The sequence below is a fragment of the Comamonas sp. lk genome, from assembly GCF_900564145.1.
Classification (GTDB): domain Bacteria; phylum Pseudomonadota; class Gammaproteobacteria; order Burkholderiales; family Burkholderiaceae_C; genus Comamonas.
Genome location: NZ_UOOB01000001.1, coordinates 1 through 57,310, shown reverse-complemented (window position 1 = coordinate 57,310; position 57,310 = coordinate 1). Strand labels below are relative to the sequence as shown.

Sequence of the window (57,310 nt, the reverse complement as noted above, 5' to 3'; positions counted from 1 at the left end):
GCCATGAAGGTGTCCACATCTAGGCCCAGCTTCTGCGCCAGCTCGGGCAGGGAATCGGCCTTCACGCCGGGGAACACCGGCGGCATGAAGCGGCCTATGGCCTTGCTGTCGATGATGGAGTAGGCAATCTGCCCCGGCTGCTGGGCCACCAGGCGGCCCCAGATGGCATAGCGCTTGGGCCAGAAGTCCTCGCCCTCGTCATAAAAGCGCTGGGCATCGCGATTGACCACCACGCCCAGCGAGACGCAGTCGATGCGGGTGCAGATGCCGCCGTCATACAGCGGGGCGCGGGCGTCGATGGCCACCATATGGGCCTGGGTCGGGTCGCCTATGCGGTCGGCGCCCTGCTCATCGAGCATGTGGAGCAGCAGCGTGCCCTTGTTGAAGGCCGTGCCGCGGATCAGAAAGTTGTCCGAAGGCCATTCGCCGCGCTCGTTCTGGCCCCAGGCCTCGCGCAGCCATTCGCGGTTGGATTCGAAGCCGCCGGCCGCCAGCACGCAGCTCTTGGCCGTGATGCGCTGACCCTTGGCCCACGCGGCCTGGAAGCGGCCGTTTTCAATTTCCAGTCGATCAACGGGCGATTCGTAGCGAATCTCCACACCCAGCTTTTCGGCGCTTCGGAAATAGGCATTCACCAGCGCCTTGCCGCCACCCATGAAGAAGGCATTGGTGCGCGCCACATGCAGCGCGCCCGACAACGGCGGCTGGAAGTGCACGCCGTGCCTGCGCATCCAGTTGCGGCAGGTGCTGGAGGCGCGAATCACCATGCGGGCCAGATGCTCGTTGGTGATACCGCCCGTGACCTTGAGCAGATCCTGCCAGTACTCGTCTTCGGGGTAGGCCTCGATCAGCACATCCTGCGGTGCATCGTGCATGCAGCGCAAATTGCGGGTGTGGCCGGAATTGCCGCCGCGCCATTCGCGGGGCGCGGATTCGAGCAGCAGCACGCGGCGGCCGGCTTCGCGCGCCATCAGCGCGGCGCACAGAGCGGCGTTGCCACCACCGATGATGAGCACATCGGTGTCAAAGGCTTCAGTTTTCATGATGGGCTGCCATGGTCCGTAGTCCATGGCGGTTCAACGTGGGTGGGAGTTCTTCGCCTCCCGTCACGCCGTGCCCGCTGTTGATCTCTGATTTACAGAGGCAGGACGCGCCCGAAGGAGGTCGTTGCCTGCGAATGTAGAGATTGCCGCCTTCGCCGTGCAGCCGGCTGAGGGTATAGGGGTATCACAATTTGTGATGTATCAGTCTGCAAGCGTGGCGCCTACCCAGGCACCGGATTTCACCAGCTGCCGTGCGCAGTCCACCAGCACCACGCGCGCGGCCAGTGCTGCCGGGGACAGTTCGTCATCGGACAGGCTGCATAGCGCGGCCTTGCGCTTGACGGTGTCGTCGGCAATCTGCGACCACTGAAAGCGCTCCGCCGCGTCCTTGTACAAGGCGACGGCCGACCAGGGCTGGACGGTGGCGCCCATGCCCGCGTCCACAGCCTCCATGAGCAGGGGCAGAGAATCGATTTCCATGGCCATCTGGGACTGGAAGCCCGCCGTGGTGAACGAGGCCATGACGGAGCTGCGCAGGCCGTGGCTGCCGGAAGGCAGGATCAGTGGCACCTGCTGCAGCTGGGCCAGGCTGATGGGCTGGGCATGCTCTATGCGCGGCGCCACCGGTTGCTGGCGCGACTGGATCAGGAACAGCTGTTCTTCCAGTAAGGGTATCACGCTCCAGCGTCTGGCCGTGTGCGTATCAAAAAGAATAGCTAGATCCAGTTGTCTGGCATTGAGCAGACTGGTCAAATGCCCTGAAAGCGTGGACACCATATGCAGGCGCACATCGGGATAGCGCTCGCGCATGGCACGCATCAAAGGCAGGCCCAGCACCGAGGCAATGGTGGGCGAGAGCCCCATGCTGACCGCCCCTGAGAGTCTGGCCTGCTGGGCCGCATGAATGGCTTGCTCGGCATGGCGCAGGGTGAGCTGGGCCTCATGGAAAAAAGCCTGACCCGCCTCGGTGGGAACCACGCCGCGCGGCGTGCGCTGCAGCAATCGGGTGGAGAGTTCGGACTCCAGGCGGCTGATCTGTTGGCTGAGCGCGGACTGCACCATATCTAGATGCAGAGCGGCACGGCTCATGGAGCCCAGTTCAACAATCCGTACAAAGTAGCGCAGCTGGCGCAGTTCCATGGCAAATCCTCACGCCCGCAGCAGTTGATGGGCGCTGGGATAATCGCATACCTATGAGCAACAAGCACCGTGTCGTGGTGGGTTTGTCGGGCGGTGTGGATTCCGCTGTCACCGCCCATCTTCTCAAACAGCAAGGCCACGAGGTCGTCGGCATCTTCATGAAAAATTGGGAAGATGACGATGACAGCGAGTTTTGCTCGTCCAACATCGACTTTGTGGACGCGGCTGCCGTGGCCGATGTGATCGGCATCGAGATCGAGCACGTCAATTTCGCCGCCGACTACAAGGATCGCGTGTTTGCCGAGTTTCTGCGCGAGTACCAGAACGGCCGCACGCCCAATCCCGACGTGCTTTGCAATGCCGAGATCAAGTTCAAGGCATTTCTCGACCATGCCATGCGCCTGGGTGCCGAGAAGATTGCCACCGGCCACTATGCGCGCGTGCGCCAGAACCCCGATACCCAGTTGTTCGAGCTGCTTAAAGGACTGGATAACAGCAAGGATCAGAGCTACTTTTTGCACCGGCTGAACCAGGCCCAGCTGTCCAAAGCCATGTTTCCGGTGGGCGAGCTGCACAAGACCGAAGTGCGCCGCATTGCCGAGGAAATCGGCCTGCCTAATGCCAAGAAGAAGGACTCGACGGGCATCTGCTTTATTGGCGAGCGCCCTTTCCGCGACTTCCTGAACCGCTATATCAGCAAGGAACCCGGCCTCATTCTGGACGACCGCAATCGCAAGCTGGGCAAGCATGTGGGCCTGAGTTTCTACACGCTGGGCCAGCGCTCGGGCCTGGGCATTGGCGGTGTGAAGGAAAAAGGCGCGGCACGCGGCGCGGGCGATCACGCACCCTGGTTTGTGGCGCGCAAGGATCTGGACAAGAACGTGCTGCGTGTGGTGCAAGGCCATGATCACCCCTGGCTGCTGTCCCAGGCGCTGGTGGCCGACCAGATCAGCTGGGTCGCCGGTCACGCGCCTGCTGAAGGCAAGGCCTATGGCTCCAAGACCCGCTATCGCCAGCCCGATTCCCCGGCACTGATTTCGCAAGCCACGGCCCAGGGCTTTCGACTGGACTTTCCCGAGGCGCAATGGGCGGTCACTCCCGGCCAGTCGGCCGTGCTGTACGACGGCGAGGTCTGTCTGGGCGGCGGCATCATTGCCCAGGTGGATCCTGACAAGGCTCAGTAATCTCTCGCCTCGTCAAAGCATTGCTGGGCCAGCTCAGCGGAAAGACCCAGGGCTTGCGCCTGTGGCAGCTGGGCCAGTTGCCAGACGGCTTCACCCAGGTCTTCGCGCTCGCCGGTTTCCATGCCTTTGACGCTGTTGAAGCGTGCGGTGAATAGGCGCAATGCGGCTTGGGCTTGCTCCAGGTCTTGTGCCTGGCCCAAGCCCTTTGCTGCCAGATCGTAGGCCGTATGGGCCAGCTTGGCGCGGGCTGCCGGCCAGCCGGAAAAGGGCCGGCCATATTCCTTGCGCCACCATTCGGGCTTGCGCAGCTGGCTGACCGCGCTGTAGTCCTGCCACGGGCGCAGCTTCTCGCGGGCCTTGAGTTGCTGGCGCAGGCGTTTGCCTTCAGCTTCCTCGACGTTGTAGGCAATGAAATGCTCCAGGCGCGGCCAGCTATCGAGCGCGGGCAGGCCGCCCAGCTGCGGCATAAAGCGCAGTTGCAGCGCCGTCAGCTCAGTCAGGGAACCCAGCGACTCCAGGTGCGCGCACTGGCCCCACAACGCCAGCGAGCTGAGATGGGGGAACTGCTTCAAGCCATGTAGGCAGATGGGCTGCTTGCCCGCACCGTTGCGCAACTCCAGAGAACTCGTCTGCTGCAACAGGCCAAGCTCGGGCAGTTGCAGCGGCGCATCGCTGCTGCGCTTGCTGGTCAGCGGGCTCAGGCTCAGATGCCCGGGCGCCTCTCCCTTGACCGTGATCTTGCTCAGATCGCCTTGCAAGCTCAGCTGCAGAGGGGGAGCGTTCTCGCCGTCCGGCAGATGCAGCGTCAAATGGCCACCGCCCTGGGCCGGCAGATAAATGGCCAGGGTCTGGATGCGCGATGCACGGGCATCCACCTGCAGCTCGCCCGAAAGCGGCGGCCACCAGCTGAAATTTTCAATCGGCCGGCCGGCAGACCAGGCGAAAAAGCCGTGATCGCTGCCGGTGTAGCGAATGTGGCGCGGCCAGGGCGAGCCCGCGGGAGTGGCAAAAGCGTCAAAACACGACCAGCGCAGGAGCTGGTGGGCATCGACCCATAGATCGGCCTTGGGGCAGCGGTCTTTGGGGCCTATGTCCAGACTGCCTTGTCCCGGGCTGGTGCGCAGGATATGGGGCGGACCGTCGGTCAGCGGAAGTGGAAAACGCCCGTCTTCATGGGGCTGGCCGTTGATCACGATAGGCATGGGTGCTCGGTTGCTGCTGCAGGCGGTAGTCGTTCATGGTATGCCATGGGCCGCCTGTGTTCTGGCGGTCAGCAGCGAGCCTTCGGCCAGGGCTGCATCTGCAGCATCGCTTACTGGAGTATTCCCCGGGCCCGGGCTTCGCTGACGGCCTTGGTTCGGGTCGGTACGGCCAGCTTGCGATAGATGTTCTTGATGTGGCACTCCACGGTGTAGCGCGACAGAAAAAGGTTTTCGGCAATTTCGCGGTTGGTCAGTCCATCGGCCACCAGCTTGAGGATCTGACTTTCGCGGGCGCTGAGTACGGCCTCGGGCGCTGGCTCCTGAGGCGTGGCTGCGCGCGGCTGCAATTCGGCAATGATGCGGCGGGCAATAAAGGGGTCGATCGGCGCGCCGCCGCGTAGCACGCTGCGAATGGACAGCGTCACTTCCAGGTCGTCGCGTTCCTTGAGCACATAGCCGTTGGCTCCGGCGCGCAGCGAAGCCAGAATGACGTCTTCCGTGCTCCAGGCCGAGATGACCAGAATGCCCATGCCGGGGTCTGAAGCCCGCAGCTCGGCAATCAGATCGATGCCGCTGCCGTCTGGCAAGCCCAGATCGACCAGGGCCATGGCCACCGGATGCTCTTTCAGGCTGGCCCGGGCCTGGGCCAGCGAGTCGACAAACACCAGGGCATCCTCGGTATAGCCCAGGCTGTAAAGCACTGATTCCAGGCGCTTGCGTATCAAGGGCTCGTCTTCAACCACCATCATGGGGCTGGGCAATATGGATTCCGAGAGCAGGTGCGAGAACGGTGGCATGACACTTTCTGCGGTGAGGGCGTGATGCTGGACTATTCCTGACATCGCGCGGCTTGCCCATCACTGAAAACTGGTAATTTACGGCCGCAACCCTGGGGGAGCGCGCGGAGCTTGCCGGTTCGAGCGGCTACTCGAACGTGCGGGTCTCACGGCCTTGGTGAATTGTTACAGTTTTCGACCGAAGATGTCTGTTCTTTGTCGCGGCCGGACTCTGGTGGCGGCGGAAAACAAAAAAGCGAAGCCTGGGCTTCGCTTTTGGGGGAGGAGACAGAGATTTGTCGCCCGATATCCGCTTTAGAACGGAATATCGTCGTCCATATCGTCAAAGCCCGAGGCTGCGCGCTGTGGCGGAGGAGCCATGGGGGCAGGAGCGGGGCGTGCGGCAGGAGGAGCTTGACGAGGTGCGGCGGCGGGAGCAGGTGCACGGCGGGGCGCTTCATAGCTGCTTTCGCCATAGCCTTCGTCACCATAGCCGCCACCTTGTGGCTGGCCACCGCCTTGGCGGCTGCCCAGCATCTGCATGGTGTCGGCGCGGATTTCGGTAGCGTAGCGTTCCTGGCCGGTGGCCTGGTCGGTCCACTTGCGGGTGCGCAGGCTGCCTTCCACATAGACCTGGCTGCCCTTGCGCAGGTACTGGCCTGCGATTTCGGCGAGGCGGCCGTTGAAGGTCACGCGGTGCCATTCCGTAACTTCACGGTTCTCGCCGGTGTTCTTGTCGCGCCAGCGGTCGGTCGTGGCGATGGTCACATTGGCCACCTGGTCGCCGCTGGGGAAGGTGCGCATTTCGGGGTCTTTACCCAGATTGCCGACGATGATGACTTTGTTGACGGATGCCATAGATATTGCCTTTACAAATTGTGGCCCGGGCAATTAAGAAGGTTCCCGAGCCAATGAAGAGCGCCATTTTGCCCCAAGCGGTGGCGCCCGAATACGAGATTTCCCTAGGTGGCGGCAGGGGTAGAGAGCGCAAACATGCTCTCAGCCATGGCGTCCTACAGGGCGCAGCGGCCAGCTCACGATCAGCCACAGCAGCACCAGTACCGAGGTCAGGGCAAACAGACCCGGGGCTCCTGCCCATTTTGCGATGGCACCGCCAATGGCGCCGCCGGCAAACAGACCCAGAGACTGCAGCGTGTTGTAAGCGCCGAGGGCGGCTCCGCGCAGCGGTGCGGGCGCCATGCGCGAGACCAGACTGGGTTGGGTGGCTTCCAGCGCGTTGAAGCCGCAAAAGAACAGAAACATCAGCAGCGCCATGCACCAGACGGTGGGGATGGTGCCGCTGGCCGCCAGCATGCCCAGGCCTATCTGCACCATCAGCACCAGCGCAATGGCGGCGAGCAGTGCCGTGCGCAGCTTGCCCTTGCGCTCCATGGAAAACAGCGCGCCCATGGCGAAGAACGACAGCACCACGGCGGGCAGGTAGATATGCCAGTGTTCCTGCTTGACCACGCCGGCCTGGACCAGCATGGCGGGCACGGCCACCCACATGGACATCTGCACGGTATGCAGAATGAACACGCCAAAGTTCAGGCGCAGCAAGTCGGTATGGCGCAGCAGGTCGCTGAATTTGCCCTTGGGCGCATTGGCATGCTGCTTGGGCTCGGGCGGAACCACCCAGAGCACCACGGCCACGCCGGCCAGAGCCAGAGCGCAGGTCAGGCCGAAAATGCCGGACAGGCCTACCCAGGCGCTCAGCAGCGGTGCCAGCACCAGGGCCAGCGCAAACATCAGGCCTATGCTGCCGCCCACCAGGGCCATGGCCTTGGTGCGTACGCCATCACGGGTCAGATCGGCCAGCAAGGCGGTGACGGCGGCAGAGACTGCGCCCGCGCCCTGCAGGCCGCGGCCCAACATCAGGCCGGTCAAGGAGTCGGCCATGGCGGCCAGCAGGCTGCCCGCAGCGAAGACGAACAGTCCGGCCACGATGACGCGCTTGCGGCCGAAACGGTCGGAGGCCAGCCCCAGCGGCAGCTGAAACACCGCCTGGGTCAGGCCGTACAGGCCCATGGCCAGGCCGACCATGGCGGGGTCGTCACCCCCAGGGTATTTGCGCGCTTCCAGCGCAAAAACAGGCAGGACCAGGAACAGACCCAGCATGCGCAGCGCAAAAATCAGCGCCAGGGCACCGCTTGCGCGGCGCTCTTGTTGCGTCATGGTGGAAGAGGATTTGTCTACGCCCTGCGTGCCCGCATTCGGGGAGGTTTGGATTCTTTTCACGCTCAAATTTTGTCAAGAGTCAATTTCTTGCGCCCACATTAACTCAAACACCGTGGCACGGTCATGGGTTGGGTGGGGGCAAATAGAACCGCAGATTGTCCGTGAACCTGGGAAAGCTCGCCAGACAAAGCCCTGTCTGACTATCATGGAGAGTTTTCTGCCGCCTGGAGCGCCTGTGTCCGTGAAGCCTGATTCGCACCCTGTAGACCAAGATGACAGCCTCTATCTGGGCCGCTCATTGGCGCAAACGCGCATTGCCATCCGAGGTGCGCGCACACACAACCTCAAGAACATCGACCTGGATATCCCCCGCAATCAGCTGGTGGTGATCACGGGTCTGTCCGGCTCGGGCAAGTCCAGCCTGGCTTTTGACACCTTGTATGCAGAGGGTCAGCGGCGTTATGTGGAAAGCCTCTCGGCCTATGCGCGCCAGTTTCTGGGGCGGCTGGACAAGCCCGATGTCGATCTGATCGAAGGCCTGTCGCCGGCCATCTCCATCGAGCAAAAAGCCACCAGTCACAATCCGCGCTCCACCGTGGGTACGGTGACCGAGATCAACGACTATCTGCGCCTGCTCTACGCCCGCGCCGGTACGCCTTTCTGCCCCGACCACAATCTGCCGCTGCAATCGCAGACCATCAGCCAGATGGTCGACAGCGTGCTGGCGCTGCCCGAGGACACCAAGCTCATGGTGCTGGGCCCGCTGGCGCGCGAGAAAAAAGGCGAATTCGCCGAACTCTTCGTGCAGCTGCAGGCCCAGGGCTATGTGCGCTTTCGCATTGACGGGCAGATTTACGACGCCCAGTCTCTGCCCAAGCTGGAAAAGAACGAGCGCCACAACATCGATGTGGTGATCGACCGCCTCAAGGTGCGCGAAGACGTCAAGCAACGCCTGGCCGAAAGCTTCGAGGCTGCTTTGCGCGCGGGCGGCAATGATGCCGGCGGCCGGGTGATTGCGCTGGAGATGGACAGCGGCAAAGAGCATTTGTTCAGCGCCAAGTTCGCCTGCCCCCTGTGCGACTACTCCCTGCCCGAGCTGGAGCCGCGCATCTTTTCCTTCAATTCGCCCATGGGCGCCTGCCAAGCCTGCGATGGTCTGGGCAACAGCGAAGACTTTGACCCAGACCGCGTCGTGCCCTTCCCTACGCTGAGCCTGGCCAGCGGTGCCATCAAAGGCTGGGACAAGCGCAACAACTACTACTTCTCCATGCTGGAAAGCGTGGCCAAGCACTACGGCGTGAGCACCGAAACCCCGTTTGACGAGCTGCCTGATAACGTGCGCCACATCATCCTATGGGGCTCGGGCGAGGAGGCCATGGCCTTCAACTATGTTTTTGAGAGCGGCCAGCGCAAGGGCGAAGCCTTTATCAAGAGCCATCCGTTCGAAGGCATCATCCCCAATATCAAGCGCCGCTTTCGCGAAACCGAATCCAGCGTCGTGCGTGACGATCTGGCCAAGCTGCGCACCATCCGCAAATGCCCCGAATGCGAAGGCACGCGCCTTCGCCGCGAGGCCCGCTTTGTGCGCGTGGGCGAGGGCGATCAAGCCCGGGCGATCTATCAAATCAGCCATGCCACCCTGAGCGAGGCGCTGGACTGGTGCAAGACCTTGAACCTGAGCGGCGCCAAGGCCGAGATCGCCAGCAAGGTGGTGCGCGAGATTGCCTCGCGCCTGCTGTTCCTCAACGACGTGGGCCTGTCGTATCTGAGCCTGGGGCGCAGTGCCGATACGCTCTCCGGCGGCGAGGCCCAGCGCATTCGTCTGGCATCGCAAATTGGCTCGGGCCTGACGGGCGTGATGTATGTGCTCGATGAACCCTCCATCGGTCTGCACCAGCGCGACAACGACAAGCTGATTGCCACGCTGGAGCACCTGCGCAATATAGGCAACAGCGTGATCGTGGTCGAGCACGACGAGGACATGATGCGCGCGGCCGATCAGGTCATCGACATGGGCCCGGGTGCCGGCGTGCATGGCGGCCGCATCATGGCCCAGGGCACGTATGAGGAGGTCAAGGCCAACCCCGATTCGCCGACGGGCCGCTATCTCTCCGGGGTCCAGAGCATTCCCGTGCCCCAGCGTCGCATGCCCTGGCAACCGGCGGTGCGCAAAAGCACGGAGCCCGAGACCGGCAAGGGCAAGGCTTCGCTGTTTCCCGTCAGTGCCGCGCAAAAGCGTGCGGCCGAAGACCAGGCGCATTCCGATCTGCAAGCCTTGCGTGTGGTGGGAGCCTGTGGCCACAACCTCCAGAATGTGACGGTGGAATTTCCCGTGGGCCTGTTCACCTGCGTGACCGGGGTTTCCGGCTCGGGCAAATCCACGCTGGTCAACGACACGCTGTATGCCGAAGTGGCGCGCCAGCTTTACCGCGCCAGCGACGAGTCGGCGGCCCATGACGACATCATCGGCATGACCTATTTCGACAAGGTCATCAATGTCGATCAATCCCCGATCGGCCGCACGCCGCGCAGCAATCCGGCCACCTATACCGGCCTGTTCACGCCGATCCGCGAGCTGATGGCCGAGACCAATACTGCCAAGGAGCGCGGTTACGGCCCCGGGCGTTTCAGCTTCAACGTGGCCGGCGGCCGCTGCGAGGCCTGCCAGGGCGATGGTGTGGTGAAGGTGGAAATGCACTTTCTGCCCGACGTCTACGTGCCTTGCGACATCTGCCACGGCCAGCGCTACAACCGCGAAACGCTGGAAGTGCTGTGGAAGGGGCGGAACATCTCCCATATCCTGGAGATGACGGTGGAGGATGCCCACGCCTTCTTCAAGGACGTGCCTTCCATTGCGCGTAAGCTGCAGACGCTGCTGGATGTGGGCCTGTCCTATATCCGTCTGGGCCAGAGTGCCACCACCTTGTCGGGCGGCGAGGCGCAGCGCGTCAAGCTGGCGCAGGAGCTGTCCAAGCGCGACACCGGCCGCACGCTCTACATCCTGGACGAACCCACCACCGGCCTGCACTTTGCCGACATCGATTTGCTGCTCAAGGTGCTGCACCAGCTGCGCGATGCGGGCAACACCATTGTGGTGATCGAGCACAACCTCGATGTGATCAAGACGGCCGACTGGCTGATCGACATGGGGCCCGAAGGCGGCTCCGGCGGCGGCCAAGTGGTGGCGGTAGGCACGCCCGAGGACGTGGCGGCCAATCCCGCCAGCTTTACCGGGCGCTATCTCAAGCCCTATCTGGACAAGGCAGCCAAGGCCGGGGCGCGCAAGACGGCTGCAAAATCCAAGATGAAATTGGCCGAAGACTGAACTGCAATAAGCGCTGATAGCTATGGAATCAATAGTGCAAGACGCTCTGGAGCTTGAGATGGAACAGGATATTTGGGATTTTGTCGTGGTCGGTGCCGGAATGGCCGGCAGCTCGGTGGCCTGGCAGCTGGTGCAAGCGGGCGAGGCTGCTGCCTCCAGGGTGCTGGTGCTGGAGCGCGAGTCCCAGCCCGGCTATCACACGACGGGCCGCTCTGCCGCTCTGTATGAAGAGCATTACGGCCCCGCCCAGGTGCAGGCGCTGACGCGCGCCAGCCGCGCTTTCTACGATGCTCCGCCTGCCGGTTTTGCACAGGCCCCCATACTCACGCCGCGCGGCGTGCTCTATGTGGGCACGGCCGAGCAACAAGCGCTGATCGACAGCGCTTATGCCGAAGCCGTCGTTCATTCGCCCTCTGCCCAGCGTCTCGATGCCGGGCAGCTCAAGGCCATGGTGCCTTGCCTCAATACCGAGGTGCTGGTCGATGGTTTTCTGGACCAGGGCGCGCGCGATATCGATGTGCACGGCCTGCATCAGGGCTTTCTGCGCGGCCTGCGCCAGCACGGCGGCCAGTTGTGGTGCAACGCCGAGGTGCAGAGTCTGGTGCGGGTCAATGAGGTCTGGCAGATCGCCCTGGCTGACGGCCGGCAGATCCAGGCCAGGGTGGTGATCAATGCCGCCGGGGCCTGGGCCGATGTGCTGGCCCGGATGGCCGGTGCTGCGCCCATAGGCCTCACGCCCAAGCGCCGCAGCGCTTTTACCTTTGCGGCCCCCGAAGGCATGGACGCCACGCACTGGCCGGCCATCATCAGCGCCGACGAGGCCTGGTATATCAAGCCCGATGCCGGCCAGCTGCTGGGTTCGCCGGCCAATGCTGACCCGGTGGAGCCCCACGACGTGGTGCCCGAAGAGCTGGACATTGCCACCGGCATTTACCGCATAGAGGAATGCACCACGCTGCAGATTCGCCGCCCCTCGCACACCTGGGCGGGTCTGCGCTCTTTTGTGGAAGATGGCGAGCTGGTGATCGGCTGGGACGGCTCGCCCACGCCGGTAGCCGGCTTTTTCTGGGTCGCCGCACAAGGCGGCTACGGCATTCAAAGCGCTGCAGGCTACAGCTTGCTAGCCCGCAACCTGCTGCTGGGCGAGTCTCTGCATCCCACGCTGGTCCAGCAAAAAGTCAATGTGGCGGCGGTGACGCCGGCCCGTTGCCAGCGCAGCCAAGGCTGAGCGTCGAGGCTTGGCGCTTCCAGATGCATAGCGCCAAGCGCATGCTGGATAAGCGCTGGCTGCTGTTTTCTCTAGATTTCGGCTTGCTGCCAGCCTGCGCCGGCATGCTGGCGACGGCCTATGTGGGCGGTGGCCGCCAGATCGCAGAGCCAGGCTGAAGTCCAGCACAGCCAGGCTGTCCACAAGGTATGGCTCATGAAATGCGCGCCGCGCATCTGCTGGGCCCAGCCCAGGGCAAAACCGGCGACCAGTGCCGCCAGCAGCCAGATGCGTGCGGCGCGCGGCTGGTGGTGGCGCAGCACGAAATATCCGCTGATAAAGCCAAAGCCAGCCGAGGCATGGCCTGCAGGAAAGCAGTGCCCGCCGCCGCCATCGTGGGTGCCCCAGGCCCAGTGCGAGACATAGTGGCCCACGCCGCCGAAATCGGCCAGATCCCAGGGGCAGCTGGTGGCGCTGAAGCGTTTCATCAGCGCCATCACCACCAGGGACACCAGGATCGACACCACCAGCTGAACTCGGCGCGAATAGGGCAGGCGGCGCATCAGCCCCGCGGGCCACCAGATGCACAGGGTCAGCCCCAGCACGATCACCCAGGCCAGCATGCGGGCACCTTCATGTGCGATGTGGACCATGAACCAGTTCGACTGGAGGGCAAAGCCCTGGCTGCTGCCAAACCAGCGGGCCACAGGCATGTCGAAGCCGCTGGCATCCCAGGCAATCACGCAGGCCAGGGCCAGCAGAGTCCAGCACAGCGATGAGAAAAAGGCGGGGGAGGGTGTAGAAACCGGAGAAGGGGGCGCAGACGTCATGCTGCGCACCTTAGAAAGCCCGGCTTAACTCCGTCTTAAGCCAGGCCGATGGGCGCAAGGGTCAGCGCGGCTGCAGGCCAAAGCGCAGGCGCAGACGGCTCCAGCGCAGGCCGCGCTGCTTGCGTATGCCAAGCAGCAGCCACCAGGCCAGATAAGCGCCGCAAATGCCTACCAGTGCACCGCCTATGACGTCCGAGGGGAAATGCACGCCCAGGTGCACGCGGCTCCAGGCCATGGCCAGGGCAGCCATCCAGGCAAAGGCGACCAGAGTGGTGCGATGGCGCATGCTGCCCAGGCTCACGGCCATGGCCAGTGCAAAGGCGCCGCTGGCATGCATGCTGGGAAAGCTGGCCCGGCCGCCGTGCTGCAGCCATTGCATGCCCATATTCAGCTGGGCGGGGCGGGGCGTGGGAAAGCCCCAGCGGATCAGCCTGGCAATACACCAGGCAATGGCCATGGACATCAGCAGCAGCACCAGGCTGCGGCGCATGGCCGGCGAGCCGCGCACAAAGCCCAGGGCCACCACGATGAGACTGAGATTGGGGACCCAGCCGGAGATGAAGCGGGCGGTTTCGATACTCAGCAGCGGGGTCTGGGCATTGGCGTTGACCAGTGCATACAGAGCGGGATCAAAGGAGAACATGGGGCATGCACCGGCCAGAAGCCAAAGTAGTGACTGGGCTGCATGCTATAGCTTTTCATATCCACGCCGCCAGCAAAGTTTGATGGCCAGAGAGCCGTGGGTTTTGATGCGGCGTGCAGCCATGGCGGTCATGGACAATGCCGGCATGCGAATACTTGTGGTCGAAGACAACGAAGGCATTGCGTCGGGCCTGCAGCTGAACCTGCGCCAGCGCGGTTACGCCGTGGACGTCTGTACCTGCGTGGCCGATGCCTGGCATGCGCTGAGTACGGAGCGCTTTGATGCGGTGCTGCTGGATCTGGGCCTGCCCGATGGGGACGGCAGCGCCATTGTGAGCCGATTGCGTGCGCAGACCGCCAGGCCCGGTGCGCCGGCCCTGCCTGATGCGGCCACGCCGGTGCTGATTCTGACGGCCCGCGATCAGGTGCATGAGCGTGTGGCAGGGCTGAACCTGGGCGCGGACGATTATCTGGTCAAGCCCTTCGACATGGACGAGCTGGAAGCGCGTTTGCGCGCCATGCTGCGCCGCGTGGTGGGCCAGGCCTCGCCGGTGATCCGCCATGGCGATCTGGAGATCGACCCGGCTCAGCGCACCATTCGCCAGCAAGGGCAGCTGGTGGAGGTTTCCCCGCGTGAATTTGCCGTGCTCTGGGCGCTGCTGCAGGCGCGCGGGCGGGTGCTGTCGCGCCAGCAGATCGAAGAGCATCTCTATAGCTGGGGCGATGCGGTGGAGAGCAATGCCGTGGAGGTCTATGTGCACCATTTGCGCAAGAAGCTGGGGGCCAAGCTCATCGTCACCATGCGCGGCGTGGGCTATTTTCTGCCGCAGGAGCCGGCATGAGCCGCCCGTTGCCGCCGCCGGCCCGGCGCCTGCCTTCGCTGCAGCTGCATCTGCTGGCCTGGATGCTGGGCGCGCTGGCCCTGGTCTGGGGCAGTTTTGTGGGCTGGGGCTATCTGACGGGGGTGCAGGAGGCCGATGAGCTGACCGACGGCCATCTGGCCAGCGTGGCGACATTGACGCTGAACTGGCATGTGAACGGCGATGTGCCGCCGGGTGAGGCCACGGTCGTGCAACGGCCGCCGGGCCTGAAGGCGCACGACTATCAGGAGTCGCTGAGCGTGGCCTTGTGGAATGCCCAAGGCGTGCTGATCTCGCGCACCGGCGCGGCGCCCTTGCCAGCATTTGATATCGAACAGGGCTTTGCCACGCTCAAGCTGGACGGGCATACGGCCTGGCGCAGCTTCACCCAATGGAGTGCCGACCGCAAAGCCAAGGTCACGGTGATGATTGCCCTGCCTGAGCGCGATGCTCTGGCCGACGACATTGCCATGCAGATGGTGGAGCCTGGCATTTGGCTGCTACCGGTGGTGGTGCTGGTGCTGGGCATGGCTTTGCGCCGGGGTTTGCGGCCCCTGAATGCGCTCTCGCACGAGGTGGAACAACTGGATCTGAGCCAGGCCCAGCGCATCTCCGATACCCATGTGCTGCGCGAACTGGCGCCCATGGTCAGCTCCATCAACACCTTGCTGGACCGGCAGCAGGCGGCGTTGGAGCGTGAGCGCAATCTGGCCAATGAAGTGGCCCACGAGCTGCGCACCCCGCTGGCTTCCATCGTGCTGCAGGCCCAGTCCCTGCGCTCGGCGGCCCAGGGCGCGGTGGATGACGTGGCCGTGCGCAATGCCTTGCAGCGCATAGGCAAGGACGCTTTGCATGCCGGCCATGTGCTCGATCAGCTGCTGGCGCTGGCCCGCGCCGGCCGAACCATGCTGGACGTACCGGCCCAGGCCGTGGACTGGTTGGCCGTGGCCCGCGATGTGGCGGCCGGCCAGGCCCAAAGCGCCTGGAGCCGCCAGGACACGCTGGCCATTGAAGCGCCAGAGGCCTTGGCTGTCATGGGCAATGCCGTGCTGCTGGAGCTGGCCTTGCGCAATCTGGTGGAAAACGCCATCAAGCACACGCCCGAGGGCACGCGCATAGAAATCCAGGGCGGCGTGGATGCAGAGACCGGCACGGTTTGGCTGCAGGTCTGCGACGACGGCCGTCGGGCCGGCGGCCAGGCCGCGCCAGCGCCCGTGGACAGCCTGCATCTGGGTCATGAAATCGTGGCCCGTGTCATGCAGGCCCACGGGGGGGGGATGCGGCCGGCTGCGGCTCCTTACGGCTTCACCACCTGCTATCGCATGGAAATTCCGGCAGCCGGTTAAAATCGCCGGTTACTAAGCGGTTACCTAAAGGTAGCCGTCGATTTTTTCCCCCAGGCCGCAGCGGCTGCGCAGGCTTGCACCTTCAGGTGCCAGCTGGGCGCCAGACATGCATCGGCAGGGGCGTTGCCTCTCAAAACTTTGAACGGAACCCACCATGCCTTTGATCTCGATGCGCGAAATGCTGGACCATGCTGCTGAAAACGGCTATGGCATTCCCGCCTTCAACGTGAACAACCTGGAACAAGTCCAGGCCGTGATGTCGGCGGCTGACGAAGTCGGCGCGCCCGTGATCCTGCAAGCCAGCGCCGGTGCCCGCAAGTACGCCGGTGAGCCCTTCATCAAGCACCTGATCCAGGCCGCTGCCGAGATGTACCCCCACATCCCCCTGGTCATGCACCAGGATCACGGCACCACGCCCGACATCTGCCAGGGCGCGCTGAACCTGGGCTTCGGCTCGGTGATGATGGACGGCTCGCTGATGGGTGACGGCAAGACGCCTTCGTCCTTCGACTACAACGTGGACGTGACCCAGAAGGTTGTGGCCATGGCGCACAAGATTGGCGCCACCGTGGAAGGCGAACTGGGCTGCCTGGGCAACCTGGAAACCGGTGAAGCCGGCGAAGAAGACGGCGTGGGCGCCGAAGGCAAGCTGGACCACAGCCAGATGCTGACCGACCCCGAAGAAGCTGCTGTCTTCGTCAAGGCCACTCAGCTGGACGCCCTGGCGATCGCCATCGGCACCAGCCATGGCGCCTACAAGTTCAGCCGCAAGCCCACAGGCGACATCCTGGCGATTTCCCGCGTCAAGGAAATCCACGCCCGCATCCCCAACACCCATCTGGTGATGCATGGCTCCTCCTCCGTGCCCCAGGAACTGCTGGCCATCATCAACCAGTACGGTGGCAAGATGAAGGAAACCTACGGCGTGCCCGTGGAAGAAATCCAGGAAGCCATCAAGTTCGGCGTGCGCAAGATCAACATCGACACCGACATCCGTCTGGCCATGACCGGCGCCGTGCGCAAGTTTCTGTTTGAGAACCCCGAAAAGTTCGACGCCCGCGAATGGCTCAAGCCAGCCCGTGAAGCCGCCAAGCTGGTGTGCAAGGCCCGTTACATGGAATTCGGTTGCGAAGGCCAGGGCGGCAAGATCAAGGGCTACAGCCTGGAGCAGATGGCCAAGAAGTACGCCGCTGGCGAACTGGCTCAGCTGGTCAAGTAAGACTGCGTTTTTGATAGCTTTTGGCGCTTGATCATCAAGCGCTGCAGCTTCAAAACACTCAAAACCCGCAAGGTATGTCCTGCGGGTTTTTTGTTGTCTGGGCTAGAGACTTGCCCTAGGGTTACTACAGTATCGAACGACCGTGCTTTTTATGAGAATGCCTTGATCGAGCCATAAAAATTCAGGAGACAAGCAGCATGAGTGAGCGTTCTTGGCTAGCCGCCTACCCAGAGGGAGTTCCTGCAGACATCGATGCCTCGCAATACCCTTCGCTGGTGGCCTTGATGGAGGAGGCTTTTGCCAAGCACGCGGACAAGGTGGCGTACTCCTTCATGGGCAAGGAGCTGACTTTTGCGCAGGTCGATGCACAAAGCCGCGCTTTTGCGGCCTATCTGCAAGGCCTGGGCCTGCAACAAGGCGACCGCGTGGCGCTGATGATGCCCAATATGCCCCAGTACCCGGTAGCCGTGGCGGCGGTGCTGCGGGCCGGTTTTGTGGTGGTCAACGTCAACCCGCTGTACACGGCGCGCGAGCTGGAGCACCAGCTCAAGGATTCGGGCGCCAAGGCCATCGTCATCATCGAGAACTTTGCCAAGACGCTGCAGGACGGCATGCACGGCAGCGCCATCGAGCACATCGTGCTCTGCGCCATGGGCGACGAGTTAGGCCTGCTCAAGGGGGCGCTGGTCAACTATGTGGTGCGCTCGGTCAAGAAGATGGTGCCCGCCTTCAGCCTGCCCGGCGCCGTGCGCTTCAACACGGCCTTGTCCAGGGGGCGCGGTGCGCCATTCACGGCGCCTTCCATCCAACCGGGCGATATGGCGCTGCTGCAATACACGGGCGGCACCACGGGCGTGAGCAAGGGCGCGGTGCTGCTGCACAGCAACATCATTGCCAACGTGCTGCAGTCCGAAGCCTGGAATGATCCGGTGATGAAACAGGTGCCGGCCGGCGAGCAGCCCACCAGCATCTGCGCCCTGCCGCTGTATCACATCTTCGCTTTCACGGTGAACATGATGCTGTCCATGCGCACGGGCGGCAAGACGGTGCTGATTCCCAATCCGCGCGATCTCAAAGCCACGCTCAAGGAGCTGTCCAAGCACCGATTTCACAGCCTGCCGGCCGTGAACACGCTGTTCAACGGTCTGGCCAATCACCCGGATTTCGGTACCGTGGACTGGAGCCATCTCAAGGTTTCGGTGGGCGGCGGCATGGCGGTGCAAAGCGCGGTGGCCGAGCTGTGGCTCAAGAAAACCGGTTGTCCCATCTGTGAAGGCTACGGCCTGTCGGAAACCAGCCCTTCGGTGACCTGCAATCCGGTCAACGCCAAGGCCTTCTCCGGCACCATAGGTCTGCCCCTGCCCAGCACGTATGTGAAGCTGTTCGGCGGCGACGGCCAGGAGGTGAACGAGCCCGGTCAACCCGGCGAGATCGGCGTGCGGGGCCCGCAGGTCATGGCCGGCTACTGGCAGCGCCCCGATGAAACCGCCAAGAGCATGACGGCCGACGGCTACTTTCTCACCGGCGACATAGGCACCATGGATGCGCGCGGCTACGTCAAGATCGTGGACCGCAAGAAAGACATGGTCATCGTCAGCGGCTTCAACGTCTATCCCAACGAGGTGGAAGACGTGGTCTCCAACTGCCCCGGCGTGCTGGAATGCGCCGTGGTCGGCGTGCCCGATGAGAAATCGGGCGAAGCCATCAAGCTGGTCATCGTCAAGAAAGACGCATCGCTGACCGAGCAGGCGGTGCGCGATTTCTGTCAGGCCAATCTCACGGGCTACAAGCGCCCGCGCCACATCGTGTTCCGCAGCGAGCTGCCCAAGACACCCGTGGGCAAGATCTTGCGCAGAGAGCTGCGCGACGCCTGAACCTTCCGTTTTCATCTAGGTCTTCCAAGGCTTATTCACAGGGCACTTCGGTGCCCTTTTTTTATGCGTTCTAAAGGCACAATGGCGGCTTCTTATTTTTCCCACGAGCAAGCGGCCGATAGGGCCGTTTTTGCTGGCTTGAAATCACGCCCATGACAACCACTTTGGCCATCCTTAGCGCCCTGCCCGAAGAACAAGAGGGTCTGGTGCACATGCTTGCCGATCAGGAGCGCATGGCACACGCTGGTCGGGTGTTCTGGCGCGGAACACTGCATGGTCGGCCCGTGGTTTGCGCCCTGTCCGGTATCGGCAAGGTGGCCGCAGCCACCACGGCCACGGCCTTGATAGAGCGCTTTGGCGCGCAGGCCATTGTGTTTACCGGCGTGGCCGGCGCGCTGGCGCAGTCGGTGAAGGTGGGCGATGTGGTGGTGGCCAGCCACTATGTGCAGCACGATATGGATGCCTCGCCGCTGTTCCCGCGCTTTGAGCTGCCAGGCTACGGCCGCTCGGTGCTGGCCTGCGATGCGCCGCTGAGCCAGCTGCTGGCGCAGGCCACGGCCGAATGTCTGGCCGGGCCGGCTGCGGCCTGGGCGGCATCCATGGGGCTGGACGCGCCGCAGCTGCACCAGGGGCTGGTGGCCAGCGGTGACCGCTTTGTCAGCGGTGCGGCAGAGTCGGCTGCGCTGCGCGCCAACCTGCTCACCGCAGGCCATGGGGCGCTGGCCGTGGAGATGGAGGGCGCGGCCATCGCCCAGGTCTGTGCCGATTACGGCCTGGCCTTTGCCGCCATGCGCAGCATCTCGGACAAGGCCGACGACACGGCCCATGTGGACTTTCCGGCCTTTGTGCAGAAAATTGCCCGCAACTACGCTTGCAGCATTCTTCCCCGGCTGTGCGAGCTGCTTTGAATGCTATGAAATGAGAAGCTGATAGTGCTTACGCTCAGAGCATTTCAGATGAAATTCGATCTGAAAATAAAAAAGAGCAAGCGCCTGATGCTTGCTCTTTGATAGCGAACCTTGATGCGAATGCGGGCTTATTTCAGCCAGCCGCGCTTGCGGAAATAGAGCATGGGCCCGAGGGCGCTGGCAATCATCAGCCCTATGACATAGGGATAGCCGTACTGCCATTCCAGCTCGGGCATGAGTTTGAAGTTCATGCCGTAGACGCTGGCGATCAGCGTGGGCGGCAGCAGGGCCACACTGGCCACGGAGAAGATCTTGATGATCTTGTTCTGGTTGATGTTGATGAAACCGACGGTGGCATCCATCAAGAAGTTGATCTTGTCGAAGAGAAACGCCGTGTGGCTGTCCAGCGACTCGATGTCGCGCAGAATCTGGCGCGCTTCCTCGAACTGCTCGGCATTGAGCATCTTGGAGCGCATCATGAAGCTCACGGCGCGGCGCGTATCCATCACGTTGCGGCGAATGCGGCCGTTCAAGTCTTCCTGGCGGGCAATGGCGCCCAGCACGTCCTTGGCGGCCTCGTCGGTCACATCGCCGGACAACACCTGCTGGCTGACCTTTTCCAGATCGTCGTAAATGCGTTCCAGCGTATCGGCCGAGTATTCGGCATCGGCGTCGAACAGCTTGAGCAGCACATCCTTGGCTTCGTCGATCAGGCCAGGCGCGCGGCGTGCCCGCATGCGCAGCAGGCGGAACACGGGTACGTCTTCATCGTGAATCGAGAACAGCACGCCGCAGCTGCGCAGATTTTTGTTGTGCTGATTGATGATGAAGGCCACGCGCACCGAGCGCGGGTCTTCGATATCGTCGATCAAGAAGTCGCTGCGGATGTGCAGATCGCCGTTGTCTTCTTCGTAAAAGCGGGCCGATTCCTCGATGTCGTCGTCCATCGCATCTTCGGGGATGGACAATTCGTAGTGCTGCTTGATCCAGCGTTTTTCTTCGAGGGTGGGCGACTCCAGATCGACCCAGATGGGCTGAAAGCGCTCAAGATCGGCCAGGGATTCGATTTCTTCCTGAACCAGACGGCCATTGGCCAGCGTAAAGATGTTGAGCATCAGCTCACTCCCGGTGTGGTTTGCGGTTTTTGCAGGGATTGGGGCGCGCTTTCAACCCCTCAGTCCGACCGGGAGTTGAAAGCTACCAACTGGGGTAGGCTTCCACGGAGATCTTTCGTCAATCAGAAGTGGCTGATTATGCTACGTTGCACTGCAGCATGCTTTGCTGCCATGCATGGCATAGCGGGTATGCAGGCCAAGCGACTTTGTCATCATTTTGTCGCCAAAGCCTGGGCGGCACACAGATCGGCCCAGGCACCAGCCTTGGCCTGGGGAGCGCGCAACAGGTAATTGGGGTCGTAGGTGACGACGGTGGGTACGCCGGCAATGCGGTGGGGTTCGGCCCTCAGGCGGCCCAGCGCATCATGGCGGCCCAATACGGCACGGGCGCTGGCCAGGCCCAGCACCAGCACGCAGTCCGGGCGCAGCTGCTGCAGCAGCGCTTGCAGCGCCGGTTGCACGGGTTCGGCCTGGCTCAGATCGGCATCGGGCGCGGCGCGGTGCAGTGCCGCGCTGTAGACGCGCGGGTGCTGCTGCAGATTCAGGGCCCGCAGCATATTGTCCAGCAGCTTGGCGGCATCGCCTTGCAGCGCGGTCTGCGCACTGCCGGGGCCGGGCTTTTGATCGGGCGTCAGCGGCAGCGGATTGGCGGGCGGCTCCAGCAAGATCAGCCAGCCGCCTTGTGCGCCCGGCTGCGCTGCATCGGGGTAGACCAGCTGGGCCTGGCCCAGCTTCCAGCCCAGGCCGGGCTCGCCCGCCGGGCCAGCGGCCGGCTGCTGCACATAGCGTTGCGGTGCACGCGTGCTGCTGCCCTGAATCGGCGTGCCGGGGCGGGTGGCTGTGGGGGCCGGTCTGGCCACCGGCGCTGCGGCCGGAGCAGGAGCGGGCATGGGCGCGGCTTGAGCCGCAGCGGCCTGCTCTGCCACGGGTGGCACCGGGTGGTGGACTGGTGTCGCTGGCTCGGTACGCGGGACCACAGGCGCAGCTGAGGCCACTGCCGAAGCGGCAACCATGCTTTCAAAGGCAGCAGCTGCCGGGGCAGCCACGGCGACCCTAGCGGGCGCTTCCAGCGCCGGCTCGGGCAGCCAGACGGTAATGCCCATGGCTTCCAGCATGGCCCGCTGGCGGGCGTCCAGGTTCATGGCCATAACTTCAGACTCATCAGCACCGCGTGTTCGCGCGGGCCCTCGGGGGTGGGGTAGTAGTTCTTGCGCTGGCCGACTTCGGCAAAGCCATGCAAGGCGTAGATTTCGCGGGCGCGGGTATTGCTGGCCCGCACTTCCAGCCACAGCCACTGCGCATTTTGCTGGCGTGCCCACAGCGATAGGGCATCGAGCATGACCCGGGCCCAGCCCTGGCGCTGGTAGAGCGGGTTGACGGTGATGTTGAGCAAATGCACCTCGTCGAGCACCGTCATGGCCACAAAATAGCCCAGCAGCTGGTGGTTTTCGTCCACCAGCAACTGGGTTTCGTAGCCGGCCACCATGGCGTCCTGAAAGTTGCCGCGTGTCCAGGGGTGGGAATAGGCCTGTGCCTCGATAGGAAGCAGCACATCAAGCCATAGCGCCGACAGCGGTTCGAAATGCACCAGAGACGCCGCCTGGTCTTGCAGCGCTGCGCGATCGGTGTGACTGGGGGCTTGGCTCATGGTGTGGGAGTGGCGGGTGTATCGGCCAGCTGGGCGGCCCTTTTTTCCGCTTCGCGTTCTGCCGTGGTTTTGGCCACTTTATCGCGGATATAGCGGGGTAGGGCCTGCTCTGCCGGCACGGCGCAGCCTTTTGCCAACAGGGCCGGAGCTAGGCGTAGCAAGGCGGTGGCCGTGGGCAGGGCATGGACATGCGCAGCCTGGGGCGCCAGCTGTTCGGGGTAGACATGCTGGGCATTGCCGGCCACCGTCAGCCCTGCGGGCACCTGCAGCGCCTCGGGAGCGCACAGGCCGAAGTCTTCGGGGACGATCCAGTCGCCGTTTTCATAGCTAAACGGGGCATGGTAGACCTCGTTCATGCGGGCATCGAGCACGGCCATGACTTCGTTGCAGCCGTGCAGCTGGCGCGCTTCCTCGGCCACGGCCAGCAGCGTATCTATGGGCAGTACCGGTACTTTGGCGGCAAAAGCCAGGCCCTGAGTAATGGCGCAGGCCGTGCGCAGACCGGTGAAGGAGCCGGGGCCGCGGCCAAAGGCGATGGCGTCCAGCTCCTTGAAGGCCAGACCTGCTTCGCTCATCAGCTGGCGAATCGCGGGCAGCAGCTGGGATGAGGATTGCTGCGCCCCAGGACCGCTGTACTGCCAGATGGCGTCGCCACGCTGGACGGCAACAAAAAGGGTATCGGTACTGGTGTCTAGGGCAAGAAAATTCATGGCGAGGCTGCTGGTTCGGTGCGCGGGATGATCGCGCAATGCATGCGCACAGGTGCAGACCTGTGCTGCAGACAGGCTGAGCCCGACATTATCGGATGCCAGCCCCCGGCCTGCCAGGGGCGCGGGCAATGCCCGGCCTAGCGCGGCCCGGTGTACCGACGCCCGGCCTGTCGAGGCCCGGCGTAGACTTCGGCCCATGCTGAACCACAAGTCCATTCTTCGCCACACCCTGGCCGCGCTGAGCCTGCCCCTGCTGTCGCTGTTTGCGCAGATGCCGCTGGCCCATGCACAGTCCAGCGCCCAGTCCGACACCCGTATTCCGGCGGCAGTGGATGCGGCGCTGGCCCGCGCCAAGATTCCGCGCGATGCCGTGTCGCTGCTGGTCATGGATGTGGACGGAAAATCCGCGCCTCGCCTGGCCTGGCGCACGCACCAGTCCATGAATCCGGCTTCCGTCATGAAGCTGGTCACCACCTATGCGGCGCTGGATCAACTGGGTCCGGCCTATGTGTGGCGCACGCCGGTGTTTCTGGGCGGCAGCGTGGACAACGGCGCGCTGCGCGGCAATCTCTACATTCAGGGCCAGGGCGATCCCAAGCTGGTGCTGGAGCGCTTGTGGCTGATGCTGCGCCGCCTGCAAGGCCTGGGCGTGAAGGTCATTGTGGGCGACATCATTCTGGACCGCAGCGCTTTTCAGCTGGACGCCCACAATGCCGCCACTTTCGACAACGAACCCTGGCGGCCCTACAACGCCTCGCCCGATGCGCTGCTGGTTAATTACAAGGCCTTGGCTTTGAGTATTGCTCCTGATTCGGGAGCTGGTGTCGCTCGTATTCAATACGATCCACCAATGTTTGGTATGAATAATCAGGAAGCAGTGCCGCTGGCTGCTCCTAATTCTGATTGTGGCGACTGGCGCAGCAAGATGCAGCTGGACATGAACGATCCGCAGCGCATTGCCTTCCTGGGCGCTTATCCGGCGCAGTGCGGCGACAAGAGCTGGTCGATTGCTCCGGCCCAGCCCGAGCGCTTTGCGGCCAAGGCGATTGAAGGCATGTGGCGCGATCTGGGCGGCAAGCTCACCGGCAGCGTGCGCGATGGCCGGGTGCCGGCCGGGCTGCAACCGGCGTTCCAGAGCGAGTCGCCCTCGCTGTCCGAAGTGGTGCGCGACATCAACAAATACAGCAACAACATCATGGCCCAGCATGTGTTTCTGACCCTGGGCATGCAGCGCACCGGCGTGGCCAGCTTCGAGGCTTCGCGCCAGGCCCTGGCCCAGTGGTGGCAGGCGCGCTGGGGCGCTGCCGAACTGCCTGCCGTGGACAACGGTGCCGGCCTGAGCCGCAATGCTGCAATTACCGCCAACGGCCTGGGTCTGATGCTGCAAAGCGCCTGGGCCTCGCCCGTGATGCCGGAATTCATGGCCTCCATGCCCATCGTCGGCGTCGATGGCACTTTGCGCCGCAGCAACAGCAAATATGCCGGCGCGGCCCACCTCAAGACGGGCACGCTGCGCGACTCCACCGCGCTGGCCGGCTATGTGGATGCGGCCAACGGCCGCCGCTATGTGCTGGTGGCCATGGCCAACCACGCCAATGCCGGCGCCGCGCGAGCGGCCTGGGATGCGCTGATCGACTGGACGGCAGCGCAGTAGTCAAGGCGTTAGGCGCCCGGGGCATGGGCGCCTGCGCAACCTTGTATTTTTCCTGCAATCCAGCGCGGGAAATCGTCAACCGGTTCTCAGTGTTTGCCCGACGTGTGTTTGGCATTGAGAGTCGCTAGGATGGCGTCACATCGAAAAAGCACGACCGTGCTATTAACAACACGATGGAGGACCTCATCTTGGCAAGCAAACTCAAACTCCTGGCTGCCGCACTGGCAACCGCCGGCCTGCTGGCAGCCTGCGGCGGCGGTGGCGGTGCAGACACCACTCCCAAGGCCAAGGTGACTTCGGTCAAGGTCATGGGCGACAGCCTCGCGGACAGCGGCACCTTCGGCTTCAAGTTCACGGTGCAGGGCTCGGCCCTGACCGGTGCCGGCTCCACCCCGATCTGGCCAGAGCGCATCGCCGACCAGTTCAGCCAGAGCTTGTGTGCCCACTATCGTGCGGGCGACGAGAACCTGACGACCTACCAGGAGGTCGCCAGCTGCACCAACTATGCGGTGGGCGGCGGCCGTGTAAATCCGCTGGACGCACCGACATCACCGAAGTCGGTGCTGGTGCAGATTCAGGCGGCATCCAAGGCCGGATTCAGCGCCGATGATCTGGTCATCATCGATGGCGGCGCCAATGATGCTGCGGATGTGATCGGCGCACTGATTGCTGCAGCCAGAGGTAATTCGCAGCCGCTCAATGCCATGGTGGCCTGGCTGGATTCCAAGGCGCCGGGTACGTCCACGGCGCTGATGACGCAGGCCGGAGGCGATGCATCCAAGTTTGCCGGCCTTGCCGCTGGAGCCTACCTCCAGACCCTGGCCAAGACCCTGGCTGGATCCATTGCGCAGAATGTGATCGCCAAGGGCGCCACGCGGGTGGCGGTGTTGAACGTTCCTGCCATCACCAAGACGCCACGCTTCCAGATGGTCCTGGCCAGCATTGCCCAGGCCGCCGGTGGCGGTGAGACGGGCGCTGCCGCAGCCGCCAAGCAGGAAGCCGCTTTCGACTCCCTGGTGCAGGTGTTCAATACCCAGTTGGGAGCCAGCCTGGCCGGTCAATCCCAGGTGGCCCTGGTCGATTTCTACACCGAATTCAAGAGCCAGATCAGCAACCCCGCCCAGTACGACTTCGACAACGTGAAGGACCCGGTGTGCCCTGCCACCGGCGTGGACGGTAGCGGTCTGCCCACCTATACCTTCCCCACCTGCACGGCCGCCGCTCTGAGTGCGACGCCCGGCAAGCCCAGCCCCGATTGGTGGCAGCACCATGTGTTTGCCGACAGCTTCCATCCCACGCCTTACGGCCACCAGCAGCTAAGCCAGCTGGTCGCGCGTTCGCTGTCCCAAAAGGGCTGGCTGTAATCCCGCTCCGCAATAACAACAAGGAGAGACATCTATGAAAAACACCATGCGGATCGCGATGGCAGTGGCGGCATTGGCTACCTGTAGCTTGGCTAGCGCCCAGACGGCAGGTTCCTGGCTGGGGCGGGTGGGCGTCACCCATCTGGCCCCCGATGTGGACAGCGGCAATCTGTCAGCCCCGTCGTTTCCCAACACCAAGGTCGATGCCAAGAGCAGCACCCAGCTGTCAGGCGGCATCACCTATATGGTGACCGACAATCTGGCTCTGGATGTGCCGTTGGCAACGCCTTTCAAGCATGACCTGGTGGGCGACGGTGCGATTGCCGGTGTGGGCAAGCTGGGCAGCACCAAGGCGATTCCTGCCACGCTGTTGCTGCAGTACCGCTTCAACCAGGCCAATGCCAGCTTTCGCCCCTATGTGGCGGCGGGCGTGACCTATGCCCACTTCTTTGGTGAAAAGACCACGGCCACGCTCAACGGCCTGACCGGCGGTACGCAGGCCAATCCAACCACGGCCAAGGTGGACGACAAATTCGGCGTGCTGGCGCAGCTGGGCTTTGTCTACAACTTCAATGAGCGCTGGTTTGTGGACGCCTCCTATTCCAAGAGCTTTTTGAAGACCAAGATCCATCTGTCCTCGGGTCAAAGCATCAGCGTCAAGCTCAATCCGAATGTGTTTTCGCTGGGCGTGGGCTACCGCTTCTAAACGCCTTGGCAGCAATCAGTAAATCCGGGCTGTGCCCGGATTTTTGCGTGATGGTTTGCTCAGTTGTAGTTCAGTGCCGAAGGCTCTTCGCCATACACGGCCCAGCGGCCCAGGGCCTGCAGCTTGTAGTCCAGCGGGTCGTGCAGGGTATGGGTACGCACATTGCGCCAGAAGCGGTCAAAGCCCAGATCGGCATGCGTGCCGCGCGAGCCCACCACATCAAACATTTCCTGCGTGGCAAACAGCGTGCTGCGGTGCGCCATGACCTTGGCTTCAAACACGGCAATCGCCACTGCTGCCCGCTCCTGGCTGCCGAGACTGTCACCTTGAAGCCAGGCTTTTTGCAGCAGTGCGGCCGCGTGGTCGGCCATCAGCGCGGCGGCCGAGATCTGGGCCTGCATCTCGCCCATGCGGCGCAGCAGATAGGGGTCGTCCGTGGCGCGCTCCACCGTGGAGCCCATCCAGGGCTTGGCATGCTGCAGCGCATAGTCACGGGCCTGCTGGCGCGCGCCCTGGGCCACGCCCACAAACAGATTGACCAGCACCAGTTGGGCCAGGCAGTTGCGCAAGGTGTGGAACGCGCTGGTGCTGGCCGCTTCATCGCGCATTACGGCGCTGGCGGGCAAATACACCTGGGTGAACTGCACGGAGCCGCTATCGGTCTGGCGCTGGCCCATGGGGTTCCAGTCGTCCTTGACGGCGATGCCGGGGGCTGCGGTCTCGAGCAAGCCCAGCACCGGCTGAGAGTGACCTTCGACGCGGGCCGATACGGTCAGGTAGTGGGAACCGCGCGTGCCAGAGCAAAAGCCTTTGGTGCCATTGAGTTCATAGCCTGACGCTGCGGCCGTGTGGGGCAGAGGCTGAGCCTGCAGCCGTGTGTCGCGCGGATTGAGCGCATTGCCCCACCAGCCGTTTTCATCCGTGGTGCGCCTCAGCCAGCCGTGCTGTTGCTGCGCAGAGCCATAGATCAGCACCGTGGCGACTTGTAGCTGGTGGAAGGCCAGCACATGGGCCAGCGCACTGTCCACCGCTGCCAGGGCGCGGATGTGGCGGTAAATATCGGGCCAGCTGCGCTCGTCGCCGCCATGCTGGCGCGGCACGGCCAGGCGCAGCAGGCCAGCATCGCGCAGCAGCACTTTTTCATGAGCTGCGTGGCCGCCCTGGCGATCCCGCGCAACCGCAGTTTTTGCAAGGGTGGAGAGAACGTCTTTGAAGGCGCAAGAGAACATGAGGAAACAATCAAAAATCTGAAGAAGCCAGGTCTGCCATCAGTGGCAGATGGCGCCGTCTTCCAGCAGCGACGCTTCCAGCGCAATCGTGCTCACACGGTTGTTGAAAGCCTGCTGCTGCTGGCCGCTGGCGCGCCATTGCTGCAGGCTTTGCTGCAGCCATTGGGCAGACTGCTCATCTTTGCTGCGCAGCGTGATGTCGGCCTGCGCATCGGGTGCAAAGTGCTGGCCCAGCCGGGCATAAAAGCGCCAGGATGGCTGCGTCAGCAAACGGGTGATGACGGCCGGCGTATCGGCCAGCAAATCGCATCGGCCGGCCAGAAAGTCGCTGATGGCGTGAATGGACGACGGTGCTATCTGCGGCTGCAAGCCTCGGGCCAGCAAGGACTGGGCCGAAGCCAGGCCTTGGCCCAGGCACACGCTGGGGCCGGCCGTAGTCTTGCGCGCCGCTGGCTCGAACAACTGCCAGTAGCCGGGTGCAAAGCTGCGCCAGCGCGCCGCTTGCTGTTTGAGCGACACCAGTTGCAGACCGGGCTCGGCATAGCTGTTCGCGGTTTGCGGGGTGGCGTTTTCAAAACGCATGCCTTGCAGCGCGATATCGGCTTGCTGCACGGAGGTCAGCTGTACGCGCACGCCCAGCTGCCGGCCCAGCCACTGGGCCAGGGCCTGGTCGAGCACATCCGGCTCTGGCGGCAGCGGATCATGGGGCAGCGAGGGGCGCGAATAGCTGCGCAAAGCCAGCTTGAGCACGCCTTGTTGCTGTGCCTGCGCCAGTATCGGACCGGGGCTGGCGCTGGAGTGTGCGGGCAGCGAAGGCCAGAAACAAGCCAGAGCCACGGCCGTCACCGCCGCAGTGCAGGAGAGCGCCGCAGCCGCCGTGCTGACGGGGCTGCGCTTACTCATGAAACTCCAGCCCGTTGCGCCAGCGCGTCAGCCGCTTTTCCAGCAAGGCCAGCACATAGTTGAGCGCCAGGCCCAGCAAGGCCAGCAGGACGATGCCGGCATACATGCTGGGAATCTGGAAGATCTCCTGTGAGTTCAGCGTCAGAAAGCCCAGGCCTGCGTGCGAGCCAATCATCTCGGCCGCCACCAGGGCGGTGATGGAGTAAGCCCCGGCCAAGCGAATGCCAGTGAAGATGGAAGGCGCAGCGGCCGGCAAGATGACCTTGAAGAAGATGAAGCCGCGTGTGGCACCCATGGACAGCGCCGAGTGAATCAGCAGCTTTTCCACCTGCTTGACGCCGCTGATGGCATTGAGCAGCACGGGCCAGAAAGCCGCCCAGAAAATGATGGCGATCTTGGAGGCTTCGCCAATGCCGAAGAACAGCAGAAATACCGGAAACAAAGCCAGAGCCGAGACCTGTCTGAACAGCTGCAGCAGAGGATCGACGAAGGCTTCAAAGCGGCGTATCACACCCATCAGCAGGCCCAGACTCACGCCGGCCAGAATGGCCAGCGACAGGCCTGCCAGCGAACGCTGCAGGCTGGCGAAGATGTGCTTGTTCAGCTGTCCGTTTTCTATCAGCTGGGCGATGGCGGCCAGCACGGCGGAAGGCGGGCTCAGAAAGGCCGAGCTGACGATGCCTGCACGCGGCAGAAACTCCCAGATCGAAAAAAACAAGAGCAGGCAGGCCAGGCGTTCCAACCACTTCGCGCCCAATTTCCATAAATTCAAGCCCGAGCGGAAGGTGAGGGCAGCGCGGGGGCTTGCCGAGGCGGTCGACTCGGTCATACGGCAAATCCTCGCAAGGCCAGGGAATAGTCGGGGGCGCTGGGCGTGATGGGGGCCAGCGGTTGCTGGCGGTGGCCGCTGGCAAAGGCGACCTCGTCGCGCAGAATGTCCCAGGCCTGCTCGCGCAGCTGGACAAAAGCCGGCGAGTGGCGGATTTCCGCAGGCCGGGGGCGGGCCAGCGGCACTTCGAGAATGGACTTGATGCGGCCGGGGCGGTGCGTCATCACCGCCATGCGGTCCGACAGGTAAATCGCTTCATCCAGGCTGTGGGTGATGAAGACGATGGTGGTCTTGTGCTGCTCCCAGATGCGCAGCAGCTCGGATTGCAGAATTTCACGGGTTTGCGCATCCAGCGCGGCAAAAGGCTCATCCATCAGCAGCAGGCTGGGCGAGTAGGCCAGCGCACGCGCAATCGCCACACGTTGGCGCATGCCGCCGGACAGCTCATGCGGATAGCGGTGGCCAAAACCGTCCAGTCCCACCAGGTGCAGAAAATGCTCGGCCGTCTGCCGGCGCTCGCGTCGCGGCACCTGGCGAATCTCCAGCCCCATCTCTATGTTCTGCAGCACGTTGCGCCAGGGAAACAGCGCATAGCCCTGAAACACCACGCCTTGCTGGCGGTTGATGCCGCTGGCCGCCTGCCCGTCTATGTCTATGCTGCCGCCCGTCTTGCGGGACAGGCCGGCCAGCACGTTCAAAAACGTGGATTTGCCGCAGCCCGAAGGGCCGAGGATGGTGAAGAACTCGCCTTCGCGGATGTCGAGATTGAAGTCCTGCAGTGCCGAGATCTGCTGCTTGCGCCCTCGGTCATCGGCGATGGAGAAATCCATGCGCACATCGCGTGCCTGGATCTTGATGGCAGGGCTCCCACTCATGCCGCCGTTCCCTTGGCAAAGGGATTGAATTCGTTGGTGTACACGTCCTTGACCGAGACCTTGCCCGGCTGCAGCTTGCCTTCGCGCTCCAGTATGTCGATGTAGTACTGGATGGGCGGCTCGGTGATGATCTGGTCGTCCACATAGGCATAGCGCTCCACATGTCTGAGCTCCATGCCCAGGCGTTCGGCCGTGTACTGGCGCGCTTCGTCGGTATGGGCGTTGACCCAGTTGCCGGCCTTGGCGATGGCCGTGACCACATCGCGCACCGCCTGCGGATTCTCACGGGCGAACTTGCCGTTGACGCTATAGGGCGACATGCCGCCCAGGCCCCGGTCCAGGTCGTAGTCGCTCCACAGGCGCAGCAGTTCGGGGTTGGCCTCGGCGCCGCCGGAGTGCGGCGGGTGGATGATGGCCAGATCCACGTTCTTGCTGAGCACGGCCTGCTCGTTCTGGTTGTCGGGCACGACCAGAAAATTGATCTTGTTCACATCCGCGCCATGCTCGCGGAAATAGGTCTTGGAGACGAACTCCGCGCAGGCACCAAAGCTGTTGAAGCCAATGGTCTTGCCTTCCAGATCCTTGGGCGTGCGGATGGCGGAATCCTTGCGCACAAAGTACTTCATGTGCGGCGCTTCCTGCAGCGTCTTGCTGCCGGCGGCAACCACCTTCATGTCGGCACCGGCGGCAATCGCCGAAATCACCAGGGGCACCATGCGGGCGCCAAAGTGGATGTCGCCCGTGCCCACCAGCGGAATGATCTGCGGCGCGGCGACCTTGCCTATGTAGTTGGGACGGGTGGACGTGCCCTCGAAATAACCCAGGCGGTCGGCCAGATAGATCAGATCGAAAGAAGGGTTGTCCGGGTAGTTGAACGGCACGACCTTGCCGCCGTTCTGGGCCAGCTTGCCCGAGGGCGAGCTGCTTGCCGAGTTGTCCGAGCGGGAGCAGGCCGCGAGGCCCAGAGAAGCCGAGCTGATGAAGAGAAGCTTGCCAATCGCGTCGCGGCGGGTACCCATGGTTCTGACCTTTGATGTTGCAGTTGATGCATCAAAGGTTAGAGAAAGCCGCTAATAAAGAAAACGAATAAAAATTTGTATCTTTACTTTGAACTTAGCTAAAGAGCTTGTTTGGGGCCGTTTAACCCGCAGCGGCGGCGCGCAGTAGGCGGTCGCGCACGCCTTCCCAGTCTGTCGTTTCGGGCGGGGTTTCGATCCAGATCAGCTGGGCGCCGACTTCGTCAAAGTCACGCAACATGCCGAACAGCTCGCGCGCTGCGTCCAGGGCTTGCTGGGGCATGGCGCGCAGCGTGATGGCCGGAGATGCGCATTGCAGCGGGCTGCGGTGATAGACCGCAATGTGCTTGCCTTCACTGCCCAGAATGTCCAGCGCCGATTGCAGCTGCTTGGCGTCCATGAGGCGCACCTTGGCATTCGGCGCGTAATGCGCCAAAAGTGTGCCTGATGCTCTTGGCGTATGCGTTGGGAGCTCATCTTTCGAGAGCGGTCGCAGGCCGCAAGCCTGTTGGATATCGTCGCGGGTGATGGAGCCTGGGCGCAGCAGCACGGGCACGCCGCGCGTGCAGTCCACTATGGTGGATTCAATGCCGACTTCGCAGGCGCCGCCGTCCAGCACCAGCAACGCGTCGCCAAACTCGGTGGCCACGTGCTGGGCCGTGGTGGGGCTGACGCGGCCGAACTTGTTGGCGCTGGGCGCAGAGACGCCCCAGACCGGGGGCTGAAGCTGCTGGCAGGCTTTGAGCACGGCGTGCGCCACGGGGTGGGACGGGCAGCGCAGTCCCACGCTGTCCTGGCCGCCGGTCGAGGCCTTGGCAGTCTGGGGCAGGCGCGGCAGGATCAGGGTCAGCGGGCCGGGCCAGAAAGCATCGATCAGTTGCTGGGCAAAGACCGGTACCTCCTTGGCATAGCGGGTGATGGCGCCGGCGTCGGCCACATGCACGATCAGCGGATGGTTGGCTGGCCGGCCCTTGGCGGCAAAGATTTGCGCCACGGCAGCATCGTTGTCGCTGTCGGCGGCCAGACCGTAAACCGTCTCGGTGGGCAAGCCCAGCAGCTGCCCGTTTTGCAGGGCGGCGGCGGCGGCTTGTACCGAGGCGTCCAGCTTTCCATCCAGAATCACGTGTCGTCCTCTTAAAACGCGGGAATGCCGAGGATTTCGGCGGCCTTCAGCGCGGTGGCGCGCACCTGCTCGGGTGTGGCGGCGGTGATGTTCAGGTGACCCATCTTGCGGGCACGCTTGGCATCGACCTTGCCGTACAAATGCAGATGGCAGCCGGGAAGGGCCAGGATCTGATCCCAGGCCGGAGCCACGGGCGCATCGCCGCCGTCCTTGAACCACAGGTCGCCCAGCAGGTTGAGCATGATGGTGGCGCTGTGCTGGCGCGGCTGCACCAGGGGCAGATTGGTCATGCAGCGCACTTGCAGCTCAAACTGCGACACGTCCAGCGCGTTCTGGCTGTAGTGGCCGCTGTTGTGCGGGCGTGGGGCAATTTCGTTGACCACCAGCTGCTCGTTGTCCAGCACAAAGAATTCCACACACAGCACGCCGACGTAGTCCAGGCCGATTGCTACGGATTTCGCAGCCGTAATCGCTTGTTCCACTTGCGTTGCAGGCAGGTTTCCTTCGTAAACCTCGGTCACGGCCAGAATGCCGTCGCGGTGCAGATTGCGCTGCACGGGCAGGTTGACGATGGTGCCGTCACGGCCACGGGCCACGATGACCGAGCATTCGTGGGCCAGCGGCAGCATTTTCTCCAGCACGCAGGCCACGCGGCCCAGCTCGTCCCATCCGGCAATCAGCTCGGCGCGGGTCTTGACGCGGATCTGGCCCTTGCCGTCATAGCCCATGCGGGAGGTTTTCAGGATGCCGGGCAGCAGCGCGTCATTGACGGCGGTCAGCTGCTCGGGGGTCTCGATCACGGCGTAAGGCGCGCAGGGCACGCCGCACTTCACAAAATGGGCTTTTTCGGCCGCACGGTCCTGGGCAATGGCCACGGCGGAGCCGGCAGGCGAGACGGGCAGACTGGCCGCGAGCTGGTTGAGCGCAGCGGCAGGCACGTTCTCGAATTCGGTGGTCACGGCAGCGCAGACACTGGCCAGTTCGGCCAGGCCTTGCGGGTCTTCATAGCCGGTGCGTATGTGCTGGTGGCTCACCAGACCTGCGGGGCTGGTTTCGTCCTTGTCCAGCACGGCCGTGAAGTAGCCCATGGCTTGTGCGGAGTGGGCAAACATGCGGCCCAGCTGGCCGCCGCCCAGCACGCCCAGCGTGGCGCCGGGAAGAATGACTTGTTTGTCGTTCATTCGTTCACCGGCAGCGTCATATTGCGGGCGGCTTCGGTCTGCTCGACGCGGAAGGCTTCAAGCTTGGCGCGCAGCGCAGCATCTTCATTGGCCAGCAGGGCCACGGCAAACAGTGCAGCATTGGCGGCACCGGCATTGCCGATGGCAAAGGTGGCCACGGGCACGCCCTTGGGCATTTGCACGATGGAGTGCAGCGAATCCACGCCTTGCAGATGGCGGCTGGCCACGGGCACACCCAGCACGGGTACGGTGGTCTTGGCGGCAATCATGCCGGGCAGGTGGGCGGCGCCGCCGGCCCCGGCGATGATGGCCTTGATGCCGCGATCGGCAGCAGCTTCGGCAAAGCGGAACATGTCGTCCGGCATGCGGTGGGCCGAAACGACCTTGGCCTCGAAGGCGATACCGAATTGCTGGAGGATGGCAACTGCGTGCTGCATGGTGTCCCAGTCGCTGCTGGAACCCATGACCACGCCAACTTGGATGGGGTTCATGTTCTTCAGGGCGCTGCCGCCCGGCCTAGTGGAACCCCCGATTTTACGGTTTTAGCATTGGCAGCGGCAGCAACGGGTTAGTTGCGCGGCCGCCAAGGGCCGCTGTAGGGGCTGTGCTCAGACTCCGTGGGCCCGGCTCTCGCGTGCAAAGCCCAGTACCCGGTCGCGGAAGATGTAGATCACCCAGCCCAGGGCCAGCAGCGTCTGCAGACCCAGCGACATCCAGGGCAGCCAGTCCCGCCCGTGGCGTACGGTGTCTGCATCCATGCTGGAGTACAGCAGGGCGATGACGGGTTGCACCAGGGTGGCGCCGGCATGGCCGGCCACGCCAAAGGCCAGCAGCGGCGCGGCGATGTTGATGATCAGCCAGGCAATGACAAAGGCGGTCATGGGCGACTTGAGCTTGCCCACCAGCAGGGCAAAGCCGGTGAGCAGCAGACAGTCGCGCAGCAGCTGCAAACAGAAAAACAGGGCAAACCTGCCCGAGGCGCTGCCCATGGCGATTTCTGCCTTGCCGGGCGTGAGCAGCACCAGCACGGAAGCCGCAAACGCCAGGGCCAGACTGACGGGCCACAGCGGCAGGGCTTCGAACATTTCGCGCCAGCGGCCCCGGCTGGCCGACCACTGCACCTGGCGCCAGGCGCGCAAGTGCTGATCCATATGCTGCAGGGCGACGTAGACCGTGCCCAGCAAGGCAAGCCAGGCGGTGCTGGCCCAGAAGGCCGACAGACCCTGGTTGAAAGTGCCGCCGGCAAACCAGCCGCTCACGGCCAGACCCAGGGGCCAGGCCCAGGGCAGGGTGCGCACATCAAGCCGGGTGCACAGCTGGCGCCACAGTGCCAGCAGACCCAGGCCCAGCACCTGGGCACCAAACAGATAGGCCATGCCCAGGCTGCCCACATGGAGGCCCCACCAGAGCACGGGCCCGCCGCTGTCGTCGAACAGCTGCTGATACAGGCGGCCCAGAAAAGGCCCGGGCAGGAAAAACAGCAGCAGCAAGGGCAGCAGCGCCGCGCGGCGGCGGTTGACGGGGATGTCGTGCTGGCCCCAGCTCATTAGCACGGAGTTCATGGCCCAGCTCTGCAGTGCCAGACCCCAGAGCACGGCCAGTCCCACGGTGTGCCAACCCACGTGCGGTGCCGGCACCCAGGTGGTGGAGACGAACAGCAGGGCCAGCGCAAACCACAGCGTATACAGCCAGGCGGGCAGGGCTGCGCCCAGCAGCTTGCCCCAAGCCATCTGCCAGGGCGAGAGGGCCGACAGACGCTGCCAGTCCCAGGGGTTTTGGTTGGCTTCCTCGCCCAGGCTGCGCCCGGCCAGCACGCTGCCGTACAGTGCCGCCGCAGCCCACAGGCCGACCAGGGCGGTCGTGCCCAGCGCGCCGCCGCGATTCTGGGGCGAGGACAGGGCCAGCGGCAGCATCAGGATCAGGGCGGTGAAGCCCAAACTCCAGGCCAGCAGCGAGGGACGCCAGTTAAGCCAGAGCTGGCGCTGAAATTCAGGGTTGCGCATCATGGCTGCTCCTGGTTCTGTGCCGCTTGGGCGTTGCGGGCATAGCGGTCCTGCAGGCGTTCGCGCACCGGGGCCAGGGCGGCGACAGGAATGCCGGCCTGAACCAGTCCGGCCAGCCAGCTGGCGCGTGCGGCGGGCGAGGCGGGCAGCCACAGCTGAATCGGGCGGCTGCCGCTGGCGTCGAAGTCCTGTAGCGTCAAACCTTGCAGGGCCTGGCGTAGCGAGGCCTCGAAGCCGGCGGTCTGAAGCGGCGCTGCAATCTCCAGCGCATACAGCACGGACGGTTCTGCCGCTTGCTCCGTCGCGGAGAGGGCGGGGCCGGCCTGCAATGCCTCATGGCTTTCAATGCGGCCGCTGCGAATGCTCAGGATGTGGCTGCAGTACTCATCGAGTTCGCTGAGGATGTGGCTGGAGACCACCAGTGTCATGCCCTGGGCCTGCAAATGGCGAAACAGCTGCGAGAGCTGGCTGCGGGCATCCGGGTCCAGGCCGCTGGCCGGCTCGTCCAGCAGCAGCACGCTGGGCTGGTGCACGATGGCCTGGGCAATTGCCACCCGCTGGCGCTGGCCGCGCGAAAGCTCGGTGGGATAGCGCTGCAGCAAGTCCGCCAGCCCCAGCTGGGCTGCCACCTGCTGCACGCGGGCCGCGACCTGATCTTCGGCCACACCCATGGACAGGGCCGAGTACTGCAGGCAGCGGGCCACGCTGAGCCGGTCGTACAGGCCGTAGAAGTCGGACAGATAGCCCAGATGCCGGTGCACCTCGCGCGGCTGCTCCTGCACCGACAGGCCTTTGACGCGGATCTGACCCGACAGCGGCTGATCCAGCCCCGCAATGCAGCGCATCAGCGTGGACTTGCCCGCCCCATTGGGGCCGACCAGCGCCGTCACGCTGCCTGCGTCTATCTTCAGACTGACCCCGTCTAGCGCGCGATGGCCCGGGTACTCAAACACCAGTTGTGACACTTCAATCAAGACGGCGCTCCTTGGGCGGCTGGATGCATGAAACGCCAATATAGCGGAGCACCTGCGCGGGTCGCGCTATTCAAGCTCGCAAAAAATGAGCTTTCAGCGCTTGTTCTGTCTTGATTTCAAAAGAAAACAGCCTGACTTGCTCTTGAATCCTGCGCAGACAGCTTCCATTTCAAGAGCAAAGACCTGAAGCCTGTCAGCCTAAGCTCTGAGACTGCGGATTTGCGTGGAGAATTGCGCATCGCCTCCAAGGCCTTGCTGCAGGGCCAGGAACCGGGTTTTGAGAACCATCAAGGCGTGCAGCCCGCCACGGCGTCTGCACGTCAAGCCATCGCTTGGGAATCACATGATTGACGTCACCATAGAGAATTTTGAAGCCGAAGTTGTTGCCGCCTCCACGCAAGTGCCGGTGCTGGTGGACTTCTGGGCGCCCTGGTGCGGCCCTTGCAAGACGCTGGGCCCGGTGCTGGAGAAGCTGGAGACGGATTACGAAGGCCGCTTCACGCTGGCCAAGATCGACTCCGACCAGGAGCAGCAACTGGCCGGCATGTTCGGCATCCGTTCCATTCCCACCTGCGTGCTGATGATCGACGGCAAGCCCGTGGACGGTTTCATGGGCGCCCAGACCGAAGGCCAGCTGCGCGCGTTTCTGGACAAGCACCTGCCCTCGGCAGGCGAGCTGGCGGCCGAGGCCGAAACCGACGAAGCCCATGCCCTGCTGGAGTCTGGCGACACCGCTGCCGCACTGCAAAAGCTGGCCGATGCCCTGGCCAGCGACCCCGGCAACGACGATGCCCGTTTTGACTATGTGCGCCTGCTGATTGCTACCGGAGGCTTTGAAGAAGCCCGCGCTCTGCTGGCCGAGCCCATCAAGCGCATTCCTCAGCCGCTGCGCTTTGAAGCCCTCAACCAGTGGCTGCAGGCCTTGGAATTTGCCATGAGCGGCGACAACGCCGACATCGCCCGCTATGACGCGGCGATTGCCGCCAACAAACGCGATTTCGACGCCCGCTTCGACCGCGCCCGCGGCCTGCTGGCGCACAGCCAGTGGACGCTGGCCATGGACGAGCTGCTGGAAATCATCATGCGCGACAAGGAGTGGAACGCTCAGGCCGCTCGCAAGCTGTTTGTGGCCATTCTCGAGCTGCTGACGCCGCCCAAGCCCAAAAAGCAGGATGCCGTGCCCGGCAAGACGGCAGGCGGCATCGAGCTGGTGGGCAAGAACAGCGCCGAGCAGGACGAAGCAACAGCCATGGTCAACAGCTACCGCCGCCGCCTGAGCATGGCTTTGAACTGAGGCTTCCTCTGAGGCGCTTTGCGCCTTCCCCCTCTCTCTCTACGCGAGGGGGAGGATGCCTTCGCCTAGGCGGCCCCGCCTGGGCGCCCCCGCCGCGAGGCGGCTCTTGCTCGGCATCCCTGACTTTTGTATGCGCCAGTTTTTGACATGCAGGGATCAATGAATCAGATTCTTTCCACGGCCTTTAATGGCCTGTTTTTGTATCTGGGGCTGGCGCTGGCATTCATGGTGCTGGCCGGCGTGCTGCGCTCGCCGCGCTTCAAGGGCTGGCGGGGCGAACGGGCAGTGCAGAGCATGATTCGAAAAAAGCTCGATCCGCAGGTCTATGTGGATTTGCACAACGTGACCTTGCCCACCGCGGATGGCAGCACGCAGATCGACCATCTGATTTTTTCGCCTTACGGCATCTTTGTGCTGGAGACCAAGAACTACCAGGGCTGGATTTTTGGCGGCGAGCACCAGGCACAGTGGACGCAGCAGATCTACAGAAAACGCAGCAAATTCCAAAACCCGCTGCGCCAGAACTACAAGCACACCAAGGCCTTGCAAGAGCTGCTGGGCATTTCTGCCGAGCGGGTACATTCGGTCATCGCCTTTGTGGGCGACTGCGAATTCAAGACCGTGATGCCGCCCCGTGTCACGCGTGGCGACGGCTTTGTGGCCTATATCCAGAGCTTTACGCAGACGGTATGGAGTCTTGACGAAATGCAGGCGCTGTTGAAGCGGCTGGAGGGCGTACGCCTGCAGCCCGGGCGGGCCACGAACCGGCAGCATCTGGCCCATGTCAAGCAGCTGCAGGCCAATAAAGTCTGGCGTGGAGGCCGGGGGCCTGTAGAGCCTGCTTGGGCGCAGGCGGAAGAACACCCGGCTGCAGCACCACCGGTGGCGAATGCTTCTGTGAGGTTGCCTGAGGATGTACCCGTCTGTCCGCAATGCGCCTGGCCGCTGCGCAGCCTGGTGATGCAGCGCGGTCCGCTGGCTGGTCAGACCGTCTCGCGTTGCTGCAATGTGGTGGCCTGTAGCTTTGTGCGCATGGAGCCGCCGCTCAATGCCGCAGAGCCGCTGCAGCCTCTGCCGGCGTCTGCGCGGCGAGCGAGCGAATCGGAATCCGCACATCCTGCGGAATCTCGCCCGAGAGCTGCAGCGCCAGATAGCGGGTGCAGCACACGCGCAGGAACGAGCTGAAATTCTCCACCGCGCCGCGCTCGGCAATCAGCTCGTCGTAGAGCCGGGTGCAGAGCTGGGGCACGCTATAGCCGTCACGGGCCGCAATATCGTCCAGCACCTGCCAGAACAGATTCTCCAGGCGGATGCTGGTCGCCGCCCCGTGCAGGCGGATGGAGCGGGCACGGTGGGCCCACAGTTGCGGGTCGGCGCTGATAAAGACCTGGCACATGGTGTGACTCTCGCTCAAAAACAAACCGGGCCATGGTGTGGCCCGGTGTGCGCAGAGTCAAGAGGTGTGCTCTTGAATCAATAGCTGTTAGCGCTTGATGAATAAGCGCTTGAGCTTGTTTTAATGAGAAATCTTGGTGCCCAGCAGGGTCAGGAACTGCGCAATCCATGCCGGGTGTGCCGGCCAGGCGGGGGCGCTGACCAGATTGCCTTCGGTATGGGCCTGATCGACGGGGATGTCGGCATAGGTTCCGCCGGCCAGTTCCACCTCGGCGCGGCAGGCCGGGTAGGCGGAGCAGGTGCGGCCTTTGAGCACGCCGGCGCCGGCCAGCAGTTGTGCACCATGGCAGACGGCGGCCACGGGCTTGTTGGTGTCGAAGAAATGGCGCACGGCAGCACGCACGCTTTCATAGCCGCGCAGATATTCGGGGCCGCGGCCGCCGGGAATCACCAGAGCGTCGTAATCGGCAACTTTCACCTCGGCAAACGTGGCGTTGAGCGTGAAGTTGTGGCCGGGCTTTTCGCTATAGGTCTGGGCGCCTTCAAAGTCGTGAATCGCGGTCTTGATCTGGTCGCCGGCTTTTTTGTCGGGGCAGACGGCGTGCACCGTGTGGCCCACGGCCAGCAGTGCCTGGAACGGCACCATGGTCTCGTAGTCCTCGCAGTAGTCGCCGCAAATCATCAAAATCTTCTTGCCTGCCATGGTCTGTCTCCTTTGTAGCTGGTCAGGCCATTGTGGGCAGGCAAGGGGCGCAGCAGGTGTTAATGGGCTACTACATTGCCAAGCCACCCGTGAGGAGGCGCAGGGGCAGCAAGCAAGGGCCGCCCCGCAGCGTGGCTGCCGTCCCCCTCCCGCAAAGCGAGAGACGGGGCGGCCCGAAGCGCCTCAGGGGGTGGGCATGGAATAGTGCATGCCGTAGTCCGACGAGCGCTGGTAGAGCTTGAGGCCGAACTGCGGCAGCATGGCGATCAGGTGGTCGAAGATTTCGCCCTGCACGGCTTCGTACTCCACCCAGATGGTGGTGTTGGTATAGCAATACAGCTGCAGCGGCACGCCCTGGGGCGAGGGTTCCAGCGTGCGGGCCAGCAGAAACATGCCCGGCCCCTGGTGGATGCGCGGGTGAGCCAGCAGATAGGCGTAGGCATAGGCCTTGAAAGCGGCCAGATTGCTGACCTGATCGGGGGCGATCAAATGGCCGCTTTGGGCGGTGATGGTGCCGGGCTGGGCATCGTCCACGGCGCGCAAGCCGGTCTTTTCACTCCAATAATCACGCAGCAGCGCAATGCTGGAAATCGTATGCCGCTCCTCTTTGGATAGCAGATGAATGCTGTGGGCGTCTATGGACAGCGAGCGCTGAATGCGGCGCCCGCCCGATTCGAACATGCCGCGCCAGTTCTTGAAGCTGTCCGTCATCAGCCGCCAGGTGGGAATGGTGGTGATGGTTTTGTCGAAGTTCTGCACCTTGACCGTGTTGAGGGCGATATCGGTCACAAAACCGTCGGCGCCCACCTGGGGCATTTCTATCCAGTCGCCCACGCGCAGCATGTCGTTGCTGCCCAGTTGCACGCCGGCGACAAAGGAGAGGATGGTGTCCTTGAACACCAGCATCAGCACCGCCGACATGGCGCCCAAACCCGAGAGCAGCAGCAGCGGCGAGCGGTTGAGCAGGGTGGCCACGATGAGCACGCCGGCAAAACTGCAGATCAGCAGCTTGCCCAGCTGCACATAGCTTTTGATGGAATGGGTGGGCGTGGCCTTGCGCGCCTCCTTGCGCTCATGGGCCTCGTTCATGGCGTTGAGCAGATTGCACAGCGCCCGGGCCAGGTGGTAGATGGTGAAGCTGCCGGCCAGATTGGTGATGACATTCGTCCAACTGGCCTGCATAAAAGGCACGCCGTGTATGCCGAACTGCACGATCAGCGAGGGAATCACCTTGGCCAGGCGGCGCAGCACCTTGTCGTGCAGAAACACCTGGGCCCAGTCGGTGTTGAGCGTTTCGCGCATATGGTGAAACGCACGCGGCACCAGCCACTGCGACAACCAGCCTGCGACCAGGGCCGCCAGGGCCAGCAGGCACAGAGCTGCGCCGGTTTGCATGACGGGGTCCCAATCGGAAAGCGAAAACCATGAGGAAAGCAACCAAAGCTCCTTGGGGGTAGATATATAGGGGGAAGAGGGAGAAGGAGTCGCGGGCCAAAGACCTGGCGGCGAACCGAGAATCCGTGTTGGAGCCTGAGCCCGCAGGGAAGTTCAGTCCAAAGCATACGCAAGAGCGCTTTTCTCCGTGATTTGCCTCACTGAACACGTTCTAAACGCCGGCGCTAAGGCGCACCGGGTTTTGCGGTCATGAAGGGCTAAAGCTGCACAAGCGGGCGGGGGGCCTAAAATCCTCGGTTAATTCCGGATTTCCACCTTGTCGGTGCCCATGGGGCCACCGGCCACCGCTAAGCACCATGCAAGAAAAGTACAACCACATTGAGGTCGAGCGCGCAGCGCAGGGCCACTGGACCGCCAACGACGCCTACCGCGTCACCGAAGACAACAGCAAGCCAAAGTACTACGCCTGCTCCATGCTGCCCTACCCCAGCGGCAAGCTGCACATGGGCCACGTGCGCAACTACACCATCAACGACATGCTCGCGCGCCAGCTGCGCATGAAGGGCTTCAACGTCTTGATGCCCATGGGCTGGGACGCCTTCGGTCTGCCCGCGGAAAACGCGGCGCTCAAGAACAAGGTGCCGCCTGCCCAGTGGACGTACGACAACATTGCGTACATGAAAAAGCAGATGCAGGCCATGGGCCTGGCCATCGACTGGAGCCGCGAAGTCGCCACCTGCGACCCCGAGTACTACAAGTGGAACCAGTGGCTGTTCCTGAAGATGCTGGACAAGGGCATTGCCTACCGCAAGACCCAGGTGGTGAACTGGGACCCGGTGGACCAGACCGTGCTGGCCAACGAGCAGGTGATCGACGGCCGTGGCTGGCGCACCGGCGCGCTGGTGGAAAAGCGCGAGATCCCCGGTTACTACCTGGCGATCACCAACTATGCGCAAGAGCTGCTCGACCATGTGCAGATGGGCAACGACAAGGCCACGCTGACCGGCTGGCCCGACAAGGTGCGCCTGATGCAGGAAAACTGGATCGGCAAGAGCGCCGGCGTGCGCTTTGCGTTCACGCACGACATCAAGGGTGCTGACGGCAACTTGATTCAAGACGGCAAGATGTATGTTTTCACCACCCGTGCCGACACCATCATGGGCGTGACCTTCTGCGCCGTGGCGCCCGAGCATCCGCTGGCCCAGCACGCTGCGGCAGGCAAGCCCGAGCTGGCTGCTTTCATCGAGGAATGCAAAAAAGGCGGAACGACGGAGGCTGAACTGGCCGTCAAGGAAAAAGAAGGCAAGCCTACGGGCCTGTTCGTCACCCACCCCATCACCGGCGCGCAAGTCGAGGTGTGGATCGGCAACTATGTGCTGATGAGCTATGGCGACGGCGCCGTGATGGGCGTGCCCGCCCACGACGAACGCGACTTTGCCTTTGCCAACAAGTACAGCCTGCCCATCAAGCAAGTGGTGGCTGTCGAAGGCCAGATCGCTTATGACGACAAGCAGTGGAGCGACTGGTATGGCGACAAGGAACGCGGTGTACTGATCAACTCCGGCGAGCTCAACGGTCTGAGCTATCAGGATGCCGTGCAGGCCGTGGCCCAAATTCTGGGCGACAAGGGTCTGGGCGAGCTCAAGACCACCTGGCGCCTGCGCGACTGGGGCGTGAGCCGTCAGCGCTACTGGGGCACGCCCATCCCCATCATCCACTGCGAAGACTGCGGTGCCCAGCCCGTGCCCGAGAAGGACCTGCCGGTCGTGCTGCCGCAGGATCTGGTGCCGGACGGCTCCGGCAATCCGCTGATCAAGAGCGAAGCTTTCCACGCCGGCGTGGTCTGCCCCTGCTGCGGCAAGCCAGCGCGTCGCGAAACCGACACCATGGACACCTTCGTGGATTCGTCCTGGTACTTCATGCGCTATTGCGACGCCAAGAACAGCGAGCAAATGGTGGGTGACGGCGCCGACTACTGGATGCCGATGGATCAATACATCGGCGGTGTGGAGCATGCCATCTTGCACCTGCTGTACGCACGTTTCTGGACCAAGGTGATGCGCGATCTGGGCCTGCTCAAGATCGACGAGCCTTTCACCAAGCTGCTGACCCAGGGCATGGTGCTCAACCACATCTACAGCCGTCGCACGGCCAAGGGCGCCAAGGAGTATTTCTGGCCCAAGGATGTGGAGCATGTGTTTGACGACACCGGCAAGATCATTGCTGCCAAGCTCAAGGTGGAAGTGGACAGCGCCGACGGCCTGCTGCCCGTGGGCACGACCATAGACTACGAGGGCGTGGGCACCATGTCCAAGTCCAAGAACAACGGTATCGATCCGCAGGAGCTGATCGAGAAGTACGGCGCCGATACCGCCCGCCTGTACACCATGTTCACCGCGCCGCCTGAGCTGACGCTGGAGTGGAACGACGCCGCCGTGGAAGGCAGCTACCGTTTCCTGCGCCGCGTTTACAACTTCGGCGCCAAGCTGTCGGCCATGGACATGGCGGCTGCCATCTCCAGCGCAGCCGGTGCCAAGTCGCTGGACGATGTGGAATTCGGCAAGGCGGCCAAGGCCTTGCGCCTGGAAATCCACACCGTGCTCAAGCAGGTGGAGTACGACTACTCGCGCATGCAGTACAACACCGTGGTCTCCGGCGCCATGAAGATGATCAACGCGCTGGAAGACTTCAAGGCCCTGGACGATGCCGGTGCCAAGGTGGCGCTGATCGAAGGCTTTGGCATTTTGCTGCGCGTGCTCTACCCCGCAACCCCCCACCTGTCCCATGTGTTGTGGAGCGAGCTCGGCTATGCCGGCAAGCTGGGCGAGCTGCTGGATGCCGCCTGGCCCGAGGTGGATGCCAAGGCGCTGGTGCAGGACGAGATTCAGCTGATGCTGCAGGTCAACGGCAAGCTGCGCGGAGCCATTCTGGTGCCCGCCGCCGCCGACAAGGCCGCCATCGAAGCTGCTGCGCTGGCCAATGAGGACTATCTGAAGTTCGTCAACGGCGCCACACCGAAGAAGGTCATCATCGTTCCCGGCCGTCTGGTGAACGTGGTGATCTGATGAGGCCAGGCCCTGCCGGCACCATGGTGCGGCAGGGCGTTTTGATAGCAAGGACAGTTGATGCAAAAACGTACGCTGCTGGCCGCCATGGCCTTGTCTCCCCTGCTGGGAGCTTGCGGCTTTCGCCTGCGGGGTGTGCCCAATTTCGTGTTCAGCTCGATCTATATCCAGGCTGGGCGCGGCGCGCCCGTGGGCCGCGATCTGATGCGCAATCTGGAGTCGTCCAGCGACAAGCTCACCGTGCTCAAGGATCCGGCTTCGCCCGACCAGGCCGAGGTGATCTGCCAGATCATCAACGAGCTGCAGGAGCGGGTGATCGTGGGCTCGAACGTGGCCGGCCAGGTGCGTGAAGTGCAGCTGCGCCTGATCGTCACCTTCTCGCTGCGCACGCCAGGCGGCGACGAGCTGATCCCGCCCACCCAGATTCGCCAGCAGCGCGACGTGACCTATAACGAGACCAATGCCGCCTCCAAGGCGGCGGAAGAGGTGATGCTGAACAACGATATGCGCAAGGACATCGTGCAGCAGCTGATTCGCCGTCTCTCGGCCGTCAAAAGCCTGAATCCATCCTGATTTGATAGCTGGATGCGCTTGATTAGAGAGCGTTGAAAGCTTGTTTGACTAGAAATTTACCCATGCAGCTTGCCTTGAACCAGCTCCAAGCCCATTTGGCCAAGGGCCTGCGTTCGCTCTATGTCTTGCATGGGGATGAGCCGTTGCAGCAGCAGGAAGCGGCAGACGCGATTCGCGCTGCGGCGCGTGCTCAAGGGTTTACCGAGCGCAGCAGCTACACCGTGGCCGGCGCCCACTTTGACTGGAGTGCGGTGCTGGCGGCGGGCGGCTCGCTATCGCTGTTTGCCGACAAGCAGATTCTGGAAGTTCGCATTCCCAGCGGCAAGCCAGGCAAGGACGGCAGCACGGCCTTGCAGCAGCTGGCCAGCAGTGCCCAGGGCAATGACAGCACGCTGACCCTCATTTCCTTGCCGCGTCTGGACAAGGCCACCAAGACGGGGGCCTGGTTTGCTGCGCTCGATGGCGTGGGCGTCTCCATCCAGGTGGAGCCCATAGAGCGGGCCATGCTGCCCAACTGGATTGCGCAGCGTCTGGCCGCCCAGGGCCAGCGTGTGGCCGCCGGCGAGGAAGGCCAGCGCACGCTGCAGTTCTTTGCCGACCGGGTGGAAGGCAATCTGCTGGCCGCGCACCAGGAAATCCAGAAGCTGGCGCTGCTGCATCCCCAGGGCGAGCTGGGTTTTGAGCAGGTCGAGCAAGCCGTGCTCAATGTGGCGCGTTATGACGTGTTCAAGCTGTCGGAAGCCGTGCTCTCGGGCCAGGTGGCGCGCAGCATGCGCATGCTGGACGGGCTGCAGGCCGAAGGCGAGGCCGAGGTGCTGGTGCACTGGTCGCTGGCCGAGGACATTCGCAATATCAAGCGCGTCAAAGACGCCATGGCTGCCGGCAAGCCCCTGCCCATGGCGCTGCGCGAAAACCGTATCTGGGGCCCCAAGGAGCGCTTGTTCGAGCGCCTGCTGCCGCGAATCTCGGAGGCCCAGGCCACCCAGTTGCTGCAATCGGCACATATCGTGGACGGCATTGTCAAAGGCCTGCCCAGCAAGGACTGGCCGCGCGATGGCTGGCAGGCCCTGCGGCAACTGGCCATGCAACTGGCAAGTGCCGGGCGTTCAGCCTAAGTTCAGGCCGCCAGCCTATCCAGCTGGGCCTGCGCTTTTTCGCCCCAGAGCTTGAGGTTGTCCAGCAAGTCCTTCTGACTGAATGAGCAGCTTTCTTCGGTGAACAAGGCGCTGGACTCCAACCTGTCCAGCAGATTGAGCAGTACTTCGGCATAGCGGCCGGGCAGTGCTTGCAGCAGTGCCGTCGCGGCGCGGGCCTGCTGGCCCAGGGCGGCCGGGGTCACTTGCTGCAGGGCCAGCTGCTCAAAGCCAGAGCGCAGTTGCTGCAGCTGCTGGGTGGCTTGCATGGTGTTCATGGAGGTCTCCGAAGTTGGCTGAAGTGTAGAAGCCCGGCCGCCGCCGCCAGCCCGATTTCTGCTGCAAAAAGCGGCTGTTCAGGGTTTATCTGGGCAAAGCCGTCCATCTAGGCGAAAATTGCGCCATGAACGCGCTCAACACCGTCGAATACATGCATCACCTTGGCGCTCAGGCAAAACAGGCCTCTGCACTGATGGCTCGTGCGTCTGCAGCTACTAAAAACAAAGCACTCAAGGCCCTGGCCCGTCTGCTGCGCGAGCACATGGAGCCGCTGCAGATCGATAACGCCAAGGATCTGGAGCGTGCCGTGGCCAACGGTCTGTCGGCTCCCATGGTGGATCGCTTGCGCCTGACACCCAAGGTGTTGGAAACCTGTGCCCTTGGCTGCGAGCAGCTGGCCGCCATGCCCGAGGTGATTGGCGAGATCGTCGGCCTCAAGCAGCAGCCCACCGGTATCCGCGTGGGCCAGATGCGTGTGCCTCTGGGCGTGTTCGGCATGATTTACGAAAGCCGCCCCAACGTGACGATTGAAGCGGCCAGCCTGTCCATCAAGAGCGGCAATGCCTGCATCTTGCGCGGCGGCTCCGAAGCCATTGACTCCAACAAGGCGCTGGCCAAGCTGGTGGCCCAGGCCATGGCCGAGGCCGGCTTGCCCGAGCTGGGCGTGCAACTGGTGGAGACCACGGACCGCGAGGCCGTGGGCCAGCTGATCGCCATGCCCGACTATGTGGATGTGATCATTCCCCGTGGCGGCAAAGGCCTGATCGAGCGCATCAGCCGCGAAGCCAAGGTGCCCGTCATCAAGCATCTGGACGGCAACTGCCACACCTATGTGGACCAGCCTTGCGACATCGCCATGGCCGTGAAGGTGGCGGACAACGCCAAGACCCACAAATACAGCCCCTGCAATGCCAGCGAGAGCCTGCTGGTAGCGCGTGGCGTGGCGGCTGAGTTCCTGCCCCTGATCGGTGCCGTCTATGCGGCCAAGGGCGTGGAAATGCGCTGCGATCCCCAGGCGCTGGCGATTCTCCAAAGCGTCCAGGATGCCAAACTGGCCGAGGCGGTAGAGCAGGACTGGTACGAGGAGTATCTGGCACCCATCATCAGCATCAAGCTGGTCGATGGCGTGGATGAGGCGATTGCCCACATCAACAAATACTCCAGCCACCACACCGAGGCCATTTTGACCACTGACCACCAGCATGCGCAGAAATTTCTGCGCGAGGTGGATTCGGCCAGCGTCATGGTCAATGCCAGCACGCGCTTTGCCGACGGTTTCGAGTACGGTCTGGGGGCCGAGATCGGCATCAGCACCGACAAGTTCCATGCGCGCGGTCCGGTGGGCATCGAGGGCCTGACCTCGCTCAAATACGTGGTGCTGGGCGACGGCGAGGTGCGCAACTAGCCTCGGGCTGCCGCGCAGGCCAGGCGATGGCTGTGCGGCAGGTCGCAGACATGATCGCCACTGCTTGGATCCAACAAAACAACATCATGAAAATCATTATTGTGGGTGCCGGGCGTGTGGGCCAGAGTGTGGCCGAGAGCCTGGTTTCCGAGCAAAACGGCATCACCGTCATCGATACCGATGCCCGCGCCGTGCGCGAGCTGGAAGCCCGTTATGACTTGCGTGGCGTGGTGGGCAACGGCATAGACCCCCGGGTGCTGGCCGAGGCCGGGGCCAAGGACACCGATCTGCTGATTGCCTGCGCTTCCATGGACGAGACCAATCTGGTCTGCTGCAAGATCGCCCAGGCCGTGTTCGAGATTCCCACCCGGATTGCGCGCGTGCGCTCTTCGGGCTTTGTCTCGCATGATCCGGTGCTGGGCAAGGACGGCTTTGCCGTGGATCGCATCATCTGCCCCGAAGAGTCGGTCACCAATTACATACGCAAGCTCATCGAGTATCCCGAGGCCATGCAGGTGCGTGCCTTTGCCGGCGGTCTCGCGGCCCTGGCTTCCGTGCGTGCCCGCGCCGGCGCGCCTGCGGTAGGCCTGCAGATTGCCCAGGTGCGCGAGCGCATGCCGGATCTGGCCATGCGCATCGTGGCCATTTACCGGCGCTTCATGGATGAGCCCGACCGTTTTGTGCGCTGCGACGGCTCCACGCGTATCGAGCCTGGCGACGAGGTCTTTATCTTGGCGGCCACCGAGCATGTGCCGCAGGCGCTGCGTGCCATTCACAGCCCGCAAGGCCGTGAGGCGCGCCCCGTGTACCGCATCATGATGGCAGGTGGCGGCCAGGTCAGCCTGCGGCTGGCCCAGAAGCTGTCGCAAATTCCGGGGCGCTTTCACGTCAAAATTGTGGAGAACAGCGAGCGCCAATGCATGTCTCTGGCTTCGGTGCTGCCTGCCGAGGTGCTGGTACTGGAAGGCGATGCCACGGACGAGGATGTGCTGGAACAAGAGGGCATCGAGGAGGTGGATCTGTTTCTGGCGCTCACCGATGACGATGAGGACAACATCATGTCCAGCCTGCTGGCCAAGCGCATGGGTGCGCGCCGCGTGCTCTCGCTCATCAACCGCCGCGCCTATGCCGATCTGATGCACGGCACGCAGATCGATATTGCGCTGTCGCCCGCACAGGCCATGCTGGGCGAGCTGCTGGCCTATGTGCGGCGTGGCGATGTGCAGGCCGTGCACAGCCTGCGCCGCGGCGTGGCCGAGGCGCTGGAGATCGTGGCGCGCGGCGACCGGAAAAGCTCGCGCGTCGTAGGTCGCAAGGTGGAAGATCTGAGCCTGCCCGAGGATGTGCATATAGGCCTCATCGTGCGCGGCATTCCTGCAGGCAAGTCTTCCGACGAAAAGCAGAGTGAAGTGACGACCGAAGTCATCATTCCGCGCAGCCATACCGTGATTGAAAGCGGGGACCACGTGGTGTTTTTCCTGCCCAACAAGCGGCTGGTGCGCAATGTGGAAAATCTGTTCCGCGTGAGCGCGACTTTCTTCTAGGCTGCCCGATGCGAGATCTGCTTCCCGTTCTGCGCGTGCTGGGCATGCTGATGGTGATGTTCGCCCTGTCCATGCTGTTGCCGTTTGGCGTGTCCTGGTTCACCCAGGACGGCATCTGGCGCATCTACCCCTGGGCCATGGGTATCACCATGGCGGCGGGGCTGCTGCTGTGGGGCGGTCTGCACCGCCACAAGCAGGATTTGCAGCCGCGCCATGGTGTGATCCTGGTCACCCTGGTGTGGGTGGTCTTGCCGCTGTGCGCCATGCTGCCGCTGATGCTGGGCCTGATGCATATCGGCATCCAGATCAGCTTTACCCATGCGTATTTCGAAGCAGTATCGGGCCTGACCACGGCGGGGGCGACGATTTTGACCGGCCTGGACCAGCTGCCGGTGTCCATCAATATCTGGCGCACCTTTTTGCAATGGGTGGGCGGCATGGGCATTCTGATTCTGGCCGTGGCCATTTTGCCGCTGTTGGGTGTAGGGGGCGCGCAGCTGTTCAGGGCCGAAGCGGCCGGTCCCGTCAAAGACACGAAGTTGACGCCGCGCATCACGGAAACGGCCAAGGGCCTGTGGGGCGTGTACGCCAGCTTTTCCATCGCCTGTGCCCTGGCGTTCTGGGCTGCAGGCATGACGCCGCTGGATGCGCTGATGCACATGTTCTCCACGGTGAGTCTGGGCGGGCTGTCTTCGCATGATGCGAGCTTTGCCTATTTCGACTCGCCGCTGCTGGAGTTCATTGCTCTCACCTTCATGTTGCTGGCCAGTTGCAACTTTGCCCTGTACTTTGTGGCCTTGCGCAAAGGGCGGTTCGATGCCTTCTGGCGCGACCCCGAAGCCAAGGCCACCATCTATGTGCTGGTGGGTGCCGGTTTGTTCGCCGCCGCTCTGTTGTGGATCAAAGGCGTTTACGGGCCGCTGGATGCCTTGCGCTACGGCATGTTTCATACCGTGTCGGTGGCGTCCACCACCGGCTATTCCACTACCGACTATCTGGCATGGCCGGTGTTTCTGCCGGTGCTGTTGCTGCTGCTGTCGGGGGTTGCCACCAGTGCCGGTTCCACCGGTGGCGGTATCAAAATGGTCCGCATGCTGATACTTGTCAAACAGGCCCGACGCGAGATGACCCGCCTGGTTCATCCGCGCGCGGTGCAGCCTGTGCGCCTGGGCAGTGCGGTCGTCGACAACCACATGATTTTCTCGGTGCTGGCCTATATGCTGGTCTACGGTGGCACGGTCATCGTATTGAGCATGGTCTTGCTGCTGACCGATCTGGACCCCGTTACGGCCTTTTCGGCGGCGCTGGCCAGCGTGCATTGTCTGGGGCCGGGGCTGGGTGCGATCGGCCCAGTGTCCAACTACACGGTGTTGACGGATTTTCAGATGTGGGTATGTACTCTGGGCATGTTGTTGGGACGCCTGGAGATACTGAGTTTCATGGCTTTGCTGTCCCCTGCGTTCTGGCGTCGTTAGTGTGAAACCTAGGGTAAACACCATCTTCTCGCACAAAACCCTACAATTGCCACCCACCAGCCACCCACCATCGTCTCCTAAGGGTCTTTATGGTTCCACATCTTGTCACGGCTCTGACCGGCCCCATTAACGAGCTTGAGCAGCGCATTCTCGACTCCATGCCTGCGATTGAGCGCTGGTTCCGCCTGGAGTGGATGGAGCACACGCCGCCCTTCTATTGCTCGGTGGATATTCGCAATGCGGGTTTTAAGCTGGCGCCGGTAGACACCAACCTCTTTCCCGGAGGCTGGAACAACCTGACGGATGAAATGCTGCCGCTGGCCGTACAGGCTGCGATGGCTGCTATCGAAAAAATATGCCCCGAAGCGCGCAATCTGCTCATCATTCCCGAGAACCACACGCGCAACACCCACTATCTGGCCAGCGTGCTGCAGCTCAAGCGCATTTTCTCGATGGCCGGCCTGAACGTTCGGATTGGCTCCATCAGCCCCGAAATCAAGAAGACCTTGTCCATCACGCTGCCGCATGGCGATGAGATCAAGCTGGAGCCGGTGATCCGCAGCAAGCGTCGCCTGGGCCTCAAGGATTTCGACCCCTGTACCATCTTGCTCAACAACGACCTCTCCACCGGCGTGCCCGGCATCATCGAGGAGTTGTACGAGCAATACCTGCTGCCGCCCCTGCACGCGGGCTGGAATGTGCGCCGCAAGAGCCGTCACTTCCAGAGCTACGAAGAAGTGGGTAAGCGCTTTGGCAAGCTGCTGGGCATCGACCCCTGGCTGATCAACCCCTTGTTCGGCCATGTGAACAACATTGACTTTGCCGACGGCGTGGGCATGGATGCCCTGGCAGAGCAGGTGGATGTCATTCTTTCCAAGGTGCGCCGCAAGTACAAGGAATACGGCATCAAGGAAAAGCCGTTTGCGGTGGTCAAAGCCGATAACGGCACCTATGGCATGGGCGTGATGACGGTGCGCGATGCCAAGGAGCTGGCGGATTTGCCGCGCAAGAGCCGCAACAAGATGGGCCTCATCAAGGACGGCCAGACCGTGCACGATGTCATCGTGCAAGAAGGTGTGCTGACCCAGGAGCGCATGCACAACGCCGTGGCCGAGCCCGTGGTCTACATGATGGATCGCTATGTGGTGGGCGGCTTTTACCGCATGCACCCCGAGCGCGATGTGGATGAGAACCTCAATGCGCCTGGCGCCGGTTATGTGCCGCTGGCCTTCCAGCAGAGCAACCACCTGCCTCAGGCCGGTATGCGCCCGGGTGCCAGTGCCCCCAATCGCTTCTATATGTATGGCGTGATCGCACGTTTGGCCATGTTGGCGGCCAGCTATGAGCTGGAAGCGACCAATCCTGACGCCGAAATTTACGACTGATGAAGCTTTGCGCCCACAAGCGCACAATTCTGAAACGCTGAAACTGGTGACTGCCTTACGAGTCGCTCCCTGACCTGTGCAAAATTCGAAATCCTCACTGCCCGCCCTTACCCTGGGCGCAATTGGCGTTGTCTATGGAGACATAGGCACCAGTGTTTTGTACTCGGTCAAGGAGGTATTCGGCTCGGGCTATGTGCCATTCACGCCAGCCAACGTCTATGGCGTGCTGTCGGTGCTGTTCTGGACGCTGACGGTCATCGTCTCCCTCAAATATGTGACGCTGGTGCTGCGGGCCGACAACAACGGCGAAGGCGGACTGGTAGCCATGCTGGCCCTGGCCTCGCAAACCGTCAAAGACAAGCCGCGCCTGAGCAGCGCCTTGTTTCTGGTGGGCATGTTCGGCACCTCGCTGTTTTATGGTGATGGCGTCATCACCCCGGCCATCTCCGTGCTCTCGGCCGTGGAGGGCTTGGAGGTCATCTCTCCGCATTTCACCAAGGCTGTGATTCCGCTGACTCTGGTGATTCTGTTTCTGCTGTTTGTGGTGCAAAAGCGCGGAACCGCAGGTATTGGCAAGTTCTTTGGCCCGATTACATTGATCTGGTTCTTCTGCATTGCATCGCTAGGTGTGCATCAGATCGTCGGCCACCCCGAAATTCTGGCTGCACTTAGTCCGTATTACGCAGTTGCCTTTATCTGGAACAACCCCGGCACCAGTTTCATCATTCTGGGCTCGGTGGTGTTGTGCGTGACAGGTGCCGAGGCGCTGTACGCCGACCTGGGCCACTTTGGCAAAAAGCCGATTCGTCTGGCCTGGTTCAGCGTGGCCATGCCGGCGCTGACCTTGAACTACTTTGGCCAGGGTGCACTGTTGCTGGCCAACCCGGATGCGGTCAAAAACCCGTTTTTCATGATGGCTCCAGGCTGGGCGCTGCTGCCGCTGGTCATCATGGCCACCATGGCCACGGTGATCGCTTCGCAGGCGCTGATCACGGGCGCCTTCAGCGTGACGCGCCAAGTCATTCAACTGGGCTATTTCCCCCGTTTTGAAGTGCGGCACACCAGCGTCAAGGAGACCGGGCAGATCTATATGCCTTTGGTCAACTGGGGCTTGTTTGTGGCGATCGCGCTGGCTGTGGTGCTGTTTCGCAGCAGCGGCAATCTGGCGGCAGCCTACGGTATCGCGGTCACGTTGGACATGTTGATCACCACCATGCTGACCTTCTTCGTGATCCGCTATCGCTGGAAATACCCGCTGGCCCTGTGTCTGCTGGCCACGGGCTTCTTCTTTGTGGTGGATCTGGCTTTCTTTGCCTCCAATCTGCTCAAGCTGTTCGAGGGTGGCTGGTTCCCGCTGCTCATAGGCGGCACCATCTTCACCCTGATGATGACCTGGCGCCGTGGCCGCGAGGCGCTGCACAAGAAATTGCAAGCTGACGCCTTGAATCTGCGCGATTTCCTGGAGTCTGCCTGGCGTCATCCACCCACACGCGTGCCGGGCACCGCCGTCTTTCTGTCCGGAGAGCCGGGTACCGTGCCCAATGCCTTGCTGCACAACCTCAAGCACAACAAGGTGCTGCATGAGAGAAACATCTTTGTGACGGTGCGCAACCACGAGGTGCCCTGGGTGGGGTTGGAAAAGCGGGTAGAGGCCGAGGCGTTGGGTGGCGATTGCTGGGAGGTCATCATTCACTACGGTTTCAAGAATGAGCCGGATGTGCCGGCGGCCCTGGCCTTGCTGCGTACCCAGGGTTGCAAGTTCGAGACCATGGAGACCAGCTACTTCCTCTCGCGCGATCTGATCATTCCGCGCATGAACAACTCCATGGCGCACTGGCGCGAGAAGCTTTTTGCCCAGATGCACAAGAATGCCAGCCGGGTTTCTGATTTTCTGCACCTGCCCAGCAATGCCGTGGTGGAGTTGGGTTCCAAGATCGAACTCTAGAGTTTCAAGTTAAATCATGCTCTTGTGCTTATGAATCAAGCGCAAGATGCTATTGATTCAGGAGTGATGGCGGTCTTCGCGATTCCAGCTCGTTCAGGCGGTTGAGTTTCTGGCGAGTCAGATGCCAGAATGCGCAGATGCGCTTTTTCAAAGACTTGAGCCCTGCCGCATTGGCTGCGGGCTTTGTGGCGGTGCTGGTGGGCTTTACCAGCTCGGTGGCCCTGGTGTTTCAGGCGGCTCAGGCTTTCCATGCCACGCCCGAGCAAATCACTTCGTGGATCTGGGCTCTGGGTCTGGGCATGGGGCTGTGCTCGCTCGTGCCATCGCTTGTTTTGCGCATGCCGGTGATGGTGGCGTGGTCCACGCCCGGAGCAGCCGTGCTGGCCACTGCGGGGCTGGCCGGCGGTTTTTCCATGCACGAGGCGGTGGGGGCCTTTATCGCCTGTGCAGTGCTGATCATGCTGGCCGGGCTCACCGGCTGGTTTGAGCGCATCATGAACCGTATCCCCATGGAGATCGCGGCCGCCTTGTTGGCCGGTGTGCTCGCCAAATTCGGCATGCAGGCTTTTTCAGCGGCCGAGACCAATCTACCGCTGGTGCTGGTCATGCTGTTGTCCTATCTATTCTCGCGCAGGCTGGCGCCTCGCTATGCCGTCATCATCACTTTGGCAGCCGGCATGGCGTGGGCTGCAGTGGGCGGGCAAATGCAATGGTCTGCCGTGCATGCAGGCTTTGCCGTACCGGTCTATACCGCACCGCATTTCTCGCTGGCGGCTTTTGTCAGTCTGGCTCTGCCGCTGTTCGTGGTCACCATGGCTTCGCAAAATCTGCCGGGTGTGGCGGTGATCCGTACCACGGGTTACCCCATTCCGGTCTCGCGCATCATCAGCATGACGGGTTTTGCCACCCTGTTGCTGGCGCCGTTTGGTGCCTACGCTCTCAATCTGAGTGCCATCACGGCGGCCATCTGCATGGGGCCCGAGGCGCATGAGGACAAGTCCAAGCGCTATACCGCCGCGGCGGTCTGCGGTCTGCTCTATATCGTGCTGGGTATTTTTGGGGCCGTGGTGACGGGCTTACTGACGGCTTTCCCTAAGGAGTTGGTGGCCTGTATTGCCGGACTGGCCCTGCTGGGCTCCATCGGCGGTGGGATGGCCACGGCTTTCAAGGAAGAGCAACACCGCGAGGCGGCTCTCATCACCTTTTTGGTGACGCTCAGCGGTGTTGTTGTTGCGGGCATTGGCTCGGCCTTCTGGGGTGTGGTCGCGGGTAGCGTGGCCTTGTGCATTCAGCATGTGCGTCGCCGTGCCGCAAGCTGATTTCCGTCGCTTTGTGCTGTTATGCCAAGCCGGGCATCATGCTTGGCAAGTCTCTTGTTCAAATTGAGTCATCACCATGCAAATACTGTTTGTCGCCGATCCCCTGGAATCCTTTGTGATCTACAAGGACTCCACTTTCGCCATGATGCGCGAAGCGCAGCGACGCGGTCACCAGATCGTGGCCTGCCATCCCGAAGACATTTCATGGCAAAGCGGCGGCAAGGTACAAGCCAAAATGCGTTTCATCACGCTCACTGGGGACAAAAACCATTGGTTTGAAGAAACAGCGACCGAGATCAAGGCTCTGGCGGATCTGGATGCCGTCATCATGCGCAAGGATCCTCCGTTTGATTCGGAATTTTTCTATGCAACTCATATGCTGGGCCAGGCCGAGCGGGAAGGTGCCAAGGTTTTCAACAAGCCCAGCGCCTTGCGTGAGCATCCGGAAAAGCTGGCCATCATGGAGTTTGCGCAGTTCATCTCGCCGACTCTGGTGACTCGCAATGCCCAGGACATCCGTGCCTTTCATGCGGAGCACAAGGATGTCATTCTCAAGCCTCTGGATGGCATGGGTGGCATGGGTATCTTCCGCGTGGGCGAAGATGGCCGCAACCTGGGCAGCATCATCGAAACCCTGAACCATGGCGGCGCCACCAGCGTCATGGTGCAGAAATTCCTGCCCGACATCGTGCATGGCGACAAGCGCGTGCTCATCATCGGCGGCAAGCCGGTTCCCTATTGCCTGGCCCGCATCCCTCAAGGCAATGAGGTTCGCGGCAATCTGGCAGCAGGCGGCAAAGGCGTGGCTCAAGCACTTGGCGAGCAGGACAAGGCGATTGCCGAACATATTGGCGAGCGACTGGTCAAGCGAGGACTGCTGCTTATCGGCCTGGACATCATTGGTCACAACGTCACAGAGATCAATGTGACCAGCCCAACGTGCTTCCAGGAGATCTTTGATCAGACAGGCTGCGATGTGGCGGCCCTGTTTGTGGATGCTCTGGAGCAGGCTGCCAAGGCATAGTCTTATAGAAAGCAAGAGAGGGCAGGCTTGCCTGCCCTCTCTTGCTTTGGTCTTTCTCGTACTGGTTCATTCACGAGTTGTCAGGTGGTGAGAAATCTGTGTAGAATGCAAGGCTGCACTGAGCGAAACACAAAATTTGCTACTCATCAAGAGATTGAGAAATCTTCCTCTGGCTGATGAAAACGGTGCTACAATGAAAGGCTTCGCTGATCGCAGCAAGCAAAAAAATGAAAGCCGGTTTAGATTGGTTTTTGTTCTCGGATCCTTAACAAGATACAGCCGATAAGCGTGGGCGTTTGATGGCAAGCAGCC

49 protein-coding genes and 1 pseudogene (1 of these 50 cut by a window edge) are annotated in these 57,310 nt (G+C 62.7%); 23 read left to right on the top strand and 27 right to left on the bottom strand.

What is annotated here, in order from left to right:
• Positions 1-1,043, bottom strand: partial view of an FAD-dependent tricarballylate dehydrogenase TcuA gene (gene tcuA, locus EAO39_RS00245; protein ID WP_120970509.1) — the 5' portion only. It extends 397 nt beyond the left edge of the window; the window shows 1,043 of its 1,440 coding nt (coding positions 1-1,043); the start codon lies at positions 1,041-1,043; its stop codon lies beyond the left edge, outside the window.
• A gap of 201 nt (positions 1,044-1,244) precedes the next feature.
• Positions 1,245-2,183: a LysR substrate-binding domain-containing protein gene (locus EAO39_RS00240; protein WP_120965086.1), complete on the bottom strand. Its 939-nt coding sequence runs from the start codon at positions 2,181-2,183 to the stop codon at positions 1,245-1,247.
• Between the two features lie 53 nt (positions 2,184-2,236).
• Between EAO39_RS00240 and mnmA the strand changes: the two genes are divergently transcribed.
• Complete coding sequence (gene mnmA, locus EAO39_RS00235; RefSeq protein ID WP_120965083.1) at positions 2,237-3,367, top strand: tRNA 2-thiouridine(34) synthase MnmA; 1,131 nt, start codon at positions 2,237-2,239, stop codon at positions 3,365-3,367.
• On the opposite strand, the gene EAO39_RS00230 is transcribed toward mnmA, so the two are convergent.
• The 4 genes from EAO39_RS00230 to EAO39_RS00215 all read right to left on the bottom strand — a co-directional run bounded on the left by EAO39_RS00230 (position 3,361) and on the right by EAO39_RS00215 (position 7,520).
• Positions 3,361-4,569 carry a transcriptional regulator gene (locus EAO39_RS00230; RefSeq protein WP_120965079.1) on the bottom strand — a complete coding sequence of 403 codons (1,209 nt, stop codon included), beginning with the start codon at positions 4,567-4,569 and terminating at the stop codon, positions 3,361-3,363. The two genes, mnmA and EAO39_RS00230, sit on opposite strands and share 7 nt — an antisense overlap.
• A 110-nt stretch (positions 4,570-4,679) precedes the next feature.
• Positions 4,680-5,366, bottom strand: coding sequence for a response regulator transcription factor (locus EAO39_RS00225; RefSeq protein ID WP_120965076.1), 687 nt, complete (start codon positions 5,364-5,366; stop codon positions 4,680-4,682).
• A 294-nt stretch (positions 5,367-5,660) separates the two neighbouring features.
• A complete protein-coding gene (gene ssb, locus EAO39_RS00220; RefSeq protein ID WP_120965073.1) occupies positions 5,661-6,203 on the bottom strand; it encodes a single-stranded DNA-binding protein in 543 nt (180 codons plus the stop codon).
• Positions 6,204-6,344: 141 nt separating this feature from the next.
• The gene (locus EAO39_RS00215; protein ID WP_120965069.1) at positions 6,345-7,520 is read right to left on the bottom strand and encodes an MFS transporter; all 1,176 of its coding nucleotides are present in this window, start codon (positions 7,518-7,520) and stop codon (positions 6,345-6,347) included.
• Positions 7,521-7,758: 238 nt separating this feature from the next.
• Here EAO39_RS00215 and uvrA point away from each other — a divergent pair, with 238 nt between their 5' ends.
• Positions 7,759-10,848, top strand: coding sequence for an excinuclease ABC subunit UvrA (uvrA, locus tag EAO39_RS00210; protein WP_240466861.1), 3,090 nt, complete (start codon positions 7,759-7,761; stop codon positions 10,846-10,848).
• Positions 10,849-10,906: 58 nt separating this feature from the next.
• Positions 10,907-12,076, top strand: coding sequence for an FAD-dependent oxidoreductase (locus tag EAO39_RS00205; protein WP_120965063.1), 1,170 nt, complete (start codon positions 10,907-10,909; stop codon positions 12,074-12,076).
• 71 nt (positions 12,077-12,147) lie between these two features.
• On the opposite strand, the gene EAO39_RS00200 is transcribed toward EAO39_RS00205, so the two are convergent.
• Positions 12,148-12,885, bottom strand: a complete 738-nt coding sequence (locus EAO39_RS00200) for a phosphatase PAP2 family protein (protein WP_120965060.1) — start codon at positions 12,883-12,885, stop codon at positions 12,148-12,150.
• Between the two features lie 61 nt (positions 12,886-12,946).
• Entirely contained in the window at positions 12,947-13,528 is a 582-nt protein-coding gene (locus EAO39_RS00195; RefSeq protein WP_120965057.1) for a phosphatase PAP2 family protein, read from the bottom strand.
• 145 nt (positions 13,529-13,673) lie between these two features.
• On the opposite strand from EAO39_RS00195, the gene EAO39_RS00190 reads away from it, so the two are divergent.
• The 5 genes from EAO39_RS00190 (at position 13,674) to EAO39_RS00170 (ending at position 19,734) form a co-directional block, all read left to right on the top strand.
• The gene (locus EAO39_RS00190; protein ID WP_120970507.1) at positions 13,674-14,369 is read left to right on the top strand and encodes a response regulator transcription factor; all 696 of its coding nucleotides are present in this window, start codon (positions 13,674-13,676) and stop codon (positions 14,367-14,369) included.
• Positions 14,366-15,733, top strand: a complete 1,368-nt coding sequence (locus EAO39_RS00185) for a histidine kinase dimerization/phospho-acceptor domain-containing protein (RefSeq protein WP_120965054.1) — start codon at positions 14,366-14,368, stop codon at positions 15,731-15,733. The genes EAO39_RS00190 and EAO39_RS00185 overlap by 4 nt, the downstream gene beginning before the upstream one ends.
• A 154-nt stretch (positions 15,734-15,887) precedes the next feature.
• The gene (fba, locus tag EAO39_RS00180; protein WP_120965051.1) at positions 15,888-16,952 is read left to right on the top strand and encodes a class II fructose-bisphosphate aldolase; all 1,065 of its coding nucleotides are present in this window, start codon (positions 15,888-15,890) and stop codon (positions 16,950-16,952) included.
• 197 nt (positions 16,953-17,149) lie between these two features.
• Positions 17,150-18,826: a long-chain-fatty-acid--CoA ligase gene (locus EAO39_RS00175; RefSeq protein WP_120965048.1), complete on the top strand. Its 1,677-nt coding sequence runs from the start codon at positions 17,150-17,152 to the stop codon at positions 18,824-18,826.
• A gap of 152 nt (positions 18,827-18,978) precedes the next feature.
• On the top strand, positions 18,979-19,734 hold the full coding sequence (locus EAO39_RS00170) for a 5'-methylthioadenosine/adenosylhomocysteine nucleosidase (RefSeq protein ID WP_120965045.1): 756 nt from the start codon (positions 18,979-18,981) through the stop codon (positions 19,732-19,734).
• 128 nt (positions 19,735-19,862) lie between these two features.
• On the opposite strand, the gene corA is transcribed toward EAO39_RS00170, so the two are convergent.
• The 4 genes from corA to tsaB form a co-directional block, all read right to left on the bottom strand.
• Entirely contained in the window at positions 19,863-20,849 is a 987-nt protein-coding gene (gene corA / locus EAO39_RS00165; protein WP_120965042.1) for a magnesium/cobalt transporter CorA, read from the bottom strand.
• 212 nt (positions 20,850-21,061) lie between these two features.
• Positions 21,062-21,997 carry a uracil-DNA glycosylase family protein gene (locus tag EAO39_RS00160; protein ID WP_120965039.1) on the bottom strand — a complete coding sequence of 312 codons (936 nt, stop codon included), beginning with the start codon at positions 21,995-21,997 and terminating at the stop codon, positions 21,062-21,064.
• Complete coding sequence (rimI, locus tag EAO39_RS00155; protein ID WP_120965036.1) at positions 21,988-22,497, bottom strand: ribosomal protein S18-alanine N-acetyltransferase; 510 nt, start codon at positions 22,495-22,497, stop codon at positions 21,988-21,990. The genes EAO39_RS00160 and rimI overlap by 10 nt, the downstream gene beginning before the upstream one ends.
• Positions 22,494-23,207 (bottom strand): tRNA (adenosine(37)-N6)-threonylcarbamoyltransferase complex dimerization subunit type 1 TsaB, encoded by a 714-nt coding sequence (gene tsaB, locus EAO39_RS00150; RefSeq protein WP_120965034.1) that lies wholly within the window; start codon positions 23,205-23,207, stop codon positions 22,494-22,496. The genes rimI and tsaB overlap by 4 nt, the downstream gene beginning before the upstream one ends.
• A 196-nt stretch (positions 23,208-23,403) precedes the next feature.
• On the opposite strand from tsaB, the gene dacB reads away from it, so the two are divergent.
• The 3 genes from dacB (at position 23,404) to EAO39_RS00135 (ending at position 26,931) form a co-directional block, all read left to right on the top strand.
• On the top strand, positions 23,404-24,861 hold the full coding sequence (gene dacB / locus EAO39_RS00145; RefSeq protein ID WP_120965031.1) for a D-alanyl-D-alanine carboxypeptidase/D-alanyl-D-alanine-endopeptidase: 1,458 nt from the start codon (positions 23,404-23,406) through the stop codon (positions 24,859-24,861).
• A 188-nt stretch (positions 24,862-25,049) separates the two neighbouring features.
• Entirely contained in the window at positions 25,050-26,225 is a 1,176-nt protein-coding gene (locus tag EAO39_RS00140) for an SGNH/GDSL hydrolase family protein (protein ID WP_120970505.1), read from the top strand.
• Between the two features lie 34 nt (positions 26,226-26,259).
• Positions 26,260-26,931 (top strand): OmpW family outer membrane protein, encoded by a 672-nt coding sequence (locus tag EAO39_RS00135; RefSeq protein ID WP_120965029.1) that lies wholly within the window; start codon positions 26,260-26,262, stop codon positions 26,929-26,931.
• A 59-nt stretch (positions 26,932-26,990) separates the two neighbouring features.
• Here the strand turns inward: EAO39_RS00135 and EAO39_RS00130 are convergent, their stop codons facing one another.
• From EAO39_RS00130 to EAO39_RS00085, 10 genes are all read right to left on the bottom strand, one after another.
• Entirely contained in the window at positions 26,991-28,160 is a 1,170-nt protein-coding gene (locus EAO39_RS00130; RefSeq protein ID WP_120965027.1) for an acyl-CoA dehydrogenase family protein, read from the bottom strand.
• Positions 28,161-28,199: 39 nt separating this feature from the next.
• Positions 28,200-29,063: a hypothetical protein gene (locus tag EAO39_RS00125; RefSeq protein ID WP_240466860.1), complete on the bottom strand. Its 864-nt coding sequence runs from the start codon at positions 29,061-29,063 to the stop codon at positions 28,200-28,202.
• Entirely contained in the window at positions 29,056-29,892 is an 837-nt protein-coding gene (locus EAO39_RS00120; RefSeq protein WP_120965024.1) for an ABC transporter permease, read from the bottom strand. Before EAO39_RS00120 ends, EAO39_RS00125 begins: the two co-directional genes overlap by 8 nt.
• Entirely contained in the window at positions 29,889-30,767 is an 879-nt protein-coding gene (locus tag EAO39_RS00115; protein WP_120965021.1) for an ABC transporter ATP-binding protein, read from the bottom strand. Before EAO39_RS00115 ends, EAO39_RS00120 begins: the two co-directional genes overlap by 4 nt.
• Positions 30,764-31,786 carry an ABC transporter substrate-binding protein gene (locus EAO39_RS00110; RefSeq protein ID WP_120965018.1) on the bottom strand — a complete coding sequence of 341 codons (1,023 nt, stop codon included), beginning with the start codon at positions 31,784-31,786 and terminating at the stop codon, positions 30,764-30,766. The genes EAO39_RS00115 and EAO39_RS00110 overlap by 4 nt, the downstream gene beginning before the upstream one ends.
• A gap of 121 nt (positions 31,787-31,907) precedes the next feature.
• Positions 31,908-32,906, bottom strand: coding sequence for an L-threonylcarbamoyladenylate synthase (locus EAO39_RS00105; protein ID WP_120965015.1), 999 nt, complete (start codon positions 32,904-32,906; stop codon positions 31,908-31,910).
• A gap of 11 nt (positions 32,907-32,917) precedes the next feature.
• Positions 32,918-34,087 (bottom strand): 5-(carboxyamino)imidazole ribonucleotide synthase, encoded by a 1,170-nt coding sequence (locus EAO39_RS00100; protein ID WP_120965011.1) that lies wholly within the window; start codon positions 34,085-34,087, stop codon positions 32,918-32,920.
• Positions 34,084-34,578 carry a 5-(carboxyamino)imidazole ribonucleotide mutase gene (gene purE / locus EAO39_RS00095; RefSeq protein ID WP_120965008.1) on the bottom strand — a complete coding sequence of 165 codons (495 nt, stop codon included), beginning with the start codon at positions 34,576-34,578 and terminating at the stop codon, positions 34,084-34,086. The genes EAO39_RS00100 and purE overlap by 4 nt, the downstream gene beginning before the upstream one ends.
• Before the next feature lie 117 nt (positions 34,579-34,695).
• Positions 34,696-36,093 carry a hypothetical protein gene (locus tag EAO39_RS00090; protein WP_120965005.1) on the bottom strand — a complete coding sequence of 466 codons (1,398 nt, stop codon included), beginning with the start codon at positions 36,091-36,093 and terminating at the stop codon, positions 34,696-34,698.
• Positions 36,090-37,055: an ABC transporter ATP-binding protein gene (locus EAO39_RS00085; RefSeq protein ID WP_240467061.1), complete on the bottom strand. Its 966-nt coding sequence runs from the start codon at positions 37,053-37,055 to the stop codon at positions 36,090-36,092. Before EAO39_RS00085 ends, EAO39_RS00090 begins: the two co-directional genes overlap by 4 nt.
• Positions 37,056-37,407: 352 nt before the next feature.
• On the opposite strand from EAO39_RS00085, the gene trxA reads away from it, so the two are divergent.
• Both trxA and EAO39_RS22855 read left to right on the top strand, forming a co-directional pair.
• Positions 37,408-38,358: a thioredoxin gene (gene trxA, locus EAO39_RS00080; protein WP_120964999.1), complete on the top strand. Its 951-nt coding sequence runs from the start codon at positions 37,408-37,410 to the stop codon at positions 38,356-38,358.
• Between the two features lie 147 nt (positions 38,359-38,505).
• Positions 38,506-38,946, top strand: a pseudogene (locus tag EAO39_RS22855) (nuclease-related domain-containing protein); the annotation flags it as partial.
• Positions 38,947-39,403: 457 nt separating this feature from the next.
• Here EAO39_RS22855 and EAO39_RS22850 read toward each other — a convergent pair.
• The 3 genes from EAO39_RS22850 to EAO39_RS00060 all read right to left on the bottom strand — a co-directional run bounded on the left by EAO39_RS22850 (position 39,404) and on the right by EAO39_RS00060 (position 41,851).
• Positions 39,404-39,754: a ribbon-helix-helix domain-containing protein gene (locus tag EAO39_RS22850; RefSeq protein ID WP_120964994.1), complete on the bottom strand. Its 351-nt coding sequence runs from the start codon at positions 39,752-39,754 to the stop codon at positions 39,404-39,406.
• Between the two features lie 120 nt (positions 39,755-39,874).
• Positions 39,875-40,456 carry a DJ-1/PfpI family protein gene (locus EAO39_RS00065; RefSeq protein ID WP_120964991.1) on the bottom strand — a complete coding sequence of 194 codons (582 nt, stop codon included), beginning with the start codon at positions 40,454-40,456 and terminating at the stop codon, positions 39,875-39,877.
• 183 nt (positions 40,457-40,639) lie between these two features.
• Positions 40,640-41,851, bottom strand: a complete 1,212-nt coding sequence (locus tag EAO39_RS00060) for a mechanosensitive ion channel domain-containing protein (RefSeq protein ID WP_120964988.1) — start codon at positions 41,849-41,851, stop codon at positions 40,640-40,642.
• Between the two features lie 356 nt (positions 41,852-42,207).
• Between EAO39_RS00060 and leuS the strand changes: the two genes are divergently transcribed.
• The 3 genes from leuS to holA all read left to right on the top strand — a co-directional run bounded on the left by leuS (position 42,208) and on the right by holA (position 46,604).
• Positions 42,208-44,916 (top strand): leucine--tRNA ligase, encoded by a 2,709-nt coding sequence (gene leuS / locus EAO39_RS00055; protein WP_120964985.1) that lies wholly within the window; start codon positions 42,208-42,210, stop codon positions 44,914-44,916.
• A 60-nt stretch (positions 44,917-44,976) separates the two neighbouring features.
• A complete protein-coding gene (gene lptE, locus EAO39_RS00050) occupies positions 44,977-45,489 on the top strand; it encodes an LPS assembly lipoprotein LptE (RefSeq protein WP_120964982.1) in 513 nt (170 codons plus the stop codon).
• A 62-nt stretch (positions 45,490-45,551) separates the two neighbouring features.
• Positions 45,552-46,604, top strand: coding sequence for a DNA polymerase III subunit delta (holA, locus tag EAO39_RS00045; RefSeq protein WP_120964979.1), 1,053 nt, complete (start codon positions 45,552-45,554; stop codon positions 46,602-46,604).
• A gap of 2 nt (positions 46,605-46,606) precedes the next feature.
• Here holA and EAO39_RS00040 read toward each other — a convergent pair whose 3' ends face one another.
• Entirely contained in the window at positions 46,607-46,900 is a 294-nt protein-coding gene (locus EAO39_RS00040) for a hypothetical protein (RefSeq protein ID WP_120964976.1), read from the bottom strand.
• A 125-nt stretch (positions 46,901-47,025) separates the two neighbouring features.
• Here EAO39_RS00040 and EAO39_RS00035 point away from each other — a divergent pair, with 125 nt between their 5' ends.
• The 7 genes from EAO39_RS00035 to gshB all read left to right on the top strand — a co-directional run bounded on the left by EAO39_RS00035 (position 47,026) and on the right by gshB (position 56,998).
• Positions 47,026-48,306, top strand: coding sequence for a glutamate-5-semialdehyde dehydrogenase (locus EAO39_RS00035; RefSeq protein ID WP_120964973.1), 1,281 nt, complete (start codon positions 47,026-47,028; stop codon positions 48,304-48,306).
• A gap of 86 nt (positions 48,307-48,392) precedes the next feature.
• Positions 48,393-49,850 (top strand): Trk system potassium transporter TrkA, encoded by a 1,458-nt coding sequence (gene trkA / locus EAO39_RS00030; protein ID WP_120970501.1) that lies wholly within the window; start codon positions 48,393-48,395, stop codon positions 49,848-49,850.
• Between the two features lie 8 nt (positions 49,851-49,858).
• On the top strand, positions 49,859-51,325 hold the full coding sequence (locus EAO39_RS00025; RefSeq protein WP_120964970.1) for a potassium transporter TrkG: 1,467 nt from the start codon (positions 49,859-49,861) through the stop codon (positions 51,323-51,325).
• Positions 51,326-51,414: 89 nt separating this feature from the next.
• The gene (gene gshA, locus EAO39_RS00020) at positions 51,415-52,710 is read left to right on the top strand and encodes a glutamate--cysteine ligase (protein WP_120964967.1); all 1,296 of its coding nucleotides are present in this window, start codon (positions 51,415-51,417) and stop codon (positions 52,708-52,710) included.
• Positions 52,711-52,786: 76 nt separating this feature from the next.
• Positions 52,787-54,655 (top strand): potassium transporter Kup, encoded by a 1,869-nt coding sequence (locus tag EAO39_RS00015; protein WP_120964965.1) that lies wholly within the window; start codon positions 52,787-52,789, stop codon positions 54,653-54,655.
• A gap of 137 nt (positions 54,656-54,792) precedes the next feature.
• The gene (locus EAO39_RS00010; RefSeq protein ID WP_120964962.1) at positions 54,793-55,974 is read left to right on the top strand and encodes a benzoate/H(+) symporter BenE family transporter; all 1,182 of its coding nucleotides are present in this window, start codon (positions 54,793-54,795) and stop codon (positions 55,972-55,974) included.
• A gap of 76 nt (positions 55,975-56,050) precedes the next feature.
• Positions 56,051-56,998 (top strand): glutathione synthase, encoded by a 948-nt coding sequence (gene gshB, locus EAO39_RS00005; RefSeq protein WP_120964960.1) that lies wholly within the window; start codon positions 56,051-56,053, stop codon positions 56,996-56,998.
• Between the two features lie 66 nt (positions 56,999-57,064).
• Here gshB and EAO39_RS22810 read toward each other — a convergent pair.
• A partial coding sequence (locus EAO39_RS22810) for a hypothetical protein (RefSeq protein ID WP_205589327.1) occupies positions 57,065-57,310 on the bottom strand: 246 nt, incomplete at its 5' end.

Bases quoted from the DNA above. Each gene is read 5' to 3' on its own strand.
- EAO39_RS00240 (WP_120965086.1), bottom strand. From the start codon at position 2,183: ATGGAACTGCGCCAGCTGCGCTACTTTGTACGGATTGTTGAACTGGGC.
- mnmA (WP_120965083.1), top strand. From the start codon at position 2,237: ATGAGCAACAAGCACCGTGTCGTGGTGGGTTTGTCGGGCGGTGTGGAT.
- EAO39_RS00230 (WP_120965079.1), bottom strand. From the start codon at position 4,569: ATGCCTATCGTGATCAACGGCCAGCCCCATGAAGACGGGCGTTTTCCA.
- EAO39_RS00225 (WP_120965076.1), bottom strand. From the start codon at position 5,366: ATGCCACCGTTCTCGCACCTGCTCTCGGAATCCATATTGCCCAGCCCC.
- ssb (WP_120965073.1), bottom strand. From the start codon at position 6,203: ATGGCATCCGTCAACAAAGTCATCATCGTCGGCAATCTGGGTAAAGAC.
- EAO39_RS00215 (WP_120965069.1), bottom strand. From the start codon at position 7,520: ATGACGCAACAAGAGCGCCGCGCAAGCGGTGCCCTGGCGCTGATTTTT.
- EAO39_RS00205 (WP_120965063.1), top strand. From the start codon at position 10,907: ATGGAACAGGATATTTGGGATTTTGTCGTGGTCGGTGCCGGAATGGCC.
- EAO39_RS00200 (WP_120965060.1), bottom strand. From the start codon at position 12,885: ATGACGTCTGCGCCCCCTTCTCCGGTTTCTACACCCTCCCCCGCCTTT.
- EAO39_RS00195 (WP_120965057.1), bottom strand. From the start codon at position 13,528: ATGTTCTCCTTTGATCCCGCTCTGTATGCACTGGTCAACGCCAATGCC.
- EAO39_RS00190 (WP_120970507.1), top strand. From the start codon at position 13,674: ATGCGAATACTTGTGGTCGAAGACAACGAAGGCATTGCGTCGGGCCTG.
- EAO39_RS00185 (WP_120965054.1), top strand. From the start codon at position 14,366: ATGAGCCGCCCGTTGCCGCCGCCGGCCCGGCGCCTGCCTTCGCTGCAG.
- fba (WP_120965051.1), top strand. From the start codon at position 15,888: ATGCCTTTGATCTCGATGCGCGAAATGCTGGACCATGCTGCTGAAAAC.
- EAO39_RS00175 (WP_120965048.1), top strand. From the start codon at position 17,150: ATGAGTGAGCGTTCTTGGCTAGCCGCCTACCCAGAGGGAGTTCCTGCA.
- EAO39_RS00170 (WP_120965045.1), top strand. From the start codon at position 18,979: ATGACAACCACTTTGGCCATCCTTAGCGCCCTGCCCGAAGAACAAGAG.
- corA (WP_120965042.1), bottom strand. From the start codon at position 20,849: ATGCTCAACATCTTTACGCTGGCCAATGGCCGTCTGGTTCAGGAAGAA.
- EAO39_RS00160 (WP_120965039.1), bottom strand. From the start codon at position 21,997: ATGGCCATGAACCTGGACGCCCGCCAGCGGGCCATGCTGGAAGCCATG.
- rimI (WP_120965036.1), bottom strand. From the start codon at position 22,497: ATGAGCCAAGCCCCCAGTCACACCGATCGCGCAGCGCTGCAAGACCAG.
- tsaB (WP_120965034.1), bottom strand. From the start codon at position 23,207: ATGAATTTTCTTGCCCTAGACACCAGTACCGATACCCTTTTTGTTGCC.
- dacB (WP_120965031.1), top strand. From the start codon at position 23,404: ATGCTGAACCACAAGTCCATTCTTCGCCACACCCTGGCCGCGCTGAGC.
- EAO39_RS00135 (WP_120965029.1), top strand. From the start codon at position 26,260: ATGAAAAACACCATGCGGATCGCGATGGCAGTGGCGGCATTGGCTACC.
- EAO39_RS00130 (WP_120965027.1), bottom strand. From the start codon at position 28,160: ATGTTCTCTTGCGCCTTCAAAGACGTTCTCTCCACCCTTGCAAAAACT.
- EAO39_RS00125 (WP_240466860.1), bottom strand. From the start codon at position 29,063: ATGAGTAAGCGCAGCCCCGTCAGCACGGCGGCTGCGGCGCTCTCCTGC.
- EAO39_RS00120 (WP_120965024.1), bottom strand. From the start codon at position 29,892: ATGACCGAGTCGACCGCCTCGGCAAGCCCCCGCGCTGCCCTCACCTTC.
- EAO39_RS00115 (WP_120965021.1), bottom strand. From the start codon at position 30,767: ATGAGTGGGAGCCCTGCCATCAAGATCCAGGCACGCGATGTGCGCATG.
- EAO39_RS00110 (WP_120965018.1), bottom strand. From the start codon at position 31,786: ATGGGTACCCGCCGCGACGCGATTGGCAAGCTTCTCTTCATCAGCTCG.
- EAO39_RS00100 (WP_120965011.1), bottom strand. From the start codon at position 34,087: ATGAACGACAAACAAGTCATTCTTCCCGGCGCCACGCTGGGCGTGCTG.
- purE (WP_120965008.1), bottom strand. From the start codon at position 34,578: ATGAACCCCATCCAAGTTGGCGTGGTCATGGGTTCCAGCAGCGACTGG.
- EAO39_RS00090 (WP_120965005.1), bottom strand. From the start codon at position 36,093: ATGATGCGCAACCCTGAATTTCAGCGCCAGCTCTGGCTTAACTGGCGT.
- trxA (WP_120964999.1), top strand. From the start codon at position 37,408: ATGATTGACGTCACCATAGAGAATTTTGAAGCCGAAGTTGTTGCCGCC.
- EAO39_RS22850 (WP_120964994.1), bottom strand. From the start codon at position 39,754: ATGTGCCAGGTCTTTATCAGCGCCGACCCGCAACTGTGGGCCCACCGT.
- EAO39_RS00065 (WP_120964991.1), bottom strand. From the start codon at position 40,456: ATGGCAGGCAAGAAGATTTTGATGATTTGCGGCGACTACTGCGAGGAC.
- EAO39_RS00060 (WP_120964988.1), bottom strand. From the start codon at position 41,851: ATGCAAACCGGCGCAGCTCTGTGCCTGCTGGCCCTGGCGGCCCTGGTC.
- leuS (WP_120964985.1), top strand. From the start codon at position 42,208: ATGCAAGAAAAGTACAACCACATTGAGGTCGAGCGCGCAGCGCAGGGC.
- lptE (WP_120964982.1), top strand. From the start codon at position 44,977: ATGCAAAAACGTACGCTGCTGGCCGCCATGGCCTTGTCTCCCCTGCTG.
- holA (WP_120964979.1), top strand. From the start codon at position 45,552: ATGCAGCTTGCCTTGAACCAGCTCCAAGCCCATTTGGCCAAGGGCCTG.
- EAO39_RS00040 (WP_120964976.1), bottom strand. From the start codon at position 46,900: ATGAACACCATGCAAGCCACCCAGCAGCTGCAGCAACTGCGCTCTGGC.
- EAO39_RS00035 (WP_120964973.1), top strand. From the start codon at position 47,026: ATGAACGCGCTCAACACCGTCGAATACATGCATCACCTTGGCGCTCAG.
- trkA (WP_120970501.1), top strand. From the start codon at position 48,393: ATGAAAATCATTATTGTGGGTGCCGGGCGTGTGGGCCAGAGTGTGGCC.
- EAO39_RS00025 (WP_120964970.1), top strand. From the start codon at position 49,859: ATGCGAGATCTGCTTCCCGTTCTGCGCGTGCTGGGCATGCTGATGGTG.
- gshA (WP_120964967.1), top strand. From the start codon at position 51,415: ATGGTTCCACATCTTGTCACGGCTCTGACCGGCCCCATTAACGAGCTT.
- EAO39_RS00010 (WP_120964962.1), top strand. From the start codon at position 54,793: ATGCGCTTTTTCAAAGACTTGAGCCCTGCCGCATTGGCTGCGGGCTTT.
- gshB (WP_120964960.1), top strand. From the start codon at position 56,051: ATGCAAATACTGTTTGTCGCCGATCCCCTGGAATCCTTTGTGATCTAC.